This is a genomic window from Polynucleobacter sp. AP-Elch-400A-B2 (genome assembly GCF_018688355.1).
Lineage (GTDB): Bacteria > Pseudomonadota > Gammaproteobacteria > Burkholderiales > Burkholderiaceae > Polynucleobacter.
The window spans coordinates 1,856,508-1,913,697 of sequence record NZ_CP061317.1 but is presented as its reverse complement, the minus strand read 5'-3'; the positions used below and the strand labels follow the sequence as shown (position 1 = coordinate 1,913,697).

Annotated in this window: 54 protein-coding genes and 1 other RNA gene (2 of these 55 only partly in view); 29 read left to right on the top strand and 26 right to left on the bottom strand. The window is 46.3% G+C overall.

The window, feature by feature from the left end; genetic code table 11:
* Nucleotides 1–83, top strand: partial view of a single-stranded DNA-binding protein gene (gene ssb / locus FD977_RS09805; protein ID WP_046330869.1) — the end only. The gene continues 373 nt to the left of window position 1, outside the view; only the last 83 of its 456 coding nucleotides appear in the window; the start codon falls outside the window, past its left edge; its stop codon occupies nucleotides 81–83.
* 73 nt (nucleotides 84–156) lie between these two features.
* Here the strand turns inward: ssb and queF are convergent, their stop codons facing one another.
* Genes queF through ilvA form a run of 3 tightly spaced genes read right to left on the bottom strand, consistent with a single transcriptional unit; the run spans nucleotide 157 to nucleotide 3,426 of the window.
* Nucleotides 157–984: an NADPH-dependent 7-cyano-7-deazaguanine reductase QueF gene (gene queF / locus FD977_RS09800; protein ID WP_215305388.1), complete on the bottom strand. Its 828-nt coding sequence runs from the start codon at nucleotides 982–984 to the stop codon at nucleotides 157–159.
* Nucleotides 984–1,892: a 5'-nucleotidase gene (locus tag FD977_RS09795; protein WP_215305386.1), complete on the bottom strand. Its 909-nt coding sequence runs from the start codon at nucleotides 1,890–1,892 to the stop codon at nucleotides 984–986. Before FD977_RS09795 ends, queF begins: the two co-directional genes overlap by 1 nt.
* A 13-nt stretch (nucleotides 1,893–1,905) precedes the next feature.
* Nucleotides 1,906–3,426, bottom strand: coding sequence for a threonine ammonia-lyase, biosynthetic (gene ilvA, locus FD977_RS09790; protein WP_215305384.1), 1,521 nt, complete (start codon nucleotides 3,424–3,426; stop codon nucleotides 1,906–1,908).
* Between the two features lie 135 nt (nucleotides 3,427–3,561).
* Here ilvA and FD977_RS09785 point away from each other — a divergent pair, with 135 nt between their 5' ends.
* The 13 genes from FD977_RS09785 (at nucleotide 3,562) to rnpB (ending at nucleotide 19,407) form a co-directional block, all read left to right on the top strand.
* Nucleotides 3,562–7,401 (top strand): FAD/FMN-binding oxidoreductase, encoded by a 3,840-nt coding sequence (locus tag FD977_RS09785; RefSeq protein WP_215305383.1) that lies wholly within the window; start codon nucleotides 3,562–3,564, stop codon nucleotides 7,399–7,401.
* Nucleotides 7,401–7,790, top strand: coding sequence for a gamma-butyrobetaine hydroxylase-like domain-containing protein (locus tag FD977_RS09780; protein WP_215305381.1), 390 nt, complete (start codon nucleotides 7,401–7,403; stop codon nucleotides 7,788–7,790). Before FD977_RS09785 ends, FD977_RS09780 begins: the two co-directional genes overlap by 1 nt.
* Nucleotides 7,791–7,818: 28 nt before the next feature.
* The gene (gene ubiE / locus FD977_RS09775; RefSeq protein WP_215305380.1) at nucleotides 7,819–8,562 is read left to right on the top strand and encodes a bifunctional demethylmenaquinone methyltransferase/2-methoxy-6-polyprenyl-1,4-benzoquinol methylase UbiE; all 744 of its coding nucleotides are present in this window, start codon (nucleotides 7,819–7,821) and stop codon (nucleotides 8,560–8,562) included.
* 56 nt (nucleotides 8,563–8,618) lie between these two features.
* The gene (locus FD977_RS09770) at nucleotides 8,619–9,530 is read left to right on the top strand and encodes a Tim44 domain-containing protein (protein ID WP_215305378.1); all 912 of its coding nucleotides are present in this window, start codon (nucleotides 8,619–8,621) and stop codon (nucleotides 9,528–9,530) included.
* Nucleotides 9,531–9,582: 52 nt separating this feature from the next.
* A complete protein-coding gene (locus FD977_RS09765) occupies nucleotides 9,583–10,200 on the top strand; it encodes an SCP2 domain-containing protein (protein WP_215305377.1) in 618 nt (205 codons plus the stop codon).
* Between the two features lie 6 nt (nucleotides 10,201–10,206).
* Nucleotides 10,207–11,793, top strand: coding sequence for a ubiquinone biosynthesis regulatory protein kinase UbiB (gene ubiB / locus FD977_RS09760; protein ID WP_215305375.1), 1,587 nt, complete (start codon nucleotides 10,207–10,209; stop codon nucleotides 11,791–11,793).
* 64 nt (nucleotides 11,794–11,857) lie between these two features.
* Nucleotides 11,858–12,511: a DUF502 domain-containing protein gene (locus FD977_RS09755; RefSeq protein WP_215305373.1), complete on the top strand. Its 654-nt coding sequence runs from the start codon at nucleotides 11,858–11,860 to the stop codon at nucleotides 12,509–12,511.
* A gap of 16 nt (nucleotides 12,512–12,527) precedes the next feature.
* The gene (aspS, locus tag FD977_RS09750) at nucleotides 12,528–14,327 is read left to right on the top strand and encodes an aspartate--tRNA ligase (RefSeq protein WP_215305371.1); all 1,800 of its coding nucleotides are present in this window, start codon (nucleotides 12,528–12,530) and stop codon (nucleotides 14,325–14,327) included.
* Nucleotides 14,328–14,349: 22 nt separating this feature from the next.
* Nucleotides 14,350–14,808 (top strand): dihydroneopterin triphosphate diphosphatase, encoded by a 459-nt coding sequence (gene nudB / locus FD977_RS09745; protein ID WP_371743107.1) that lies wholly within the window; start codon nucleotides 14,350–14,352, stop codon nucleotides 14,806–14,808.
* Nucleotides 14,809–14,817: 9 nt separating this feature from the next.
* Nucleotides 14,818–16,641 carry an ABC transporter ATP-binding protein/permease gene (locus FD977_RS09740; RefSeq protein ID WP_215305369.1) on the top strand — a complete coding sequence of 608 codons (1,824 nt, stop codon included), beginning with the start codon at nucleotides 14,818–14,820 and terminating at the stop codon, nucleotides 16,639–16,641.
* A gap of 9 nt (nucleotides 16,642–16,650) precedes the next feature.
* On the top strand, nucleotides 16,651–17,973 hold the full coding sequence (locus FD977_RS09735) for a glycerate kinase (protein WP_215305368.1): 1,323 nt from the start codon (nucleotides 16,651–16,653) through the stop codon (nucleotides 17,971–17,973).
* Nucleotides 17,974–17,975: 2 nt separating this feature from the next.
* Nucleotides 17,976–19,034, top strand: coding sequence for a dihydroorotase (pyrC, locus tag FD977_RS09730; RefSeq protein ID WP_215305367.1), 1,059 nt, complete (start codon nucleotides 17,976–17,978; stop codon nucleotides 19,032–19,034).
* Nucleotides 19,035–19,100: 66 nt separating this feature from the next.
* Nucleotides 19,101–19,407, top strand: an RNA gene (gene rnpB, locus FD977_RS09725) — RNase P RNA component class A.
* A gap of 11 nt (nucleotides 19,408–19,418) precedes the next feature.
* Here the strand turns inward: rnpB and FD977_RS09720 are convergent.
* The gene (locus tag FD977_RS09720; RefSeq protein WP_215305365.1) at nucleotides 19,419–19,844 is read right to left on the bottom strand and encodes an OsmC family protein; all 426 of its coding nucleotides are present in this window, start codon (nucleotides 19,842–19,844) and stop codon (nucleotides 19,419–19,421) included.
* Between the two features lie 418 nt (nucleotides 19,845–20,262).
* Between FD977_RS09720 and rplM the strand changes: the two genes are divergently transcribed.
* The 4 genes from rplM to erpA all read left to right on the top strand — a co-directional run bounded on the left by rplM (nucleotide 20,263) and on the right by erpA (nucleotide 22,731).
* A complete protein-coding gene (gene rplM, locus FD977_RS09715; RefSeq protein WP_015422034.1) occupies nucleotides 20,263–20,691 on the top strand; it encodes a 50S ribosomal protein L13 in 429 nt (142 codons plus the stop codon).
* A 9-nt stretch (nucleotides 20,692–20,700) separates the two neighbouring features.
* Nucleotides 20,701–21,102 carry a 30S ribosomal protein S9 gene (rpsI, locus tag FD977_RS09710; protein WP_215305363.1) on the top strand — a complete coding sequence of 134 codons (402 nt, stop codon included), beginning with the start codon at nucleotides 20,701–20,703 and terminating at the stop codon, nucleotides 21,100–21,102.
* A 112-nt stretch (nucleotides 21,103–21,214) separates the two neighbouring features.
* Nucleotides 21,215–22,273, top strand: coding sequence for an N-acetyl-gamma-glutamyl-phosphate reductase (gene argC / locus FD977_RS09705; protein WP_215305361.1), 1,059 nt, complete (start codon nucleotides 21,215–21,217; stop codon nucleotides 22,271–22,273).
* A gap of 83 nt (nucleotides 22,274–22,356) precedes the next feature.
* Complete coding sequence (gene erpA, locus FD977_RS09700; RefSeq protein ID WP_215305360.1) at nucleotides 22,357–22,731, top strand: iron-sulfur cluster insertion protein ErpA; 375 nt, start codon at nucleotides 22,357–22,359, stop codon at nucleotides 22,729–22,731.
* Between the two features lie 16 nt (nucleotides 22,732–22,747).
* Here the strand turns inward: erpA and FD977_RS09695 are convergent, their stop codons facing one another.
* Nucleotides 22,748–23,878 carry an anhydro-N-acetylmuramic acid kinase gene (locus tag FD977_RS09695; protein WP_215305358.1) on the bottom strand — a complete coding sequence of 377 codons (1,131 nt, stop codon included), beginning with the start codon at nucleotides 23,876–23,878 and terminating at the stop codon, nucleotides 22,748–22,750.
* Between the two features lie 89 nt (nucleotides 23,879–23,967).
* Here FD977_RS09695 and tyrS point away from each other — a divergent pair, with 89 nt between their 5' ends.
* Together tyrS and FD977_RS09685 are read left to right on the top strand one after the other, a co-directional pair.
* Entirely contained in the window at nucleotides 23,968–25,203 is a 1,236-nt protein-coding gene (gene tyrS / locus FD977_RS09690) for a tyrosine--tRNA ligase (protein ID WP_215305356.1), read from the top strand.
* 65 nt (nucleotides 25,204–25,268) lie between these two features.
* Nucleotides 25,269–25,808, top strand: a complete 540-nt coding sequence (locus tag FD977_RS09685; RefSeq protein WP_215305354.1) for an HPP family protein — start codon at nucleotides 25,269–25,271, stop codon at nucleotides 25,806–25,808.
* Nucleotides 25,809–25,823: 15 nt separating this feature from the next.
* Here FD977_RS09685 and ruvB read toward each other — a convergent pair whose 3' ends face one another.
* From ruvB to FD977_RS09635, 10 genes are all read right to left on the bottom strand, one after another.
* Nucleotides 25,824–26,891 carry a Holliday junction branch migration DNA helicase RuvB gene (gene ruvB, locus FD977_RS09680; protein WP_215305352.1) on the bottom strand — a complete coding sequence of 356 codons (1,068 nt, stop codon included), beginning with the start codon at nucleotides 26,889–26,891 and terminating at the stop codon, nucleotides 25,824–25,826.
* Nucleotides 26,892–26,922: 31 nt separating this feature from the next.
* Complete coding sequence (ruvA, locus tag FD977_RS09675) at nucleotides 26,923–27,507, bottom strand: Holliday junction branch migration protein RuvA (RefSeq protein ID WP_215305351.1); 585 nt, start codon at nucleotides 27,505–27,507, stop codon at nucleotides 26,923–26,925.
* A gap of 26 nt (nucleotides 27,508–27,533) precedes the next feature.
* Nucleotides 27,534–28,055, bottom strand: a complete 522-nt coding sequence (gene ruvC, locus FD977_RS09670; protein ID WP_215305349.1) for a crossover junction endodeoxyribonuclease RuvC — start codon at nucleotides 28,053–28,055, stop codon at nucleotides 27,534–27,536.
* A 6-nt stretch (nucleotides 28,056–28,061) separates the two neighbouring features.
* Complete coding sequence (purH, locus tag FD977_RS09665; RefSeq protein WP_215305347.1) at nucleotides 28,062–29,642, bottom strand: bifunctional phosphoribosylaminoimidazolecarboxamide formyltransferase/IMP cyclohydrolase; 1,581 nt, start codon at nucleotides 29,640–29,642, stop codon at nucleotides 28,062–28,064.
* A 44-nt stretch (nucleotides 29,643–29,686) separates the two neighbouring features.
* Complete coding sequence (locus FD977_RS09660; protein ID WP_215305346.1) at nucleotides 29,687–29,926, bottom strand: helix-turn-helix domain-containing protein; 240 nt, start codon at nucleotides 29,924–29,926, stop codon at nucleotides 29,687–29,689.
* Nucleotides 29,927–29,951: 25 nt separating this feature from the next.
* A complete protein-coding gene (gene dusB, locus FD977_RS09655; RefSeq protein WP_215305345.1) occupies nucleotides 29,952–30,968 on the bottom strand; it encodes a tRNA dihydrouridine synthase DusB in 1,017 nt (338 codons plus the stop codon).
* Between the two features lie 151 nt (nucleotides 30,969–31,119).
* Entirely contained in the window at nucleotides 31,120–32,277 is a 1,158-nt protein-coding gene (locus FD977_RS09650) for an FAD-dependent monooxygenase (RefSeq protein WP_215305344.1), read from the bottom strand.
* 31 nt (nucleotides 32,278–32,308) lie between these two features.
* On the bottom strand, nucleotides 32,309–33,688 hold the full coding sequence (locus tag FD977_RS09645; RefSeq protein ID WP_215305343.1) for an aminopeptidase P N-terminal domain-containing protein: 1,380 nt from the start codon (nucleotides 33,686–33,688) through the stop codon (nucleotides 32,309–32,311).
* On the bottom strand, nucleotides 33,672–34,388 hold the full coding sequence (gene murU, locus FD977_RS09640; protein WP_215305342.1) for an N-acetylmuramate alpha-1-phosphate uridylyltransferase MurU: 717 nt from the start codon (nucleotides 34,386–34,388) through the stop codon (nucleotides 33,672–33,674). Before murU ends, FD977_RS09645 begins: the two co-directional genes overlap by 17 nt.
* A gap of 12 nt (nucleotides 34,389–34,400) precedes the next feature.
* Nucleotides 34,401–35,402 carry an aminoglycoside phosphotransferase family protein gene (locus FD977_RS09635; RefSeq protein ID WP_215305341.1) on the bottom strand — a complete coding sequence of 334 codons (1,002 nt, stop codon included), beginning with the start codon at nucleotides 35,400–35,402 and terminating at the stop codon, nucleotides 34,401–34,403.
* A 33-nt stretch (nucleotides 35,403–35,435) separates the two neighbouring features.
* Here FD977_RS09635 and FD977_RS09630 point away from each other — a divergent pair, with 33 nt between their 5' ends.
* From FD977_RS09630 to rsmA, 4 genes are read left to right on the top strand one after another with little or no spacing between them, the layout of a single operon-like run.
* The gene (locus FD977_RS09630; RefSeq protein ID WP_215305340.1) at nucleotides 35,436–37,970 is read left to right on the top strand and encodes an LPS-assembly protein LptD; all 2,535 of its coding nucleotides are present in this window, start codon (nucleotides 35,436–35,438) and stop codon (nucleotides 37,968–37,970) included.
* The gene (locus tag FD977_RS09625; protein WP_215305337.1) at nucleotides 37,967–39,415 is read left to right on the top strand and encodes a peptidylprolyl isomerase; all 1,449 of its coding nucleotides are present in this window, start codon (nucleotides 37,967–37,969) and stop codon (nucleotides 39,413–39,415) included. Before FD977_RS09630 ends, FD977_RS09625 begins: the two co-directional genes overlap by 4 nt.
* Complete coding sequence (gene pdxA, locus FD977_RS09620; RefSeq protein WP_215305335.1) at nucleotides 39,390–40,427, top strand: 4-hydroxythreonine-4-phosphate dehydrogenase PdxA; 1,038 nt, start codon at nucleotides 39,390–39,392, stop codon at nucleotides 40,425–40,427. The genes FD977_RS09625 and pdxA overlap by 26 nt, the downstream gene beginning before the upstream one ends.
* Nucleotides 40,427–41,203, top strand: coding sequence for a 16S rRNA (adenine(1518)-N(6)/adenine(1519)-N(6))-dimethyltransferase RsmA (rsmA, locus tag FD977_RS09615; protein WP_215307120.1), 777 nt, complete (start codon nucleotides 40,427–40,429; stop codon nucleotides 41,201–41,203). The genes pdxA and rsmA overlap by 1 nt, the downstream gene beginning before the upstream one ends.
* 10 nt (nucleotides 41,204–41,213) lie before the next feature.
* Here rsmA and FD977_RS09610 read toward each other — a convergent pair whose 3' ends face one another.
* The 9 genes from FD977_RS09610 to FD977_RS09570 are packed head-to-tail and all read right to left on the bottom strand — an operon-like array spanning nucleotide 41,214 to nucleotide 51,212.
* Complete coding sequence (locus FD977_RS09610; protein ID WP_215305333.1) at nucleotides 41,214–41,948, bottom strand: 1-acyl-sn-glycerol-3-phosphate acyltransferase; 735 nt, start codon at nucleotides 41,946–41,948, stop codon at nucleotides 41,214–41,216.
* Between the two features lie 7 nt (nucleotides 41,949–41,955).
* Entirely contained in the window at nucleotides 41,956–42,528 is a 573-nt protein-coding gene (gmhB, locus tag FD977_RS09605; protein ID WP_215305331.1) for a D-glycero-beta-D-manno-heptose 1,7-bisphosphate 7-phosphatase, read from the bottom strand.
* A complete protein-coding gene (gene glyS / locus FD977_RS09600; RefSeq protein WP_215305330.1) occupies nucleotides 42,525–44,663 on the bottom strand; it encodes a glycine--tRNA ligase subunit beta in 2,139 nt (712 codons plus the stop codon). The genes gmhB and glyS overlap by 4 nt, the downstream gene beginning before the upstream one ends.
* Nucleotides 44,664–44,679: 16 nt before the next feature.
* Complete coding sequence (glyQ, locus tag FD977_RS09595) at nucleotides 44,680–45,564, bottom strand: glycine--tRNA ligase subunit alpha (protein ID WP_015422011.1); 885 nt, start codon at nucleotides 45,562–45,564, stop codon at nucleotides 44,680–44,682.
* 60 nt (nucleotides 45,565–45,624) lie between these two features.
* Entirely contained in the window at nucleotides 45,625–47,151 is a 1,527-nt protein-coding gene (gene lnt, locus FD977_RS09590) for an apolipoprotein N-acyltransferase (RefSeq protein WP_251369479.1), read from the bottom strand.
* Between the two features lie 8 nt (nucleotides 47,152–47,159).
* Nucleotides 47,160–47,999, bottom strand: a complete 840-nt coding sequence (locus FD977_RS09585) for an HlyC/CorC family transporter (protein ID WP_215305329.1) — start codon at nucleotides 47,997–47,999, stop codon at nucleotides 47,160–47,162.
* Nucleotides 48,000–48,055: 56 nt separating this feature from the next.
* Nucleotides 48,056–48,532, bottom strand: a complete 477-nt coding sequence (gene ybeY, locus FD977_RS09580) for an rRNA maturation RNase YbeY (protein ID WP_215305328.1) — start codon at nucleotides 48,530–48,532, stop codon at nucleotides 48,056–48,058.
* A gap of 1 nt (nucleotide 48,533) precedes the next feature.
* On the bottom strand, nucleotides 48,534–49,892 hold the full coding sequence (gene miaB / locus FD977_RS09575) for a tRNA (N6-isopentenyl adenosine(37)-C2)-methylthiotransferase MiaB (protein ID WP_215305322.1): 1,359 nt from the start codon (nucleotides 49,890–49,892) through the stop codon (nucleotides 48,534–48,536).
* Between the two features lie 57 nt (nucleotides 49,893–49,949).
* A complete protein-coding gene (locus tag FD977_RS09570) occupies nucleotides 49,950–51,212 on the bottom strand; it encodes a putative Na+/H+ antiporter (RefSeq protein ID WP_215305320.1) in 1,263 nt (420 codons plus the stop codon).
* Between the two features lie 81 nt (nucleotides 51,213–51,293).
* Here FD977_RS09570 and FD977_RS09565 point away from each other — a divergent pair, with 81 nt between their 5' ends.
* Nucleotides 51,294–51,704 carry a rhodanese-like domain-containing protein gene (locus FD977_RS09565; protein ID WP_215305318.1) on the top strand — a complete coding sequence of 137 codons (411 nt, stop codon included), beginning with the start codon at nucleotides 51,294–51,296 and terminating at the stop codon, nucleotides 51,702–51,704.
* A 91-nt stretch (nucleotides 51,705–51,795) separates the two neighbouring features.
* Entirely contained in the window at nucleotides 51,796–53,697 is a 1,902-nt protein-coding gene (gene htpG, locus FD977_RS09560) for a molecular chaperone HtpG (protein ID WP_215305316.1), read from the top strand.
* A gap of 81 nt (nucleotides 53,698–53,778) precedes the next feature.
* On the opposite strand, the gene FD977_RS09555 is transcribed toward htpG, so the two are convergent.
* Nucleotides 53,779–54,066 carry a glycine zipper domain-containing protein gene (locus FD977_RS09555; RefSeq protein WP_215305315.1) on the bottom strand — a complete coding sequence of 96 codons (288 nt, stop codon included), beginning with the start codon at nucleotides 54,064–54,066 and terminating at the stop codon, nucleotides 53,779–53,781.
* Between the two features lie 55 nt (nucleotides 54,067–54,121).
* Nucleotides 54,122–54,484 (bottom strand): Rap1a/Tai family immunity protein, encoded by a 363-nt coding sequence (locus FD977_RS09550; protein ID WP_215305313.1) that lies wholly within the window; start codon nucleotides 54,482–54,484, stop codon nucleotides 54,122–54,124.
* 121 nt (nucleotides 54,485–54,605) lie between these two features.
* Between FD977_RS09550 and FD977_RS09545 the strand changes: the two genes are divergently transcribed.
* The 3 genes in view from FD977_RS09545 to FD977_RS09535 are tightly spaced (at most 35 nt apart) and all read left to right on the top strand, a layout consistent with a single transcriptional unit that may run on beyond the window.
* Complete coding sequence (locus FD977_RS09545) at nucleotides 54,606–55,823, top strand: ammonium transporter (protein WP_371743106.1); 1,218 nt, start codon at nucleotides 54,606–54,608, stop codon at nucleotides 55,821–55,823.
* 35 nt (nucleotides 55,824–55,858) lie between these two features.
* Nucleotides 55,859–56,383, top strand: a complete 525-nt coding sequence (locus FD977_RS09540) for a gamma carbonic anhydrase family protein (RefSeq protein ID WP_215305309.1) — start codon at nucleotides 55,859–55,861, stop codon at nucleotides 56,381–56,383.
* 20 nt (nucleotides 56,384–56,403) lie between these two features.
* A protein-coding gene (locus FD977_RS09535) for an AEC family transporter (RefSeq protein WP_215305307.1) crosses the window boundary here: on the top strand, nucleotides 56,404–57,190 show its 5' portion. Its footprint extends 143 nt past the window's final position; 787 of the gene's 930 nt are visible here — the first part of the coding sequence; its start codon is at nucleotides 56,404–56,406; its stop codon lies beyond the right edge, outside the window.

The following is a 57,190-nucleotide window of genomic DNA, read 5'->3' as shown; positions in this document are numbered from 1 at the left end:
GCTCAAAGCCGGTTGAGAACTCTGCACCAGCATCTTCTAATGCGGCATCCCTTGGCGCAATGGATGACGATATTCCGTTTTAAGGATTATTTTTATTCGTTTTGCCTAATACAAAGAGCCCTTAAAGAAGGGCTTTTTGTTTAATTACTAATCTGTTTACTGCCTCGCATGGCGAGTATTTTCTGGCCAAGGCGCATTGTGATCAGTGCGGAAGGGATTAATGTCTAACCCACCACGTCGGGTGTAGCGCGCGTAGACAGAGAGTTTTTCTGGTTTGCACTGGCGCTTGATATCGGTGAAGATGGTTTCAACACAATGCTCATGAAACTCACCCTTTTGCCTGAATCCAATCAGATAGCGTAGTAAACCTTCTTCCAAAATCGGGCGGCCCTGATAACGAATTTGCACGCTAGCCCAATCTGGTTGACCAGTCACTGGGCAATTGGATTTGAGTAAATGAGAAACTAAGCATTGCTCGATTGGTCCAAAAGATTCATTAGCTTCAAGTAAGGCGGGATCTGCAGGTAAGCTTGGATCGATCTCGATATCAAGGCGGTCCATCAGCACACCGCTCATCTCCTGCATACCTTTTTTGGCAATCGTTTCAGTTGGATTAATGCGGGTAGCAATCTTGCTGCCTGCTACAGCTGATAAATCAGTGATCAATTGTTCGCGCACTGCTGCTTCATCGTCAAAGCGGGCACTATTGAAACTATTAAGGTAGAGCTTGAATGATTTGGACTCAATCATGTTTGGCGAATCGGCTGGAACCTGAAATTCTGCTAAGGCAATCTGAGGTTTGCCTTTTTTATTCAGCCAGCTAAGCTCAAAAGCATTCCAAATATCGACCCCTACAAAAGGCAGAGCTTGATTTGCTTTGATATCGAGTTTGAGGCGATTCTCGGAGCGGGGAATGGGGAATAGCAAACTCGGATCATATTGATCGGGATATGGCGTTGCTTGACCAAGTGTAAGTATCGACATTAGTTTTTAGGCTTATTGGATACGCCGGATACCACGTGACCAGTCGGAGCTACTGAAGCAGCAGATTGGCAGTGACCCGTTTGGTCATCAAAGAAAAAGTCGGGCTCGAACTCGCGGAGGAATTCGCTTTTGGAAAGTCCACCAAGGAACATGGCTTCATCAACATCAACACCCCAGGCCATCAGCGTACGTATAGCGCGCTCATGTGCAGGTGCAGAGCGAGCGGTTACCAAGGCAGTGCGAATGCGCATCCCTTTCTCGCTAGTAGTACGTTGTAAACGATGGAGCGCTTCTAACAAAGGTTTGAATGGGCCAGGCGGCAGAGGGATCGCGGCTTTTTTACTTTCATGATCCACAAAGGCTACTAAGCCTTCACTTTGGAATACTTGCTCAGCTTCATCGGAAAAGAGAACGGCATCTCCGTCAAATGCAATGCGGATTTCATTGGGGTGAGACTCCGCAGTCTTACTGGATTCTGGATAGACGCGAGCTGCAGGAAAGCCTGCATCAATTGTGGCACGCACATCATCCTCATTTGCAGAGAGAAACAAATTGGCATGCAAAGAGCGCAGGTAGTGATAGGGTGGGCGCCCTCTGGTAAATACACCGCGTTCCAAATGAAGGCCATGGTGTTCAGCCGAACGAAACACACGTAAGCCGCTAACCGGGTCATTGCGAGAGAGAATTACCACTTCGACACGTTGCTCACCATCTTCATTGAAGGCTAACAACTTCTTTACCAATGGAAAAGCAACGCCTGTTTGAGCAGCTTTAGATAGGCGCTCTAATTGCAATTTCATATAGGCGCTGTCATCAGTGGATTCAAAAATACGATTCTCTTCCTCGAAATCAAATAGTGCGCGCGATGAAATCGCAACAACGAGTTTTCCGGTGAGTGTGAATGACATTAAGGATTAACTCTTATTTGAGAAATAGGCGATAAGCCGGATTATCTGTTTCATTCCAATGTGGATAGCCGAGTGACGCTAAGAAGTTTTGGAACTTCTTCTGTTCATTTTTAGGCACTTGTAAGCCAACGAGAATACGGCCATAGTCTGCACCATGATTACGATAATGAAACAGGCTGATATTCCAGTTCGGCGCCATGCTGGTGAGGAACTTCATCAGTGCGCCTGGGCGCTCCGGAAATTCAAAGCGATAAAGCAACTCATCTTGAGCGAGGGCTGAGCGGCCGCCCACCATATGGCGTAAGTGTGACTTCGCTAGCTCATCATGGGTTAGATCAATCGTTGCAAACTTGGCCTTACGGAAATGCTTTGCAATCGTGCTGCTATCACTCGCCTTTTGCGTTCCGATACCGACAAAAATATGGGCTTCACTTTGATCAGCAATGCGATAGTTAAATTCAGTGACATTGCGATTACCGAGTAATTCACAGAAGCGTCTGAAGGAGCCGCGCTCCTCTGGAATCGTCACGGCAAAAACAGCTTCGCGGAATTCGCCCACGTCAGCACGTTCTGCGACAAAGCGTAGGCGACTGAAATTCATATTGGCACCACAAGCAATCGCTACCAATGTTTTCTTTTTCAGGCGATGCTTATCTACATACTTTTTCATACCGGCAATAGCTAAAGCGCCAGCCGGCTCCAGAATGCTGCGGGTGTCTGTGAAAACATCATTGATTGCAGCACAGATTTCATCGGTATTCACGGTGATGATGTCATCAACTACACGTTTGCAAATGCGGAAAGTTTCTTTGCCAACCAACTTCACTGCTGTTCCGTCCGAGAAAAGACCTACATCTTTCATCTCGATGCGCTTGTTGGCTTCAAGTGATCTTCTCATCGCATCCGAGTCGACTGATTGAACGCCGATGACTTTAGTCTTGGGGCTGACCGCTTTGACATATTCCCCAATGCCAGCGATTAGACCGCCACCACCAATGGCCACAAAAATGGCATCAATCGGCTCTTGGTGCTGCTGAAAGATCTCCAAGGCAATCGTGCCTTGTCCTGCAATCACATCGGGGTCATCAAAAGGGTGAACGAAGGTAAGCCCCCGCTTTTTCTCTAAAAGCTCAGAGTATTTAAAGGCATCGCTATAGGATTCGCCATGTAAAATCACCTCTACCCAGGAGCCGCCGCGCGCCTTCACGGCATCGATTTTGAGACTAGGGGTGGTGAGGGGCATCACGATGACTGCTTTGCACTTCATTTTGGCTGCCGCTAAAGCGACGCCTTGGGCATGATTGCCTGCTGAAGCGGCAATTACCCCCCTTTTTAAAGCTTCTGGGGGCAAATGGGCCATTTTGTTATAGGCGCCACGTAATTTGAATGAGAAAACCGGCTGGTTATCCTCTCTTTTGAGCAGTACTTGATTGCCTAAGCGCTTAGTGAGTTCGGGGGCTACTTGGAGCTCTGTTTCCCTGGCTACATCGTAGACTCGGGCCGATAAAATTTTCTTTAAATAGTTCGTTGCCATGCGATGAGCGTACCATGAACGGGCTCTAAGCCCTTAAATTTGCAGGGGTTTATTACCCCAAGCCAACATCTTTATTAGTTTCCTGCCAATATCCACATCCCTCAATTAAAATGCATATTTACCAAATATGACGCTATGAACGCCCCATTAGCTTTGAATCAGTTGTTGGATGCCGAAGCGGGTTCACCCCGCCTCCGCGAAATCCCTTACAACTACACCTCCTTTTCCGATCGTGAAATCGTTATTCGCTTGCTGGGCGAGGAGTCATGGCGTGTTCTGAATGACTTGCGTGGGATTCGCCGCACTGGCCGCTCTGCTCGTATGTTGTTCGAGGTGTTGGGTGATATCTGGGTAGTTCAACGCAACCCCTTCCTGCAAGATGACTTATTAGATAGTGCCAGTCGCCGTCAGTTATTAATTGACGCTTTATGGCATCGCCTTGGTGAAGTAAAGAAAAGATCTAGCGGTGAATCAGTTGAGCAAGTTCAAGTTTTATTGAATGCTGCACATCGCGCCGTTGAGAATTTTGAGCAGGGCTTCAAAGAAGTAACTGAGATTCGTAAGCGTGCTCGCAAAGAACTTGGCCGCATTACAGCTGCAGATAATATTTGTTTTGATGGGGTCTCACGTGCAGCGCATGTGACCGACGCAACAGATTGGCGCGTTGAATTTCCGCTTGTAGTGCTTAAGCCTGACTACGAATCTGAAATCCCTGGCCTAGTGAAGGCTTGTATTGCTTTGGGTTTAACTATTATTCCGCGTGGAGGCGGCACTGGTTATACCGGTGGCGCTATTCCTCTCTACGCCATGTCGGCAGTGATCAATACTGAAAAGCTTGAGCAGATTGATAGCGTCAAGGCAAAGCGTTTGCCAGGCGTGGACCATGAAGTTTCAACTATCTTTACTGGTGCCGGTGTAGTGACACGCAGAGTGGCAGAAGCTGCAGAGCGAGCTGGACTCGTATTTGCAGTTGATCCTACTTCAGCGGATGCGAGTTGTATTGGTGGCAACATTGCCATGAATGCTGGCGGTAAAAAAGCCGTCCTGTGGGGCACTGCCTTGGATAACCTAGCCAGCTGGCGCATGGTGGATCCAGAAGGTAATTGGCTTGATGTTGAGCGCCTTGATCACAACTTAGGAAAAATTCACGTAGCAGAAAAAGTACGCTTTGCGCTGACTTGGTCTGATGGTAGGAGTGAGCCAGGCGAACACGTTCTCAAAACAGAAACCTTGGAAGTAGAAGGTAAGCGCTTTCGTAAAGAGGGCCTAGGCAAGGATGTGACTGATAAGTTTTTATCAGGTCTACCTGGCGTTCAAAAAGAAGGGTGCGACGGATTAATTACGAGCGCCACTTGGATTTTGCATCGCATGCCTAAATTCATGCGAACTGTTTGCTTAGAGTTTTTTGGTCAAGCGCAAGAAGCTATTCCAAGTATTGTAGAAATCAAAGCGTACCTCGATGGCTTGAGCAAGAATGGCGGACCAATCTTGGCTGGCTTGGAGCACTTGGATGACCGCTATTTAAAAGCAGTTGGTTATTCCACCAAATCCAAGCGCAATGCAATGCCGAAGATGGTATTGATTGGTGATATTGCTGGTGATGATGAAGAGGCAGTAGCGGCTGCGACTAGCGAAGTCGTACGCATGGCCAACAATCGTGTGGGTGAAGGTTTTGTGGCAGTTAGCGCCGAGTCGCGTAAAAAGTTTTGGTTAGACCGTGCCCGTACTGCAGCGATTGCTCGCCACACCAATGCCTTTAAGATTAATGAAGACGTGGTGATTCCATTGCCACGCATGGGTGAGTACACCAACGGTATCGAGCGTATCAACATTGAACTTTCACTCAAAAATAAGTTACAAGTTTTAGATGGCCTCAAAGCTTTCCTAAAAAAGAGTGCGCTACCACTTGGTAAGAATGATGAAGACTATGAAATCCCCAGTACTGAAATTTTGGGTGATCGCGTACAGCAAGCTCTTGAGCTGATTGATAAGGTACGGGCGCGTTGGTCAGATTGGCTGATGCAGATGGATACGTATTTTCCGGATCTGCAGAATTACAGTTTGCGCGCCTCGTGGAAGACAGAAGTGCGCGCTGAACTCAGAATCATTTTTGGTGGCCTAGCATTTGAGCCTATCCTGAATGAACTGGAAGCTATTCACAAAAATATTTTACGTAAGCGTGTCTTTATAGCGCTACATATGCATGCTGGTGATGGTAATGTGCACACCAACATACCGGTGAATTCAGATGACTACGAGATGCTGCAAGATGCTCATCGCGCTGTTGATCGGATTATGAAACTGGCTCGCTCATTAGATGGTGTGATATCTGGTGAGCACGGTATTGGTATTACCAAGCTGGAGTACCTGACCGAGGCTGAGCTGAAAGACTTCCGCGCCTACAAAAAGCGTGTTGATCCTGAGGGTCGCTTCAATAAGGGCAAGTTGATGCCGCATGCCGATCTCAGCATTGCTTACACCCCAAGCTTTGGTTTGATGGGGCATGAGTCCATCATCATGCAGCAAAGTGATATTGGTGCGATTGCTGATAGCGTGAAAGATTGTTTGCGTTGCGGAAAGTGCAAGCCAGTCTGCTCTACACATGTACCGCGTGCTAATTTACTGTATAGCCCACGTGACAAAATTTTGGCAACCTCCTCTTTAATCGAAGCCTTCCTGTATGAAGAGCAAACGCGTCGTGGCGTATCGATTCGTCATTGGGAGATGTTTGATGATGTTGCAGCACATTGCACTGTATGCCACAAGTGTTTAACACCTTGCCCTGTCAATATTGATTTTGGTGAGGTTTCGATGAACATGCGTAACTTGTTGCGCAAGATGGGGCAGCAACGCTTTAACCCTGGAACAGCGGCATCAATGATGTTCTTAAATGCTACTGATCCAGACACTATCAACTTGCTTCGTAAGACTATGATTGGTTGGGGTTATAAGCTCCAACGTTTGGGTAATGATGTATTTCGTAAGTTCGCGCGCAAACAAACTGCGCATCCACCCGCCACGGTAACCAAGCCCAATATTAAAGAGCAGGTCATTTTCTTTGTAAATAAGAAGATGCCTGGTAATTTACCGAAGAAAACTGCTCGTGCGCTCTTAGATATTGAGGATGCGAATTATGTGCCGATTATTCGAGATCCAAAAACAACATCTGCGGATACGGAAGCGGTATTTTATTTCCCGGGTTGTGGTTCTGAGCGCTTGTTCTCGCAGGTCGGTTTAGCTACGCAAGCGATGCTTTGGAATGTGGGCGTGCAAACGGTATTGCCTCCGGGCTACCTCTGCTGCGGCTATCCACAGCGTGGCAATGGCGACTTCGATAAAGCAGAAAAGATGATTACGGATAACCGTGTTCTCTTTCATCGCGTAGCCAATACTTTAAATTACTTGGATATCAAGACTGTTGTGGTTTCATGTGGCACTTGTTATGACCAGTTGGCAGGTTATCAGTTCGAACAGATCTTCCCTGGTTGCCGCATTATTGACATTCATGAGTATTTGCTGGAGAAGGGTGTCAAGCTTACGAATGTGACCGGTGTGAAGTATATGTATCACGATCCATGCCACTCACCAATGAAGTTGCAAGACCCCCTCAAGACGGTGAATGAGCTGATTCAGTCGGAGGATGGCAAAGCCATTCAGAAGAATGACCGCTGCTGTGGTGAGTCTGGAACTCTTGCGGTGACACGTCCCGATATTTCAACTCAAGTGCGTTTCCGTAAGCAGATTGAGATGGAAAAGGCTGCCGATGAATTACGCAAAGATGATTTCACTGGTGAGGTCAAAGTGCTCACTAGCTGCCCATCTTGTCTGCAAGGCCTGGCTCGCTTTGATGCGGATAGCGATACTACTGCCGATTACATTGTGGTTGAAATGGCGCAAAAATTATTAGGTCCTGATTGGATGCAAGATTACGTTGCTAAGGCAAATCAAGGTGGTATTGAGAGGGTATTGGTTTAATGATTCCAACTAATGTTGTAGTGCATCAGCAGTCAAAAGTGTTGGAGCTCTCTTATGAGAATGGCAATACCTTTCGCCTACCTTTTGAATTTTTAAGGGTGGTATCTCCTTCGGCTGAGGTCCAAGGTCACGGTCCTGGGCAGGAGACTTTGCAAACTGGTAAGCGTGAAGTGCTGATAGCAAATATCGAGCCAGTGGGCCACTACGCTCTTAAGCCTTCATTTTCCGATGGACATGATTCTGGTTTGTATTCTTGGGACTATCTGCAATTTTTATGCGAGAACCAAGAAGTATTATGGAAAGAGCACTTGGATAAACTAGCTGCTGCTGGTTTGGATCGAGATGCTCCGATGAGTGTTGCTGGTGGTAAATCTTGTGGCAGCCATTAACCGTCATATCAGTTAAGTAAAGAAGAATATGAGTAAGACCCATTTTGGATACCAAAGCGTCGATGAGGCTGAAAAAGCAGGTAAGGTCGCTGAGGTATTTCATTCTGTAGCGAGTAAATATGACGTCATGAATGACTTGATGTCATTTGGGCTACATCGCTTGTGGAAAAAAGTCACGATTGCTCGTGCTCAAGTACGCCCCGGTCAAAAAGTATTAGATATTGCTGGTGGCACGGGCGACCTAGCTGCTACCTTTGCACGTGCAGCAGGCTGGGGTCATAACCCTGAAGCTCAAGTATGGTTAAGTGACATCAATGCTTCTATGCTGGGGGTTGGCCGTGATCGCCTGCTTGATCAGGGAATGGCTTTACCCTGCGTGCAGTTCGATGCGGAGAAAATTCCTTTCCCCGCGAATCACTTTGATGTGGTGACAGTGGCGTTTGGCTTGCGAAACATGACTCATAAAGATGTTGCTTTGACTGAGATGCTCAGAGTAATTAAGCCCGGGGGTCGAGTGTTGGTGTTGGAGTTCTCGAAACCAGATGCCTTTTTAGGTCCGATTTACGACACCTACTCATTTAAGGTGTTGCCTTGGTTAGGCGAAAAGATTGCTCAAGATTCTGAGAGCTATCGCTACTTGGCGGAATCTATTCGGATGCACCCAGATGCTAAGGCCCTTAAAGACATCATGCTGGGAGTGGGTTTTGATGAGGTGGATACCCACAGAATGACTGGGGGTATCGTTGCGCTCCATATTGGTATTAAATACTAGTGTTTTCATAGCTTTTGTTGGTCAAGAAATAAAGTAGTTCTATAGGGGATCAAAATATGAGTAAGCATTTTTTCAAGGCAGTTATATTGAGTATTAGCTTAATATTTGCTACCGTTGGCCATGCCGATGCGGCTCGTTTGGGTGGTGGCAGAAGTATCGGCAAGGCACCAAGTGCGCCAATGCAAAAACAAGCTACTCCCGCACAAAAGCCAACTCAACAAGCTCAGCCAGCAGCACCAGCTGCAGCCCCTCAAGCACCAGCACCTAGTCGCTTCGGTGGCATGGGAGGCATCTTGGGTGGTTTAGCTGCAGGACTTGGTATTGGCTTCCTCTTATCCCATTTTGGTCTAGGTGAGGGTGCATCTTCATTGATCACTGGGTTACTTATTGCAGCCTTAGCCGGCTTTGCCATCATGTTCATCATGAGAAAAATGATGCCTGCTTTATCTGGCGTTAATAAAAGCCCTCAAATGACTTCGCAAGGTATGCAGCGTAGCAATCTAGATCAGGCGCCAAGACAAGAGCCTGCGTTTACACCGGCTGCTAGTGCATTAGGTGGTGTTGCCGCCGAGCCTGCACCATTTCAATCAACGCTGCCACCAGGATTTGATGAATACGCATTTTTGGATAACGCGAAACAGTTTTTTTCAGGCTTACAAAAGGCGTGGGATCAGGGCGATTTAGCTGCATTACGTGAGTACACCACCCCAGAGATGTTTGCTACGATTGAGCAAGACTTGGCCGGACGTGCTGACAGCGCTAATCAAACTGATGTAGTGACACTCAATGCGCAGTTGCTCGGAATTGAAACGGCTGACAATACTTACTACTGTAGCGTGCAGTTCACTGGCTTGATTCGTGAACAAGTAGGTGCACAGGCAAATAACTTCTCTGAAGTGTGGAATCTCAGTAAGCCGGTAAGCGGTCCTGGAGGCTGGGTACTAGCGGGCATCTCCCAGTTAGTTTAAGCTTGTAGTACTTTCCACTGAAAGCCCGCACTTGTGCGGGTTTTTTACACTGATGACCACCGTATCTCCCACCACTCACCACATTGCAGTATCTGCTGCTTGCCGAGGAATAAATCATGTCCTCAAGGCTGAGCCGTGGGCTATGGTGGAGTTGGCGCGCCATGCTGGCAAAGTCATTTTGCTCAATTTGCCGATTGGGCATCTCTTTTTTGAGATAGCGCCCGAGGGCTCCCTGCTTGCCTTGACCCATGCGGATACCCCGTCATTAGAGTTAGAGGTTTCCTCTGAAGCATTGAGTGCTTTAGCTGGTGGTCCTGGTAACTTACGGGAGCAAGCAATGAAGTCAGTGAAGATTACTGGTGATGCTGACTTGGCACAACTATTAGGCCGTTTAGCAGGTCAAATTCGGTGGGAGTATGAGGAAGATCTGGCACGCCTCATTGGCGATGCGCCTGCAAACTTCGCTGTAAGCCAAGGTAAGAAATTCATTTCTGCTGGGAAATCTGCGGCGACCGATTTGCTAGAAAATGTCATTGAGTATGTCAGTGAAGAAAGAAAAGTCCTTTTGAATAAACGAGATTTTTTAATTCGTAAGAATGAATTAAGTGTGTTGCGTGATGCGGTTGATCGTCTAGACAAGCGTATCCAACTTTTAGAGCGAAAAGGTTAATTGATTGTGCGTCGTTTAGCCCGCCTCTATTTCATTTTCTTTACCGCATGGCGTTATGGCTTATTGCCACTGCTACGCGATATTCTGAAGCCTGGGATTGCTCGTGGCTTCTTAACAATTCTTTGCTGGGTATCACCAGGGCAATCGCTACCTAGGGGTGAGCGCATCCGTCTGACCTTAGAAGCGCTCGGGCCGATCTTCGTAAAATTTGGACAAGTGCTTTCTACTCGACGTGATCTGCTGTCGGAAGATATTGCTAATGAATTGGCAAAGTTGCAGGATCAAGTGCCGCCCTTTTCTAATGCAGAATCACGACTCTTAATTGAGAAGGCACTCGGCTTACCGATTGAAGAAATCTTTATTAGTTTTGATGCAACACCGGTAGCTAGTGCTTCCGTTGCTCAAGTGCATTTTGGAATCCTACGTGCCACTGAGAGGCATCCAGAATGGGATAGGCGAGAAGTTGCCATCAAGGTCCTACGTCCAGGCATCCTCCCGGTGATTGAGAGCGATATTGCCTTAATGTATGACTTGGCAAAAATTATTGAAAAATTATCTTCTGATGGCCGTCGTTTAAAGCCAACTGAAAACGTTGCTGAGTTTGATAGGCACCTGCATGATGAGCTAGATCTCATGCGTGAGGCCGCCAATGCCAGTCAGTTAAGAAGATATTTTGTTGATTCAGACAAGCTCATGATTCCAGAAATGTATTGGGATCTATGTCACACCAATGTGATTGTCATGGAAAAAATGAACGGTATATCTATCGGTCGTTTTGATGAATTACGTGCCGCTGGAGTCGATTTCAAAAAATTAGCGGCAGAGGGTGTAGAGATATTTTTTACCCAAGTATTCGAACATGGTTTTTTCCATGCAGATATGCACCCCGGAAATATCATGATCAGCTTGGAGCCAGATAGTTTTGGGCGATTCATATCTCTGGATTTTGGGATTGTTGGTGCATTAAGTGAAACTGATAAAAACTACTTGGCACTCAACTTTTTAGCCTTCTTTAATCGAGACTACCGCCGTGTTGCAGAATTGCACGTGGAATCTGGTTGGGTGCCTCCAGATACCCGAGTAGAAGAATTAGAGGGTGCAGTGCGCTCCGTTTGTGAGCCTTATTTTGATCGACCTTTAAAAGATATTTCTTTGGGCATTGTTCTGGTGCGTTTGTTCCAAACATCCCGTCGCTTTAAAGTCGAAGTGCAGCCACAACTATCCCTACTATCAAAGACATTACTCAATGTAGAAGGTTTAGCACGTGAATTAGATCCCGATCTCGATCTTTGGCAGACTGCAAAGCCGATCCTGGAAAAATGGATCAGCAGGCAGTTGGGTTGGCGTGGATTGGTTGAGGGGCTTAAGAGTGAAGCGCCTTCCTGGGCAAAAATACTGCCAACCCTGCCCCGCCTGATTGCGGAGAGTTTGGCGCAAGGGCGCGTTCCGCAAAGAGAGCAAAATGCTGAATTAGAGGTCTTAAAGGGCCTTTTAATGCAGGAAAGACGAACTCACCGCCTTTTGGTGGGCACCTTACTGTTTGCAGGCGGCTTTTTGGCTGGGATTTTGATAATCGGCCTTGGTCTTCACTAGACTGTCGCCGATTGCCGCTTAAACCGCTAAAATGCCAGGTTAGGCAAAGCGTAAGCGTGGGCAAATGAAAAAATACTTTATCGCAGGCATTCTGGTGTGGGCACCGATGTCAATCACTATTTGGGTGATTGCGGGTGGTTTGGGTGTGCTCGACGGTGTTTTTGGTTCTGTAATGCATGCCATTATTGCTGTATTCCCCAATCAGTTTTCCGGTGATTTGCAACATTTCCGTGAATTACCGGGCGTGGGAATTCTGATTGTTGTTTCAGTCATCATGATTACGGGTTTGCTTGCAATCAGTTTTGCGGGTCAGTGGTGGATGAAGGTGTGGAACCGCTTGATGAATCGCATTCCGATTGTGCGATCGATTTATTCTAGTGTTCAACAAGTATCTTCTACTTTATTTTCTGGCAGTGGCCAAGCGTTTAGTAAGGCATTATTAATTCGCTATCCCCACGCAGATTCTTGGGCGATTGCATTTCAGACTGGTATGCCAGCAAAAGAAGTTGCGGCTAAGTTGGGCGAGGACTACGTTAATGTTTTCCTGCCAACTACTCCAAACCCAACATCTGGATTTTTTATGATCGTTCCACGTGCACACACCATTGAATTAGAGATGAGTGTTGAAGAGGCGCTCAAACATATTGTTTCAATGGGATCCGTTCCTCCCACCAGTCCAACTGGTTTGACAGCTACTCAGTCAAACCATCATCTTTGATTTATAGGAAATTGTTATGTCGATGCGAAGCCATACCTGCGGTCAGGTAACTGAATCACTCATTGGTAAAGAGATTACCCTCTCTGGTTGGGTTAATCGTCGTCGTGACCACGGTGGTGTGATCTTTATTGATCTACGTGATCATCAAGGTTTTGTGCAAGTTGTTTGCGATCCAGATCGCCCTGAGATGTTTGTATTAGCCGAGCAGGTTCGCAATGAATTTTGTATTCAGATTAAAGGTTTAGTTCGTGCGCGTCCCGCTGGTACTGAGAATAGTGATTTAGCCAGCGGCAAGATTGAAGTGCTTTGTCATAGCCTAGTCATCTTGAATGCGTCTATTACCCCACCATTCCAATTGGAAGATGAGAATTTATCTGAGACTACACGCTTAACTCATCGTGTCTTAGATTTGCGTCGTCCGCAAATGCAAAAGAATTTACGTTTACGTTATAACGTGGCTATGGAATGCCGTCGTTATCTCGATGCTGCAGGTTTTATCGATATCGAAACACCGATGTTAACGAAGAGCACCCCTGAAGGTGCGCGCGACTACCTGGTGCCTTCACGTGTGCATGATGGTCAGTTTTTTGCCTTGCCACAGTCTCCTCAGCTATTTAAGCAGTTGTTGATGGTGGCTGGTTTTGATCGTTACTACCAAATTACTAAGTGCTTCCGTGACGAAGATTTGCGTGCTGATCGTCAGCCTGAATTTACTCAGATCGATTGTGAAACCGCCTTCTTGGATGAACTAGAAATCCGTGAGCTATTTGAAAACATGATTCGTCATATTTTCAAAGTCACTATGAACGTGGAGTTGCCCAATCCATTTCCAACCATGCCTTACTCAGAGGGTATGGCGCGCTTTGGTTCAGACAAGCCAGATCTGCGTGTGAATTTTGAATTTACTGAATTGACTGATTTAATGAAAGATGTCGATTTCAAAGTATTTTCTGGTGCAGCAAACCAAGAGGGTGGACGCGTAGTCGGTTTGTGCGTTCCTGGCGGTGCTGAGATTAGCCGTAGTGAAATTGATGATTACACTCAATTTGTAGCGATCTATGGTGCCAAAGGTTTGGCATGGATTAAGGTGAACTCGGTTGCTGAGGGCCGCAACGGTCTGCAATCACCAATTGTTAAGAACTTGCATGATGCTGCAATCGAAGGCATCTTGAAGCGCACTGGTGCTAAAGATGGCGATATTATTTTCTTCGGTGCTGATAAAGAAAAAGTGGTGAATGATGCTATTGGCGGTTTGCGTCTGAAGATTGGTCACTCTGCTTGGGGTAAAGAGCATGGTCTATCTACTGAGGGTTGGAAGCCATTGTGGGTAGTTGATTTCCCCATGTTTGAATATGATGAAGATAATGCCCGTTGGGTTGCATGTCACCATCCATTCACTAGCCCTAAAGACGAGCATATGCAGTATCTTGAATCGAGTCCCGGAAAATGTTTAGCCAAAGCTTATGACATGGTGCTAAACGGCAGTGAAATTGGTGGTGGATCAGTTCGCATCCATCAAGAAACAGTGCAAAGCCAGGTATTCCGCGCCCTGAAGATTGATGCCGAAGAGGCTCAAGCTAAGTTTGGATTCTTATTGGATGCCTTGCAGTACGGCGCGCCTCCACACGGTGGTATTGCATTTGGTTTGGATCGTATTGTCACGATGATGACCGGTGCTGAATCTATCCGTGATGTCATCGCCTTCCCGAAAACACAGCGTGCACAGTGCTTGCTTACTCAGGCTCCTAGTCCGGTAGATGAGCGTCAATTGAAAGAGCTTCACATCCGCTTGCGTCAAGCTGCCCCTGCTGCTTAATTAAGGCAGTATTTAGATCATCTTGAAAATCCCCATTTCGGTTTTAGTTGTTATTTATAAATTGAATGGGGAGGTCTTGCTAATCGAGCGAGCCGATAAAGCCAATTTTTGGCAGTCCGTTACGGGTAGCATTGATTTTCTCGATGAGGATCTTAGTGCCGCTGCCGCTCGTGAAGTCCTTGAAGAGACCGGAATTGATGTCCAATCTCTTCCAGCAGGCTCTTTACGGGATCTACAACATCGGATTGAGTATGAGATTTATCCGCAATGGCGTCACCGCTATGCCCTTGGGGTGACCAGAAATACCGAGCATTGGTTCTCATTGCTGGTTCCCAATAAGATCTCAGTCAGATTGGCGCCAAGGGAGCACGTGGCTTATCAGTGGCTGCCTTTTACGGAGGCTGCAAAAAAATGCTTCTCTCCCAGTAATGGTGAGGCAATTCTCAAGTTGTTTTCTGCGCATCAAAGCGTAACTGACTAAGATAGTGTGATGAGACATTCATCAGGGCATCATCATTCAGTAGCAGAATCAAAGCCATCACAGGGTAGCGACTGGAAGGTTATTCGTGACTTACTTCCCTATCTGCTGGAATACAAGTTTAGGGTTGCGATTGCTCTGACATGCTTAGTCGCTGCTAAGGTGACTAATCTTGGTATTCCGATTTTAATGAAGGAATTGATTGATGAGCTCAATATCAAAGCAGGCTCTCCTCAAGCTTTATTAGTTGTACCGGCCGGATTGATCTTGGCCTACGGCCTCTTGAGGGTGTCTGCTTCTTTATTTACCGAGCTGCGCGAATCCCTTTTTGCACGCGTTACCCAAAATGCCGTTCGTAAGGTAGCACTACAAGTTTTTGAGCATCTGCACTCTCTAGCGCTGAGCTTTCATTTGGCACGTCAGACCGGTGGGGTTAGTCGAGATATTGAGCGTGGTACACGTGGTATTCAGTCACTGATCTCTTATTCGCTTTACAGCATCCTGCCAACCCTGATTGAGTTTTGTTTGGTGCTTGGTTACTTGGCTTACGCATACGATATGTGGTTTGCCATTATTACCTTGATTGCATTGGTGCTCTATATTGCCTTTACGGTTGTGGTGACAGAATGGCGCACCCACTTCCGCCGCACCATGAATGACATGGATTCCAAGGCGAATCAGAAGGCAATTGATTCCTTATTGAATTTTGAGACAGTCAAGTACTTCGGTAATGAAGCCTTTGAGGCCAGCCGTTACGATCAAAATCTCATGCGCTATCAAGCAGCCGCAGTGAAATCACAAAAATCTTTAGCCGTACTCAATCTTGGACAGCAAGCAATAATTGCTGTTGGACTGGTCATGATTCTGTGGCGTGCTACTTTGGGTGTGATTGATGGATCTATGACCCTAGGTGACTTGGTTTTGGTTAATACCTTAATGATTCAGTTGTATATCCCGCTAAATTTCCTGGGCGTGATCTATCGTGAGATTAAGCAGGCGCTGACTGATATGGATCGTATGTTTTCACTTCTGAATACGGAGAAAGAGATTGCGGATGTGCCCAATGCCCAGTCTTTGCGTATCAGCAATCAAAGCCGTGGCCCAGACGTTCGTTTTGAGAATGTCTCATTTCATTACGATGCTAAACGTGAAATTCTGAAGGATGTTAGCTTTAGCATTCCTGCGGGAACGATTACTGCAGTGGTTGGGCAGAGTGGTGCCGGCAAGAGCACCTTAGCCCGCTTACTGTTTCGTTTTTATGATGTTCAGTCTGGCAAGATCCTGATTGATGATCAAAATATTATGGATGTCACTCAATTAAGTTTACGTAAGGCTATTGGTATTGTTCCTCAAGACACTGTCTTGTTTAATGACACCATTGGCTACAACATTGCTTATGGCAATCCTAATGCTTCGATTGAAGAAGTTCATGAGGCTGCTAGGGCGGCGCAGATTGATCGTTTCATCAAGCATCTTCCAGATGGCTACGACACCCAAGTAGGCGAGCGTGGCCTGAAATTATCTGGTGGTGAGAAGCAGCGTGTTGCGATTGCAAGGACTCTACTCAAAAAGCCAGCAATGTTAATTTTTGATGAAGCAACATCGGCGCTGGACTCTAAAACAGAACGGGCTTTTCAGGAAGAGTTGCTTGGCTTGGCTAAAAATCGTACGACCTTGATTATTGCCCATAGGCTGTCCACCATTATTCATGCGGATCAAATTTTGGTCATGGAGTATGGCCAGATAGTGGAGCGTGGAACGCATGCAGAGCTATTGGCTGCTAGTGGCCGATATGCTGAAATGTGGCAAATGCAAGAGCGCATCGTTCTTGATTAGAATATCTCTATGAGCCAGCAAGAAACTATTCTCAAAAATGCCTTTGCCGCGGCTTTAGCGGTGGCTGACCCAATTAAAATTGTTCCTGAATACCTCGGCAAGATCTTTCCTAAAGGCTTTGAGCCTAAAGAAAGATGTTTAGTGGTCGGCGCTGGTAAAGCCAGTGCATCAATGGCAACGGCCCTAGAGTCGCATGCTCAGAGTCATTGGCCTAATGCAAAGATTGAGGGGGTGGTATTGACCCGCTATGGTCACAACTCTCCTACTGGTCATATCCAAATTATCGAAGCGGGTCATCCTGTTCCTGATCAAGCCGGCATGGACGGTGCTAAAGAAATCTACCGCTTAGTTGGTGAATTACAAACTGGCGATATTCTGATTGCGTTGATCTCTGGCGGCGGTTCAAGTTTGCTCACTTTGCCTCAAGCTGGCATCAGTATCGAAGATATGCGCAAGACTACCGAGGCACTCTTACGCTCAGGTGCGCCAATTGAGGAGATGAATGTCGTTCGCAAACATTTGTCAGCGATTCAGGGTGGTAATTTGGCAAGGCTGGCTATTACACGTGGCGCTCGAGTTGAAGCATTATTGATTTCCGATGTGACTGGAGATTCTCCTGCAGATATTGCCAGTGGCCCTTGCGCGCCAGATTATTCGACCTACCAGGATGCTTTGGATATTTTGGCTAAATATCACTTAAGTTCTAACTCTATTCCAGAGTCTGTTTTATCTCATTTGCAGCGTGGTGTTGCTGGTGAAGTTCCAGAGACTCTAAAAGAAGCAGACCTACAAAATACAGCGGTCAGTAATCATGTGATTGCTACGGCCTATAAGAGTCTTGAGGCTGCGGCAGACTACGTCCGCACACAGGGTTACGAGCCCGTTATTTTGGGTGACACCATTACCGGGGAAGCTCAAGAGGTAGGTATAGAGCAAGCTGCCTTAGCCCGCCAGCATTTATCGACTAAGACTAATGAACCAATCGCCCTCATCTCGGGTGGCGAGTGCACGGTAACTATTCCTAATGGAATTAAAGGCCGTGGTGGTCGCTGCAGTGAGTATCTACTCTCATTCTTTGCAGCATCAACTGATCTTCCCCATGTTTCCGCATTGGCGGCAGATACTGATGGTATCGATGGTAGTGAAAAGAATGCTGGTGCGTGGTTTACTCCTGGGATCCGCCAGGCTGCCGATAAGCAAGGTCTAATCCCTGCGCAGTACTTAGCGCAGCATAATTGCTATGGTTTTTTTTCGCAATTAGATGCTTTAGTAGAAACTGGCCCTACACTGACAAATGTGAACGACTTCCGCATCATCTTGCTTGATAAATAATTATGTCCAATAGTCCAATACAAATTCAACTGATTCAGCCGGATGACTGGCATTTGCATATTCGTGATGGTGAAGTGATGCGAGATGTATTGGCCGATACTGCGCGCCAATTTGCGCGTGCCATCATCATGCCAAATTTGAAGCCGCCAGTGACTACGGTTGATTTGGCAAATGCGTATCGCGGTCGGATTGAGGCGAATCTTCAATCTTTGGGTGTCACTGGCTTTACACCATTAATGACCTTATATCTCACAGATAACACTGCTGCGGATGCAGTGCTCAAGGCAAAGAATGCTTGCATTGTTGGATTTAAGCTTTACCCTGCAGGAGCGACAACCAACAGTAATGCGGGTGTGAGTGATATCAAGCGTTGTTATGCTGCACTTGAAGCAATGCAGGCTGTCGGTATGCCCTTGTTAGTGCATGGTGAAGTGACTAGTGCTCACATTGATATCTTTGATCGTGAGGCGGTGTTTATTGATCAAGTGCTCGAACCTTTACGTAAAGATTTTCCTGAGCTGAAGATTGTGTTTGAGCACATTACTACTAAGCAAGCTGCGCACTATGTACGTGATGCGCATACTGCTGGAAAAAACAATATAGCCGCTACGATTACTCCGCAACATTTATTAATGAATCGCAATGCGATTTTTTCTGGTGGTATTCGTCCACATAACTACTGCTTGCCAGTACTCAAGCGTGAAGAACATCGCGTTGCCCTATTAGAGGCCGCAACGAGTGGCAGCCCCAGATTTTTCTTGGGTACAGATAGTGCACCCCATGCCAAGGGTGCCAAAGAAGCTGCTTGTGGTTGTGCTGGATGTTACAGCGCATTCAATGCGCTTGGTTTGTATGCTGAAGCATTTGAGAGTGTTGCTAAGTTGGATAAGTTTGAAGGCTTCGCTAGTTTCTTTGGCCCAGATTTTTATCTATTGCCACGCAATACCAAAAAAGTAACTTTGGTAAAGCAGGCGCAAAGCATTCCTGCAGAGCTTCCTTTGGGTGATGAAACGATTGTGCCGCTGCGTGCAGGTGAGACGATTGCTTGGACCTTGGCTTAAGTTGCCACACAATCCCCTAATTCATTTTTAGACTAAATTTCTGCGACTGCGTTAGACTGCAGGCGCAGAGTCAATTGGGCAATCGCCGCCTCTTTATTGAGGGGGAGGAAAGTCCGGACTCCATAGGGAATGGTGATGGCTAACGGCCATCCACGGTGACGTGAGGAATAGGGCCACAGAGACGAGCGTATTTAGTTACGGTGAAACGCGGTAACCTCCACCTGGAGCAATCCCAAGTAAGCAGGCGATGAGGCGTCCCGCTGAGTCTGCGGGTAGGGAGCTTGAGCCGTCAGGTAACTGCCGGCCTAGAGGAATGATTGCCCCTAGATGCAAATCTAGGCGACAGAATCCGGCTTATCGATTGACTCTGCACTTTCTCAATACTTATTCGTCATTCAGGACGTCGATGGAATAAGTAATTTCTGCCGTTTTGGCGAGCATGGTTGTCGCGGAGCAATACTTTTCGTGGGACAACTTCACTGCACGCTCAACCTTGGATAAATCGAGGTTTTTGCCTTTGACCGTGAAATGCAGGTTAATTTTGGTAAATACTTTGGGCTCAGTCTCTGCCCGCTCGGCTTTTAGCTGGACATCGCAGGCGCTAACCTCTTGGCGAGCTTTTTGTAGGATTGCCACCACATCAAAGGCAGAGCAGCCTCCAGTCCCCGCCAAAATTAGCTCCATAGGTCTTGGGGCGCTATTTTTGCCTCCAGCCTCAGGCGGTCCGTCCATAGTGACTTGGTGGCCACTGCCTGTTTTTGCCGAAAACGCCATGCCGCTATTACCCAACCAACTTACTTGACATTCCATGTTAGTGACCCCTAATTTAATAAATTAATCAATATTATCAATAGTTTAACAATAATAAGGGGGCTTAGCTGCTCAGCAATTTTTACTTAAAAGCATCAGAAAATTGATTTTGGTCAATATTCTTGCGTTGCACCATATTTCTCGATACAATAACCATATTGGTAGTCAGTCTTATATAAGAGATTGATTTACCGCCCAGTGTCTCCTCCACTTAGACATAGGTGGATTCCAACCCAGGACTAGTTCCTGGGTTTTTTTTGGGTTACAATTCAAGGCTTTACTGAATTACCGAACCAGTCAGCGGTAATTGTTTTACCAAGTGAATTACAGAATCTGCGAGCTTGCAAACATAAGCAGGGCCAAGGTGGACGTGGTTTAGTTGGAGTAACTTTTTTTGACTATAACAATTTGAGAAATCATGAAAACTTTTTCTGCAAAATCCCATGAGGTGGTGCATGAATGGTTCGTGATTGACGCTACGGACAAAGTCCTCGGTCGTGTCGCCAGTGAAGTGGCACTCCGTCTACGCGGCAAGCACAAGCCTGAATACACCCCACACGTTGATACCGGCGACTTCATTGTTGTCATCAATTCTTCTAAGCTACGTGTTACAGGCACAAAAGGCTTGAATAAAATTTATTACCGTCACAGTGGATACCCAGGTGGTATTAGCTCGACTAACTTCGACAAGATGCAAGACCGTTTCCCAGGTCGCGCTTTGGAGAAGGCTGTGAAGGGTATGTTGCCAAAAGGCCCACTAGGTTATGCCATGATTAAGAAATTAAAAGTCTATGGCGACGCCAGTCATCCGCATGCGGCTCAACAGCCAAAAGCGTTAGAGATTTAAGGAAACCAAATGGCTATTAATTACGGAAATTGGAATTACGGTACAGGTCGTCGCAAGAGCTCTGTAGCACGTGTATTCATTAAATCTGGCAAAGGTGAGATTACTGTTAACGGTAAACCTATCGATGCTTACTTTGCTCGCGAAACATCACGCATGATTGCTCGTCAGCCTTTGGCTCTCACAGCTCATCTAACAACCTTTGATATCAAAGTAAACGTTAGCGGTGGCGGTGAAACTGGCCAAGCTGGTGCAGTTCGTCACGGTGTTACTCGTGCATTGATGGATTACGACATCACTTTGAAGCCAGCCCTGTCTAAGGCAGGTTTGGTCACTCGCGATGCTCGTGAAGTTGAGCGTAAAAAAGTTGGTCTGCATGGCGCGCGTCGTCGTAAGCAGTTCAGCAAGCGCTAATTCTTTCAGTCGCTATAGTTTTATCGAAAGGGTCGCGCAAGCGGCCCTTTTTGTTTCTACAATCAGGGTATTAGAGAGATAAAATGCATCTGTCGGTATTTTGGAGAATGGCATGATTAAAGTTGGCATCGTAGGTGGCACGGGATATACCGGAGTGGAGCTACTGCGCTTATTGGCGCAGCACCCCGAAGTCAAGATCCAGGCAATTACTTCTCGCACAGAAGCTGGTATGCCAGTGGCTGAGATGTTTCCTTCTTTACGTGGTCGCATTGATCTTAAGTTCACGACACCAGATGAAGCTAAATTAAATGAATGCGATGTCGTGTTCTTTGCAACGCCTCACGGTGTAGCAATGGCGCAAGCAAAAGAATTGCTTGCTAACAATGTCAAGATTTTGGATCTGGCTGCCGACTTCCGTTTAAAAGATGTCAAAGAATTTGCTAAGTGGTACGGCATGGAACATGGTTGCCCAGAAATTTTGGCTGAAGCAGTTTATGGCTTGGCAGAAATCAATCGTGAAGAAATTAAAAAAGCCCGCGTCGTGGGTTTAGCTGGTTGCTACCCCACATCCGTTCAGCTTGGACTTGCTCCATTGCTCTCACCAAAGTCTACTGGTGGCAAACAGCTGATTGATGGCACGCATATTATTTCTGACTCTAAGTCAGGTACTTCAGGTGCTGGACGTAAGGCAGAAATTGGGACTTTATTGTCAGAATCAGCGGATAACTTTAAAGCTTACGCTGTAAAGGGTCATCGTCATCTTCCTGAAATTGTCCAAGGACTGAAGGCCATCGCCGGTCACGATCAGATTGGTCTGACATTTGTGCCGCATTTGACGCCAATGATTCGGGGTATTCATTCAACCTTGTATGTGCGCTTGACTGAGGCTGGAATGAAGGTGGATTTCCAAAAGCTCTATGAGGATTTCTATCAAGGCGAGCCTTTTGTAGACGTGATGCCAGCGGGCAGCCATCCAGAAACACGCTCTGTGCGGGGTAGTAATGGCCTCCGGATCGCCATTCATCGTCCCGGCGACGGAGATACTTTAGTTATTTTGGTGGTTGAGGACAACCTGGTGAAGGGTGCTTCAGGCCAAGGGGTTCAGTGTATGAACCTGATGTTTGGCTTGCCTGAGACCACTGGATTGACTCAGATTGCTGTTTCACCATAATGGGGCTAGCTGGAAAGACCTTTCAGCAAGCTTGGAATTAAAAGCCTAAAATGAATTATCGCATTTTGAAATAGGAGTAAATCATGACCCAATTAGCTACGCAACCAGTACAAGACTTAGCCGAGCCACCAACTCCCTTGGTGTTTACGGATAGCGCCGCTGCAAAAGTGGCTGACTTGATTGCTGAAGAAGGTAATCCAGAATTGAAGCTACGCGTATTCGTTCAAGGTGGTGGTTGCTCAGGATTTCAATATGGCTTCACATTTGACGATGCTGTGAATGAAGATGACACTCTATTTGAAAAGAATGGCGTGACTTTGTTGGTGGATTCAATGAGCTTCCAATATTTAGTTGGCGCTGAGATTGATTACAAAGAAGATATCAACGGTTCACAGTTCGTAATCAAAAATCCAAATGCCCAAACTACTTGTGGTTGCGGCTCTTCTTTCTCCGCATAAGAGTAAGTTAAATAACCTAAGCTGGATAGCAAGCGCCTAGAATCCTAGGACCTTTCGCTCCTGTAACGGCTGGCAGATTTGCTGGCCGTTTTTCTTTATGAGCCCACGCCAACCATGCGAATGCAAGACCTTCTACTAGTTGTGGATCAATCCCAAGTGCATCGCTGGTCACAATCTCAAGTGGGCTTTTAAATACCTCTTTAGTTTTGACTTTGAACAAATCTAGTAATGCAGTATTGCGGGTGCCGCCACCACAGACAATCAGAATCTGGGTTTGCGGTGCATAACGTAGCACCGCTTGGAGTGACGAGTCCACAGTCAGCTGCAACAGCGTAGCTTGCACATCTTCTGAGTTGATATTTTCTGAGCCAATATGCTTTTGTAGCCACTCCAAATGAAAGTCGTCACGGCCTGTACTTTTTGGCGGTGCTTTTGCAAAAAATGCATCAGTCATCATGCTTGAAAGTAGTGCTGGATTGACTTTGCCTTGAGATGCCCAGGTACCATTTTCATCAAAGGTGTGCCCTTGTTGATCCGCAATCCAGGCATCCATCAACATGTTGCCAGGACCACAATCAAATCCTTTTACTTCACCCTTGCTTGGCAGGAGAGTGAGATTGGCAATGCCACCGAGATTAAGGACGGCAATATTTTTATCCGTAGCAAACTGTTGTGCATGAAAGGCTGGCACTAAGGGGGCGCCATGACCGCCCGCAGCGAGGTCGCGACTTCTAAAGTCTGCGATGACATCAATCCCGGTCAGCTCTGCAAGCAGCGCGGGGTTGAGGGTTTGGTGTGTATAAGCCAGATGATGGGCAAGATCGGCTTGATGGCGAATGGTCTGACCATGGGCGCCAATTGCACTGATATCTTCAGGGGAAAGATTATTCTGGGCGAGCAAATGCTTGACTACATCTGCATAGGCTATCGCGAGGGCATTGGCAGCCTGATTTTCCCGATGAATCTCGTTTGGCCCCGGACTCTGTAAGTCCAGAAGAGCTTTACGCAACTCAGGGGTAAAGGTAGTGCTCATGGACCCCAAAAGGCTGGTATCACCAGCTACCCCAATCCTTGCCAGCACAGCATCTATCCCATCTAGGCTGGTGCCAGACATCAGGCCAATATAGAGTGGGTGGGGCTTATTCATGCGGTATCAGGGCTTTGTTCTCAGGAGTGCGACAATTATGCTTTAGCAATCTAAATACTAATTTAACCGAATCAGTTCACTAATACAGCATGACGGCTAAACCAGAACAAAAATACCCACTGACCCCCGAAGTTTTTGCAGCCCTTGAAGTGACTAAAAGGGGGTGTGATGAGTTATTGGTTGAGGCCGATTGGATTCAGAAGCTGGCTAAGAGCCAGGCAACAGCCACGCCTTTGCGTATTAAGTTGGGCTTGGATCCTACTGCCCCTGATATTCATTTGGGTCATACAGTTGTTTTGAACAAATTACGTCAGCTCCAAGATTTAGGTCATACCGTGATTTTCTTGATTGGTGATTTCACGAGCATGATTGGCGATCCTTCTGGACGCAATGCAACACGCCCACCACTGACTGCAGAAGAAATTGCCGTCAATGCGCAGACTTACTACCGTCAAGCGAGCATGGTGCTAGATCCCGCTAAAACGGAAGTCCGCTATAACAGCGAGTGGTGTGATCCATTAGGTGCACGCGGCATGATTCAGTTAGCGGCGCGATATACCGTTGCGCAAATGTTGGAGCGCGATGACTTTACCAAGCGCTACCGCAGTGGTGTACCCATTTCTGTACATGAGTTCTTATATCCATTGATGCAGGGCTACGACTCTGTTGCTTTGAAGAGTGACTTAGAGCTTGGCGGTACTGATCAGAAATTTAATCTCTTAGTTGGTCGCGAACTCCAACGTGAGTATGGCCAAGAGCCACAATGTATCTTGACAATGCCACTCCTCGTTGGTTTGGATGGCGTGGATAAGATGAGTAAGTCCAAAGGTAATTACATTGGCATTAGCGAGCCTGCTGGTGAGATGTTTGGCAAGCTCTTAAGCATCTCCGATGAATTGATGTGGGATTACTTCACATTATTGTCATTCCGCCCTATGGCTGAAATTGATTTAATGAAGCAAGAAGTTGCTGCCGGTAGAAATCCTAAAGATTGCAAAGTGCTACTCGCACAAGAAATCGTTGCTCGTTTCCATTCGCAAGCTGCTGCAGAAAAAGCACTTGAAGACTTCAATCACCGCGCTAAAGGTGGTATACCTGACGAGATTCCAGAAGTTAGTCTGACTGGTGCTCCTATGGGCATCGCCAGCCTTCTCAAGGCTGCAGGCCTTGCCCCATCAACATCAGAGGCGATACGCAACATCGAGCAAAACGGTGTGAAGATTGATGGCGCAACAGTGGCTGACAAACAATTAAAAATCGAGGCCGGTATCTTTGTTGTGCAAGTAGGTAAACGTAAATTTGCCAAGGTGACACTGGTTAAATAGCAGTCAAGAAATTGACTGTACCGCTCAATACATCACATTGCTATTTGAGAGAAAAAAGAACCACGATGAGACATTCGCTTAGATATCTTTTAAAGAAATATACTTTTTATTTTGGCGGAGATCAGCCACATATTTCTTGGTTAGAGCGCTTTCGATCAGGGTTCGGTATATTTGTAGGCCTTTTACTTGTACTCACTATCTCAAAGTATCTTGGAGATCTCAGTGGTGTCAATGAGTGGCTTATGGCTTCCCTCGGTGCTAGTGCTTTACTAGTTTTTGTACTTCCACAGAGCCCTATGGCCCAACCTTGGGCGGTCATTACCGGCAATACCTTATCTGCTTTAGTCGGTATTTCAGTAATTCATTTTGTAGACGATCCGCTGATGGCAATGTCATTTGCAGCTAGCTTATCCATTTTTGGAATGTTTATTTTGCGCTGCTTGCATCCCCCAGCCGCTGCAATTGCTTTAATTGTGGTGCTTGGTAATGTCATGCATTATCGGTATGCATTTTTTCCAATAATGATAGATTCTGTAGTGCTAGTTTTGGTTGGAGCGGCCTACAGTAACTTAACAGGTAAAAGTTACCCCAATAGACCAAACTAGGATTGGTAACTTTCCTTAGCTTATCTGACCATTATCACTAGGTGGTGTTAAGCCAAAATGCTCATAGGCTTGACGGGTTGCCACTCTCCCACGAGAGGTTCTTTGTAGGTAGCCTTGTTGAATCAGGTAAGGCTCTAATACATCCTCAATAGTGTCACGCTCTTCACTAATCGCTGCTGCTAAGTTATCAATCCCAACGGGGCCACCATCAAACTTATGCAAGATGGCTTCCAATAATTTTCTATCCATCACATCAAAACCACTGGGGTCGACATCGAGCATCTTCAAGGCTGCGTCAGCCATCGCTTTAGTGATGGTGCCAGTACCCTTGACTTCAGCATAGTCACGCACTCGACGTAATAATCGATTGGCAATACGTGGAGTACCTCTAGCGCGCTTCGCAATCTCCATTGATCCCTCGGGGTCAATATCGGCTTTAAGCAAGCTAGCGGAACGCGTAATAATTTTGGTGAGCTCTTCGGTCGTGTAGAACTCGAGTCTTGCCACAATGCCAAAGCGATCACGTAGGGGATTGGTGAGCATGCCGGCACGAGTAGTGGCACCAATCAAAGTAAATGGCTTGAGATCAATCTTGACGCTACGCGCTGCAGGACCCTCACCAATCATGATGTCTAAGCTATAGTCCTCAAGAGCGGGATATAGGATCTCTTCAACTACCGGAGAGAGGCGATGAATCTCATCAATAAAGAGCACATCATTTGCTTCTAAATTGGTCAACAATGCTGCAAGGTCACCAGGTCTATCCAAAACCGGGCCACTGGTTTGGCGTAAGTTCACACCAAGCTCTCTGGCGATAATGTGGGCTAGAGTGGTTTTACCAAGCCCGGGAGGGCCAAACAAGAGAACGTGATCCAGAGCTTCTTGTCTTGCTCTAGTCGCTGTAATGAAAATCTCTAATTGGGCACGAGCCTTAGTTTGGCCAACATATTCATCAAGTTGTTTTGGGCGCAGGGCCCTTTCAAAAACTGCCTCAGAATTGCCTACCGCGCCACTAACAATGCGGTCATTGCCTTCCGGTAAATCTTCGGGGATTGAGCTGAGGTCTTCTGTGTGGATTGCCATACTTCAAGTGTAGTGGTGTTTGGGTAACTGCTTATGAAGTCTTCGAGAGGTATTTCAGACCCATGCGGATGCCATCTGATACGGTGCTATCCGGCGGGATTTGTTTGAGGGCGAGATGAGCCTCTTTTTCTGAATAACCCAGCGCCAAGAGGGCCTGCAATACCTCGCTGCTTACTTCAACTGCCTGGGGCTTACCGCCAACGATTCCTAAATCTGGAGCTAGCTTACCTTTGAGTTCGAGGCAAAGACGTTCAGCAGTCTTTTTACCAATGCCGGGGACTTGAGTCAGGCGTCCTGCTTCTTGCATGGCAATTGCTTGGGCCAATTCATTGACACTCATGCCAGAAAGTACGGCAAGTGCCGTGCGTGAACCAACGCCACTAATCTTAATCAGTTGTCTAAATGCTTCACGCTCAGTTTCAGTGGCAAAGCCAAAGAGTTGCTGCGCATCTTCTCGGACTTGAAAATGTGTGAGAAGTATGATTTTTTGATTAGTCTCTGGTAATTGATACAGGGTGCTCATGGGCACATCGATCTCATAGCCAACACCTTGGCAATCAACCAAGAGGCGGGGCGGATGAACTGAAACGAGGATTCCTTGAATGCGACCAATCATGTGAGGATCTTAACCTGTTTGTATTGTTATTTCTTGCTATTCTTTTTGGGTGCAAGAGCTGTAGTAATTGCTTTCGGAATCTGGGCATGATGTGCAGCGCAAATAGCTACCCCTAAAGCATCTGCCGCATCTGTTCCGGGTGCGCGGCTCAGGCGCAGTAAGCGCTTCACCATTTCTTGAACTTGTGGCTTAGTAGCTCTACCGGTTCCCACAATCGATTGCTTCACTCTCAGTGCGCTGTACTCGGCAACAGGGAGCTTGTCAGATACTAAGGCTGCAATTACCGCACCTCGCGCTTGACCCAGCATGAGCGTGGAGCGAGGATTGACGTTCAGAAACACTTCTTCGATAGCTGCTTGCTCTGGGCGGTAGGTCTCTAAAACCTCTTTGATCCCCGAATACAGGATCCCCAATCTAATAGGCAGGCCTTGGTCTGGATCACCACTTTCAATTGTCCCAGAGGCTACGTAGGTCAGTTTTTGGCCATCAACATCAATGACGCCAAAACCGGTTGTTCGTAGACCGGGGTCGATTCCTATCCAGCGCATAAGTGCTTAGTGGCGGAAGTGGCGTGTGCCAGTAAAGATCATGGCAATGCCGTGCTCATCAGCTGCTGCAATGATTTCATCATCACGCATACTGCCACCCGGTTGGATAGCGCAGCTTGCTCCGCCGTTCACAACGACATCTAAGCCATCGCGAAATGGGAAGAAGGCATCACTCGCTACTGCTGAGCCTTTGAGGCTGAGGCCAGCATTTTCAGCCTTAATGCTTGCCATGCGAGCAGAGTCTACGCGGCTCATTTGTCCAGCACCAATACCGAGAGTCATGCCATTAGCACAATACACAATCGCATTAGACTTCACAAACTTCGCAACGCGCCAAGCAAACATCATGTCGTGCATTTCGCTTGGAGTTGGGAGGCGCTTACTCACAACGCACATTTCGTTCTCAAGCACGTTCTTTGCATCAGGAGACTGAACTAGTAAGCCACCACCAACACGCTTAAAGTCAAAAGCATTAAATGCAGTGCCCAGTGGAATCTCTAAGAGTCGCACATTTTGTTTGGCGGCAAATATTGCTTTAGCTTCAGCGCTAAAGCTAGGTGCAATCAGCACCTCTACAAACTGTTTAGAAATCGCTTCAGCTGCGGCGCCATCACAGGACACATTAAAAGCAATAATTCCACCAAAGGCTGAACTTGGATCTGTTTTGAAAGCTTTTTGATAGGACTCAAGGGCGTTGGCAGCAACCGCTACACCGCAAGGGTTAGCGTGCTTGATGATGACGCAGGCTGCAGCCCCACCAGCGTTGCCAGTAAAACTCTTAACGCATTCCCAGGCAGAGTCAGCATCAGCGATATTGTTATAAGAAAGTTCCTTGCCTTGCAATTGCTTGTAATTAGCAAGCGCGCCATCGACTGGATAGATATCTTTATAGAAAGCTGCTGATTGGTGTGGGTTCTCACCATAACGCATCTCTTGCACTTTTTCAAAGGCAAGGTGCAGTGTTTCTGGATAGGCGGAACGTTTCTTGTGATCGAGGTCATCACCTAGTGCAGATAAATAATTAGCAATCGCGCCGTCATATTGGGCGGTATGGGCAAATACTTTTTTAGCTAAACCCAAATTGGTCTTATAAGAAACTACGTTCTGATTGGCTTTCATCTCTTCGAGAACAGGCGCGTAATCATCTGGGGAAATCAATACAGTCACATCTTGGTGATTCTTAGCGGCAGCGCGCAACATCGCTGGACCACCAATATCAATGTTTTCAACTGCATCTTCAAATGAACAATCTGCTTTAGCAACTGTTTCATTAAACGGATAAAGATTAATCACGAGCATATCGATCGTATCGATACCATGTTCTTTCAAGGCAGCCATATGCTCTGGGAAGTCTCGGCGGGCCAATAAGCCGCCATGCACCATTGGATGCAAGGTCTTTACGCGACCATCGAGCATCTCTGGAAACTTGGTAAGAGAAGATACTTCCACTACGGGTAGATTATTTTCGGCTAGGAGTTTTGCAGTGCCACCAGTAGAGATCAGCTTGATGCCTTGCTCATGAAGTACTTTAGCAAAGGGCACAATGCCATTTTTATCGGAAACAGAGAGTAAGGCTGTGCGGATCATATTTTTCAGAAGGTTTAATTAAGAATTTGCAAATGGGGTCTGACTTATTTCAGGAGCTGATGCTCAACTAACTTTTTGTGAAGCGTATTGCGGTTAATACCCAGGTATTGCGCCGCCAAAGATTGATTCTGCTTTGCGTGTTGCATTACTAATTCCAGCATGGGCTTTTCAACTACTGCGAGAACCATTTGGTATATGTCGGATGGAGGTGTTCCTTTGAGATCATTCAAATAAGCTTGGAGTTGGGTCTCAATGCATTCGGTAATGGGGTGCTTATTAGTCATGGATAAATTAAATAAAAAACTAAATTTAGGCTGCTTCTAAAAATAACAAACTATCTGAATGGGATTTCATTTCATTGAAAAAATCATTCACCATTTGTAATTGGGTTTTGCAATCGTCGGCAGTGTTCATTTTTTGGCGGAAGGCATGGGAGTCACGCAAGCCCTTGCAGTACCAGCCGATATGCTTACGCGCTGTGCGTAAGCCAACGTATTCACCATAAAACTCATAGTGATCTATCAGATGGACATTCATGATCTCTTGAATCTCATTAATCTGCGGTGTCGGTAACTTACCGCCTGTTTCCAGAAAGTGATTAATCTCACGAAAAATCCAAGGGCGTCCCTGAGCAGCGCGGCCAATCATGATGGCATCAGCACCAGTTTCTTTTAAAACGAATTCTGCTTTTTCTGGAGTAGTGATGTCGCCATTGGCAACCACAGGAATGGCAACGCTATTCTTCACTGCGGTAATGGTTTCATACTCAGCTTCGCCGTGATACAGATCAGCTCGCGTGCGGCCGTGAACTGTCAGCATGGAGATGCCTGATTGCTCAGCCAGGCGCGCAATATGAATCGCATTTTTATGTTCACGATCCCAGCCTGTGCGAATCTTCAGTGTCACAGGTACCGCATCGGGGCCTACTCCAACAGCCTGAACTACAGCCTCTAAAATTTGCTGCACCAAAGGCTCATCTCTTAGTAGCGCCGAACCAGCCGCAACATTGCATACCTTTTTTGCTGGGCAACCCATATTGATATCAATAATTTGGGCGCCATGATCAACGTTAAGCTTCGCTGCAGCAGCCATCATCTGCGGATCAGCCCCAGCAATTTGGACTGCGATAGGCTTAAATTCACCTTGGTGGTTAGCGCGACGTTGGGTTTTTTCGCTCTTCCATAGCAAAGCGTTGGAGGCGATCATTTCAGATACGGCATAACCAGCACCGAGCTTTTTGCAAAGCTGACGAAATGGACGATCTGTTACCCCAGCCATCGGGGCAACAAACAATTTATTTGCGAGAAGGTGTCGGCCAATCTTCATGTGTTTCGGGCTAGGTTCCGGATGGCTTTTAGGGCTGGAGGAAAGGGTGTCACTTTAGCACAAATCAGCCTGCATTTGCCTAAAAAATAGGCACACTCCATGACTTAGGTCAAACAGGGAATGCTGGTATTTTGGAGGGCATTTCAGCCTCTTAGCGCCTACCAAACATCATCTGCCGGGCTAAGGCTGTTTTGATGGGAGGGAGCCACTGGAGGGCCGATAAAGCCAATCCACGGCCAATCACAACAGGAAATAGATTGGAGGTAAAGATTCTGGCCATAAAGTCAGTTAGGCCTATGGTGGCAGACCGATCGAGTTTGCGGCTTTGGGCATATTCCTGCAGGGTAGTTTCAATGGCCAGAGGTGTTTTTTGATCCTCAGACTTAGAGAAGAGGATGCTGAGTTTTTCCGCCAAGAGATAAGCATCCCGTAATCCAAGATTGAGACCCTGTCCCGCAACGGGATGTAAGGTCTGGGCGGCATTACCAATCCAAACTTCATTAGCTTGAGTAATTTCTTTGCGGTAATTGAGTCCTAGTTCGTAAAGTCGGCGATCTTGGATTTTAAGAAATTGTCCAATGCGTGAGCCAAACTCAGCTTGCAAGCTTTTTAGAAAATCAGCATCACTTAAAGCTAGGCGTGCCTGTGATGAACTTGGAGTTCCACACCAAATCAGATTCAGAATATTGGGACCGTAGTGGCTCGGTAAAACTGCCAGAGGTCCTTCAGAGGTGAAGCGCTCCCACGCTTGGAAGGGTGATCCATTTTCAACCTCGACTAATCCGACTAAGGCAGATTGCTCGTAGTCTCTGCCAGATTCCACCCAGTCTTGGGTTTTAAATAAACCACCTTCAGCATGCACTACACATTTGGCTTGAATATTTTCAACATCGGCGCTGGCATCGATGTGCTTCCAAATAAAATGCGGGCTATTTTTTTGGATATCTCTTAAAGCTTTGCGCAGCGTGAGGTGAATATCGCGATAGCGAATAATGTGGCCTAAAGCCTCTTGACCAAGCTCTTCGCGGGTCATCAGAGCACGACCAAAGCGACCTGATTGCGAGACATGTACCCGATGAATATCAGCGCATTCAGTAGGCCACGCATTGATGGTGTCTAACAATAGCTTGCTACCGTGAGATAGGGCGACTCCCCGGCTATCGGCATTAACTAAATCAGCGTCATCTGCAGGATTGCGATCCAGTAGCGCGATATTGGCTTCAGGAAATTTTTGCAAGCACCATGCTGTACAGGCTAAGCCTACTGGCCCACCGCCTTGAATCACAATATCGAAGTTCTCTGCTGACATGCTTGATAATCTATTTTGTATTGGTAAGGCTTTAATGATTTTTCATGAGCGCTTCGATTTCATCGGCTTTCACTGGCACGCCACGAGAAATCAATTCACATCCAGAGTCGTTTACTACAGCATCATCCTCAATACGGATGCCGATATTCCAAAAGCGTTCATCTACATCATCAGCAGGACGAATATATAAACCTGGCTCGATAGTGAGTGCCATGCCTGGCTTAAGAACGCGCCATGGCTTTTCTGAAGAACTTGGTGCTGCATCAAGTGGTTCGCGATAGGAGCCAACGTCATGCACATCCATGCCCAACCAATGTGAGGTACGGTGCATATAAAAGCGACGATAGGCTCCGGTCTCTAGTGCATTGTCTAAAGAGCCAAATTCCGCCAGCTTGAGCAACTTCTCATCAAGCAGGCCTTGAGTGAGCACTTTAAGCGCTGCCTCATGGGGTTGCATAAATGTATTACCAGGCTTAGTCATTGCGATAGCAGTTTCCTGCGATGCAAGTGTAATGTCATATAGAGCGCGTTGTGGACCCGAGAATTTTCCGTTCACCGGGAAGGTGCGAGTGATGTCTGAAGCATAGCTATCAAGCTCACAACCAGCATCAATGAGACACAGATCTCCGCTACGTAGCTCAGTATCACCAGCTCGGTAATGCAGGATGCAAGAGTTGGCACCGCCCGCAACAATACTGTTGTACGCAACGCTTTGTGCGCCGCTGTGGCGGAACTCATGAAGTAGTTCTGCTTCAAGATGATATTCACGCACACCAGGTTTGCAGGCTTGCATGGCACGAATGTGAGCGCGCACAGAAATCGCGGCCGCACGACGCATGATGTCAATCTCATGGACATCTTTAAAAAGACGCATCTCATGAATCAAACTCTCTACATCATGAAATTCAGAGGGAGGGTTCACGCCAGCACGCGCCTGGGCTCGTACTTGTTTCATCCAATGACGTAAGCGACGATCTATTTCGGCGCTTTCTGAAAGACGTATATAGACAGCATCTTGATCTGCTAATAACTCACCCAGTTTTTGATCTAAGTCATGATTGCTATGGGCATATTCCACACCTAAAACTGCAGGAGCTGCATCTGGCCCCAAGCGAATGCCATCCCAAATTTCACGCTCTGCATCCTTAGGCCTGCAGAAAAGATGTGACTCCAATTGGGGTTGCGAGCTTGATCCAGTAATTTTGAGTACGAGGCTTGCAGCTGGCTCTTCAAAGCCAGTGAGGTAGAAAAAATCACTGTCATGACGATAGGGAAACTCACTATCTCGATTACGTGCTGTCTCAGGCGCTGTAGTAATGATGGCAATGCCACCACCAGTTTTGGCGCAGATCAGTTTTGCGAGCTCAACTCGACGTTGTTGGTAAATGCCGGAATTATTCATTTGCTGCATTGAGCTCTTGTAATCGTTGGGGTGTCCCTACATCGTGCCACGGTCCGGTATATTTTTCACCGGATACCTTATTTTTAGCCATGGCCTCCCTCAAAATTGGAGCTAGCTTAGTAGGTACATCTAATTCTAAGTCTTTAAAAAGGTCCTGGTGGTAGAGCCCAATACCGGAAAAGGTGAGTTTTTCAGCGCCATCCGAGGTTTCATTGGCTACCTGAGAGCCCTTGATATAAAAGTCACCCTCAGGATGCTGAGTTGGGTTGGGCACCATCAAAAGATGTGCCAAAGGTCTGCTTGGCATGCTTCGTAAGTCAGAAGCTCGTTTTAAGAGCTGTTGAATTGGCAGATTTGGGCTAAAAACATCCCCGTTGATGACTAGGAAATAATCGCTTGGGTTTAGTAAAGGCAAGGCTCTGCGAATACCGCCCGCCGTTTCTAGGGCGCTAGTTTCTGGGGAGTAGCTAATGTTGAGCCCAAATTGACTGCCATTTCCCAAGGCTTCTTCAATCTGCTTACCAAGCCAAGCGTGATTAATCACTACATCTTGGACGCCTGCATCACTGAGCGCCTCCAAATGCCAGGCCAGTAAGGATTTATTTTTAATGGTGAGGAGTGGTTTGGGTAGTTTATCTGTCAAGGGACGCATGCGCTCACCTCGACCTGCTGCCAGTAAAAAACATGGAATGGGATTAGGTTTATTCATGATGAATGATTTTTAATCTTGAGCAGGGCGCGTCGATTCTAGGATGCGTGCCAGGGGCTTTAATTCAATGTAACGATTGGCAGTCGCAATCGCATACTCAAGCACCAATGGAATATCTTTGAGATAACCATCTTTGCCATCACGATGAAACAGTCTTGCAAAAATACCCAGGACCTTCAAATGCCGTTGTAAGCCCATCCACTCAAAGTCACGATAGAACTGACCAAAATCGTTTGGCATGGGCAAGCCTGCTTGACGACCTTCTTCCCAAAATTTAATAACCCAATCAATCACGCGTTCTTCAGGCCATGCAATATAAGCATCGCGCCAGAGTGAAGATGCGTCGTAAGTGATGGGACCATAGACTGCATCTTGAAAATCAATTACGCCAGGATTATTTTTTTCAGTCACCATCAGATTACGTGAATGGTAGTCACGATGAACATAGACTTGTGCCTGCGCAAGATTGTTTTGAATAATCAGTTCAAATGCTTGCTTAATCTGTAAATTCTGAAGTTTGCTTAATTCGATATGCAGATGTTTCCCTATATACCACTCAGGAAATAAATCTAGTTCACGTTTTAGCAATGCTTCATCATAGTTTGGTAACACATCTGGCTTGCTGGCTAACTGCATTTGCACTAAGGCATGTGTTGCATCTTTATAGAGGGCGTCAGCACTCTCCGAATTGAGTTCTGCAAGGTAAGTTTTAGTGCCCAGATCGTTGAGTAAAAGAAAGCCCTCAGCGACATTTTTTTCTAAGATTTTCGGAACATTTAAACCGGCATTTTCGAGTAATAAATCGACCTCAATAAAAGCGTCCAAGGGTTCGTGCTGGGGTGGGGCATCCATCACGATCAAAGTTGGAAAATCTGGGTTTTTGGACGCAATCCGGAAATACCGCCTAAAGCTGGCATCTGCCGAAGCAGGGGCCAAAGTGGGGAGATCTAATTGCCAGCTAGGTTCAAGGCCTTTTAGCCAGTTGCGTAGGGTGTCTAAGCGAGAGTCGGTCATGGTCGATTCGTATAATAAGGCGGGTCTGGATCTATGAGTCATTATCGCCGTCGCGCCGGCCTTTGCGCCCCTCTTTTTGTAGCCGTTACCCTGCGCTTAGTGATGGGGGTTGTATTGTCGCAATTTGCGCTCGTAAGTCAGGCTCAGGCACCTGCACCTTTACCCCCTTCTGCACAGTCTTTAGGTAGCTCCGCTAACTCCGTTTTAATCCCCGATCGTGGCGATGTCACTGTCTTGAAGTTGGATGATCAATTGCGAGTTGGTAAACCGATTAATGATGGTCAGGCTTTAACCTTTACCTCTAGTGATTCGATTGACGGAATCGTTGATCGCGAAATGCGTTTAAAAGGGCGTGCACAAATTCGCCGTAATGGCGTAGTCATTAAAGCAGACGAAATTAAATACGATCCTGATTCCGATATAGCTAATTTGTCTGGCAATACGGAGTTTTCAAAAGGCAACGCATCTTTCAAGGGACCTAAAGCACGTTTTAGGGTAGATGCTCGTGAAGGGGAAATGGAGACTCCTAATTATGAATTGCGAGATAACCGTGCGAGCGGTAATGCAAGAAAACTGACGATCGAAACTGCTGATGTATTTGTGTTTGATAGGGCCACCTACACAACTTGTACTCCAGAAAATTTAGATTGGTATTTCACAGCCAGTACGCTTGAAATTGATAACGAGCAAAAAGAAATGGTTGGTACGCACGGGGTCATGCGATTCTTTGATGTGCCCATTGCTTACACGCCTTACTTCACTGCACCAACCTCCAATCAGCGTCGTTCCGGAATTTTGGCACCAGTAGCTGGATATAACTCCAATAATGGTATTGATGTAACGCAGCCTTACTACGTCAATATTGCACCTAATCGTGACTTACTTTTACTGCCTCGCGTGATGGGTCAACGTGGAGTGCAGTTGGGGACTAAGTACCAATTTATTGATAAGCAATATGCAGGTAGTTTGGGAGGGGACTATCTCCCTTATGACCGTAAGACCGGTACTGATCGCTGGCGTTATGACTGGCAGCAGAGGCAAAACTTTAGTGGCGACTTGTTAGGTATGGGTGGGATCCCCATTGCTGGTGCTTGGAGTGGCTATGCCAATGTGGCGCGGGTTTCAGATAACCTATACCCAACCGATTTTTCACAAAGTATCGCAGGTGCAGTGACTAGCCAGTTTCGACAAGAGGTTGGCACTACTAAGAACTTGACTGGTAGCTTAAGTAATTGGACTGTGGGGGCTAGGGCAATGACTTTCCAGACTTTGCAGCCTGACCCTACCGTGACTGTGCAGTCTCCATACAATATTTTGCCGAATGTCACCGCTGCCTATAACAATCGTTTAACGCCGGCAGTTGCTGATACCAGTGGAAAGTACATCACTCTACCTACGGGTCCCGCAACAACTTTTTCTACAGATTTCACTCGCTTTGCCTACAACATTGGCGGTAACTTGGCGGCAACCGCTCCAGGTGCTTATAGCCAAGCCGATCGAACGGTAATTAAGGGTGCCGTGGCGCTTCCCCAGATTACGCCTGGGTACTACATCACTCCAAAAGTGAGTTTTCAGTCAAATACCTATAACGTAACACCATACAACCCTGTGGGTGCGCCAGCTGCTCAAGGCTTCACCATTCCCACATTGAGTTTGGATTCAGGCTTGGCATTTGAAAGAGATGCGGCTGAATTAAAAGGCTTCTTTGGGCGCGATATGTTGCTCACAATGGAGCCAAGAGCTTTTTATGTTTACACCCCGTTTCAAAGTCAGGCTCAAACTCCTTTATTTGATACGGCAGATGCTGGTTTTGGCGTAACCCAAATTTTTAGTGAAAATACGTTTATTGGTAATGACCGTATTGCAGATAACAATAAGTTAACGGGCGGCATTACCAGTCGTATGATTGAGGCCAATACAGGCGCAGAACGAGCCAACGTCACCCTTGCACAACGTCAAGCCTTTACGGGGCAGAAAGTAGGTCTCAATGGCACTATTACAAACCCTACAACCTATTCGGATACATTGGGCTCCGCTTCAGTTCGTCTGCTGGGCAACTTCAGCACAGATGTATTTGGGCAGTACAACTCGCAACTGAATCGCTTAGTTCAAACAACAGTGGGTGGTAGTTGGCGGCCTACGCCTGGAAGAAGCTTAAATTTTGGCTATCGAAATGTTTGGGCTCCACCAACACAAGCATCCGTTCAGAATAATCAGCTGTTTGTCCCCTCAGCAACCACGACTGATCAATACAATGTTTCAGGTCAATGGCCCATTACGCGGGAAGTATCTGTCTTGGGTCGCTGGGGTTACGACGCTTTAACGACCAAAACGCTCAATACGCTGGTGGCTTTAGAGTGGACGCGTGACTGCTGGACTTTACGCGGCGCTTACTCGCAGATGGTTAATACATCACAAATCACAACCACACAGGTTTTATTCCAAATAGAATTTAGGGGCTTTGGCAGCGCTGGAAGTAATCCAGTTGATATCATGAAGCTTAATGTTCCTGGATATATGCCTACTTCCAAGCCTATACCACCTTCAATATATGAGAACTATCAATGATGCGTAGGAATCGATTTAATCAAGCACTTGCAGCCATGATTTTGGCTGGCGCTGCTTTTCTGTCTCAGCTCGCGTTTGCACAAGATAGCTCAAAGACTTTGGCTGATAGCAAAATTCGGAACATTGATGGTGTTGCGGCAGTGGTGAATACAGGCTATGTGACACGTAAAGAAATTGATGATCGGATCGTTGCCTTACAAAAGCAGGGAGGCAAGCTCCCTGATGCTGCCAGCTTGCGCAAGACCGTGCTGGAGCGCCTCATCCTTGAAAAAATTCAATTACAAAATGCTGAGCAAGAAGGTATTGCAGTGAGTAATAAAGAGTTGGATAAGATTATTGGCGATATTGCTGCCAAGAATAAGTTAACACTGGCTGAGTTAAAAGTAAAAATTGCTGCTACTGGCAGTACTTATGAGCGCTATAGTCAAATGCTGCGCGATGATGTGATTATTAGTCGTTACCGGGAGCGTGAGGTCGAGGGCAAGGTTAAGATTTCTGATGCAGAGGTAGATAACTTTATCTCTGATCGCAATCGTGAGGTAGCTGGTGGAGGAAAGCCGGTACGCTCAACTCCTACCGTAAAAGGTGAACCAGAAGAGATCGACCTTGCGCAGATTTTTATTCCTGCAGATGCCAATGCTGGGGCTGGTGCTCAGGCTGAGGCAAAGAAGAAGGCAGAGCTTCTTTTACGTGAAGCGCGTGGTGATGTAGATTTCTTGCAGTTAGGTGCAATGGCTGCAAAAGACAATCCAAAAATTAAGTTCCAAGATTTGGGTTACCGAACCCCAGATCGCCTGCCGCAATTGTTTTATGAGGCCGTCAGAAATACGGGTAGTGGACAAGTTGCTAATGCCGTAGTGAAGAGCCCGGCTGGCTATCATGTTTTAAAAGTTTTAGATCGTCGCGCGCTAGTTGCTGGCGCTCCTGAACCGCAGCAAGCTGCCCCCCAAGAAAGTGCTACCACCCCACAAAATATTATGGTGACGCAGACTTTGTCTCGCCATATTTTGTTGCGCAGTCGTGCGGGCTTGACAGACCAGGATGCGGAAAGACGCCTCGCGGGTTACCGCGATCAGGTTCGTGCAAAAACTGCTGATTTTGGTGACTTAGCGAAAAAGTATTCTGAAGATGGATCTGCCGCCAATGGAGGCAATCTAGGCTGGATGGGTCCTGGTGATTTAGTTCCAGAATTTGATCAAGCAATGAATCGCTTGCAAATAGATGAAGTTAGCAATCCAGTGAAGACGGAATTTGGCTGGCACTTAATTCAGGTGCTCGAGCGTCGTGATGCGCAGTTAACTTTAGAGAAGCAGCGTCAATTTGCACGTGCAGCCATTCGTGAACGTAAGTTTGATCAGGCTTATCAAGATTGGCTACGTGAATTACGCGACACCGCTACGGTGAAGATCATTAACGCAGATGATCCAGCAGCCAGCCCCCGTTAATCTCGTTATCAGCTCTGGGGAGCCTGCAGGGATTGGTCCAGAGGTCTCTATTGCAGCTGCATTAGCCTTCTTGCTAGAGCAGCCTGCAAGCACGATTACTTTGCTTGGTGATGCCAGCCTATTTTCAGTTAACAATATCCCTAAAGAACTTTCTAATCGTTTGAAGCTTGAATCTATTGCGCTAGCTTCTCCAGTAACTGCGGGTCAATTAAATCCTTCCAATGCACAATATGTTCTGAGTATTCTGGATGCCGCAGTTAAGGGTTGTGTTAAGGGTCGTTTTGATGCCATGGTGACTGCGCCAATACAAAAGAGCGTGATCAACCAGGGCAATACTTCAAATGAGGATTTATTTACCGGACATACGGAATACCTAGCAAAGCTTTGCCATCAAGATCATGTTGTCATGATGTTGTGTGCGACATTACCGGCTAGCTTCTTAGGTTTGCAGAAAAGCCGTGACCTTCGGGCGGCTCTAGTCACAACCCATGTGCCCTTGAGAGAAGTTTCTGGCGCGCTCAATCAACAGCATATTCTGGAAACCATTCAGATAGTCGATCAGGATCTGCGGGAAAAATTTGGCATTGCTAAACCTGTTATTCGGATAGCGGGACTTAATCCGCATGCGGGTGAATCAGGCTATCTTGGGCGCGAAGAAATTGATGTGATCATTCCTGCGATTGAGGCTGCTAAAGATTTGGGCATTCAAGTAAGCGGCCCTTATCCAGGAGATACGATGTTTGATGCTAAGGCTTTGGATAGTGTGGATGCGTTTATTGCGATGTATCACGATCAAGGTCTGGCGCCATTTAAGTTTGTTAGTTTTGGTGGTGGCGTAAATGTCACCCTAGGTCTACCGATTATTCGAACTTCGGTAGATCATGGTACGGCGCTAGATATTGCGGGCACAGGCCTTGCAGACCCTAGCAGTATGTTGGAGGCTTTGCGACTTGCCTATCAATTAGCGGTCAATGTAAAAAACGCAAAGAACGCAAAGAATCCATCAATATGATGCATCAAGCCCGTAAACGATTTGGTCAGAACTTTTTACAGGACTCCGGAGTCATTTATTCCATAGTGGCAGCAATCAATCCCAGTGAGAATATGCACTTGATTGAGATTGGACCTGGCCTTGGCGCATTAACAAGACCCTTATTAAGTAATCTAGAACACCTAGACCTTTTAGAGATTGACCGAGATTTGGTGGCTTACTGGAATCAAGAGAATCTTAAGGGCCTGAATGTAATTGAGGGGGATGCCCTCAAGTTTGATTTCCTGGGATGGGCAAATGCACGTCCAGCCAATACTGGTATGTGTAAGGTGGTTGGTAACTTGCCTTACAACATCTCCTCTCCATTGCTCTTTCATCTTGTTTCTGCTGCTCATGCGATTGATGAGCAGGTATTTATGCTGCAAGCTGAAGTAGTGGAGCGTATGGTTTCTAAGGCTGGCGGATCCGAATTCAGTCGGCTATCTGTGATGCTGCAAGCGCGCTACGATATGGAGCAAGTTTTAGAGGTTCCTCCTGAAGCATTTGATCCTCAGCCTAAGGTCAATTCTGCAGTAGTGCGCATGATTCCGCGCAAAGATTTCAACTTGAGTGATGCGCAGTGGCATGCTTTGGAAAAAGTAGTAGCGGCAGCATTCTCTCAAAGAAGAAAAATGCTGCGTACGAACTTATCCGCCTTTGCTGATCGACTGTCTCTATCTGAATCTGAATTAAAAGCGCGTGCTCAGGATATTCCGGTGGAGCGCTACATTGAGTGGGCTAAAGCTTTAGCCCATTAAGCTTCTGGTTTTACTGGTAAGCAGCAGGATCAATCACCCGCATTTCAGCTTCAATCCACTTCTCTACTTCTTGATGAAGTTGGCCACCTGTTTTTCCAGCAGAGGTAATGGCGGGGCCGATTGAGAAAATTACTGTTCCAGGCTGTTTTAGAAAGCTATTCTTAGGCCAACAACGTCCGGCATTGTGGGCAATTGGAATAACTAAAGCTTCAGTAGCACTCGCCAGCCTTGCGCCCCCTTTGCTGTAGGGCTTGTGAGATCCGGTTGGCGTTCTAGTCCCCTCTGGAAATAACAAAATCCACTTACCTTCACTTAAACGTTTTTTCCCTTGACCAACGACGGAGATGGCGGCAGTTTCTTTGCTGTTGCGGTTGATATGAATCATCTTGAGTAAAGCCAAAGCCCAGCCAAAGAAGGGAATCCAGAGCAATTCTCTTTTGAAAACAAAACACACCTGCTTAGGTAGTAAGGCAATGTAAAAAATGGTTTCGTATGCAGATTGATGCTTACTTAGTACGACAACAGGTTTATCCAAAACTGCTGTCATATTTTCCATCCCACGAATTTCGTAACGAATTCCACAAAGAGGCTGCAAAATCCAGATGACGACCTTATTCCAAAGACCAATAAAGCGATAGCGATTCTCAGGATTGAGGAATGGAAAAACAAGGATGCAAAGTACCGACCAGATCGGAGTGAATATCAGCAAAAAAAGAGTGAACAGAGTTGAGCGAATAAAAGTCATGTTGGCATTAAACCTGATCTTGTAAGAGTGCATTAGCAAATGCCATCAAATCTGCATGAATCTGCGTTCCCTCCGGGAGGCCGCCTTTATCTAGGGTTTTACTGCCCTTGCCAGTTAATACTAAATGTGGACTGGCACCCAAAGCAACTCCCGCCTGCAGGTCGCGCAAGGAGTCGCCCACAATCGGCACGCCTAATAAAGGTGTAGAGCTTTGATTTTTCTTGTAGCGCAGGGCAATTTCTTTCATCATCCCTGGCAGAGGCTTGCGGCAATCGCAGGCATTGGCATCAGTATGGGGGCAAAAGAAAATACTATCGATATGACCACCCAAGGGTTTAAGCAGTTTATCCATCTTGCTATGCATCGCATGCAGATCATTGATATTGAAATAGCCTCGTGCTAAACCCGATTGATTGGTTGCTACAGCGATTTGATAGCCAGCCTGATTTAGTAGTGCAATAGCCTCAAGACTACCTGGCAAGGGAACCCACTCATCACTCGACTTCACATAATCATCCCGATCTTCATTAATCACGCCATCGCGATCAAGAATGATGAGCTTAGAGGAGCTATTGCTCATGCTAATTTGCCGAGGTCGGCAATCAGATTCATTTTCTGGTGAAGTTGTTGCAGGAGAGCTAGGCGGTTATCGCGCAGCTCTGGATTGGGATCCATCACCATGACATCAGCAAAGAATTGATCGATTGGGGTACTTAAAGCTACCAATGCCTTTAATAGATCTACAAACCGACGTTGCTCATAAGCAGCAGTTAGAGTTGGAGTGAGTTTCTCAAGCGCTTCGGATAGAGCGATTTCGGCAGGAACTTGTAAGAGCTTACTTGAGCAAGATCCTGGAATAGTGGTGGCATTCTTTTTCAGAATATTGCTGATACGCTTGTTGGCAGCAGCTAATTGAGCAGCTTCTGCCAAGACGTTAAATTCACGCAATGCGGTCAAGCGATCTATTAAGTCATTCAGTTGTGCAGGCGATTGACTTAATACTGCATCAATCTCTTCGGTAGTGAATGGCTTGCCAGCAACAGCCTGATCGCGCAAGTAAGCACGTAGACGATCAATAATGAAGGCGTAAATATCTTCAGTTTTCGCTTTTTCTTGAACGTCTTTTTGCGGAAATTGTTTGCGTGCTAGCTCAATTAAGTCCGGTAGGCTCAGGCTAAGATTCTTTTCAAGTAAGAGCCGGCAGATTCCGAGAGCATGACGACGGAGGGCGAAGGGATCTTTATCACCAGTTGGAGCAAGGCCAACACCCCAAATACCAACTAGAGTTTCTAGCTTGTCGGCAATCGCTAAGATAGTGCCGGTTTGAGTTTGGGGTAATGCATCACCAGCAAAGCGGGGCATGTAATGCTCGCTACAAGCAGAGGCTACTTCCGAATTTTCACCATCATGCGTAGCGTAGTAACGGCCCATGATGCCTTGGAGCTCCGGAAACTCACCAACCATATCGGTTAATAAATCCGTTTTAGCAATCTCTGCAGCACGGCTAGCAAGCGTCTCATCAGCCGATAAAGTTTTTGCAATGCCAACAGCAATACCTTGAACACGCTTGGTGCGATCCAATTGATTGCCGAGTTGATTGTGATAAACCACTTTTCCTAGATCGGCCACGCGGGATGCCAGTGGGCGCTTTTGATCTTGTTGGAAGAAAAAGCGTGCATCCGAAAGTCGTGGACGCACTACGCGCTCATTACCGGAAATAATCGCTTCTGGTTTATCAGTCTCGATGTTGGAGACAATTAAGAAGCGATTGCGTAACTTGCCTTGCTGATCAGTCAAAGCAAAGTATTTTTGATTGGTCTGCATTGTCAGAATCAAGCATTCCTGCGGAACCTCTAAGAACTCTTGATCAAAGTGGCACTCATAGATTGCAGGCCACTCTACTAAAGCAGTCACTTCGTCTAACAGGCTATCTGGCATCAACACTAAATCAGCACCAGCAGCTTTTAATAATGCAGATTTGATAAATTCACGGCGCTTATTAAAGCTTGGTAACACTTTTGCTTTAGTAGTGAGATCGGACTCATACTGATCGGCAGAGGCAATCGTAATGACGCCTGGAGCTAAAAAGCGGTGACCTTCTGTTTGGTTTGCTGCATCAATGCCTAATGCGCTGATATGTAATTTTTTTTTGCCGTAGAGAGCGATGATACGGTGCGCAGGGCGTGCAAACTCAACGTCTGCTAGTTCACCATTTTTCTGTAGCACTTGGTAGTGCATCATTTTGGCGATAGGTAATTTGCTCAGTGTTTGCTCGAGTGCTTGTTGAGCGGTTTGCTCTAATGCCGCACCTTTGGCGATGACATTGAGATACAAAGCTTCATTCTTACCTTCGCCCGCTTTTTCTAAAGTGGATAGATCGATATCTGCATAACCCAAAGAGGCCAATTTCTTTTGCAGTGGTGCAGTCGACTTTCCAGCAGCATCAAAAGCAATGCTAGTTGGGAGTAATTTTTCACGTACTGGATAGTCTGGAGCTTGACTCAAGACATTCGTAATTTGAACAGCCAGGCGACGTGGTGTTGCATAGCCAGTCGCAAGAGAGTTTTCACTTAAGAGGCCTGCAGCCTTTAGAGTTGAATAAATACCTTCACTAAAATCATCGCCTAAGCGGCGTAATGATTTTGGTGGAAGCTCTTCAGTAAACAACTCAATCAGAAGGTTATCTGCTTGAGAGAGGGAATTTGGTGTACTCATAATTAGATCGAGCTACTTAGGCTTTGGATTGACGTTGGCACATCGGGAATCCCAACTTCTCACGAGACTCAAAGTAAGCCTGTGCTACTGCTCGAGATAGATTACGGATGCGTCCGATATAGGCTGCACGCTCAGTAACTGAAATAGCGCCACGGGCATCTAGTAAGTTAAAGGTATGTCCAGCCTTAAGTACCATTTCATAAGCGGGTAAGGCTAACGGCACTTCCATCAAACGCTTGGCTTCACTTTCGTAGTTGGTGAAGTTTGCAAACAATAGATCGGTATTGGAGTGTTCAAAGTTGTAGCAAGACTGTTCTACTTCATTCTGGTGATACACATCACCGTAAGAGATGCCGTCGGCCCAAACTAGATCGTATACGTTTGAGCAATTCTGGATGTACATTGCCAAGCGCTCAATACCGTAAGTGATTTCGCCCAAAACAGGTTTGCAGTCAATGCCGCCCACTTGCTGGAAATAGGTGAACTGCGTCACTTCCATACCGTTGAGCCAAACTTCCCAGCCTAAGCCCCAAGCACCTAAAGTTGGATTTTCCCAATCATCCTCAACAAAACGCACATCGTTCTTTTGAAGGTCAAGACCCAAGGCGGCCAGCGAACCTAAGTAGAGCTCAAGAATATTTTCTGGTGCAGGCTTTAGTACTACTTGGTACTGGTAGTAGTGTTGCAGGCGATTCGGATTTTCTCCGTAGCGACCGTCTTTTGGTCTACGTGAAGGTTGGACGTAAGCAGCTTTCCATGGCTCGGGACCAATAGCCCTCAAGAAGGTAGCTGTATGAGATGTACCGGCCCCGACCTCAAGGTCGATAGGTTGCAATAGGGCGCAACCTTGTTGGTCCCAGTAATCTTGGAGTTTGAGAATGATTTGCTGAAAAGTAAGCATGATGTACCTGGCTAAGCCTTTGATTTTACATGGCTAAGCTGGTGAACTAGGAAATTACTATTAGATGCGTTTTTGGCGAATCAGACCCAGGATGAGCAAGAGACAAGAAAGGCTCAAAATGGGCGCGTTTCCCCAAAGTACATAAGGAGTGGTGCCTGAGTAGGCCTGAATACTGGTCTTTAAGATGCTCTGGGTGAATTTGGGGAGTTCTGCCAAAATTTTGCCATCTGGTCCCAGTACTGCCGTGATTCCAGTGTTGGTTGCTCGTAATGCAGGAAGGCCTGTTTCTAGAGAGCGTAATTGTGAAAGTCGTAATTGTTGTGTTGGTGCTTGAGAGTCCCCGAACCAGGCGAGGTTTGTCATATTGATAAAGAGGTTAGCCGATTCTTTGCTGTTACGTAAACGTGTAGCTAGCTCATCACCAAAAACATCCTCATAGCAAATAGTGATGGCTGCATAGAGTGGCAACTGCCCCTCTCTGTTAATCAAGAAGAAGGGTTGATTTTGAGAGCCTCGAGAAAAGTCACTCAGTGGCACGCTAAATGCATTTACAAACCAACGAAATCCTGGGGGAATAAATTCTCCGAAAGGAACCAGATGTGACTTGTCGTAACGATAAGGCGGATTACTTGGACTAAAGCCGATTGCTCGATTGGAGAATTCTCTTCCATCTGCGGGATTAAAGTGCCGCCCCAAGATACCAAATAAAAGGAAGCGCTTATTGTTGATTGCAAAGTCCTGTAGATCTTCTAGGGTACCTGTGGGTAAATTGGTCTCAGGCCATGGCATGGCTGTTTCTGGAGATACTACTAAGTCTGCTTGCGAATCCAGCATTGCAGATTTATAAAATGTAATTTGTTGCAGCATACCCTCTGGTTTAAAGACTAAGCTTTGAGCAATGTTTCCCTGAATGAGTTCTAAAGTGAGAGGCTCGCCGGTAGGCTTCGTAAAAGACCAAAAGCTTAATAGTTGACTCAGTACGATGAGAGATAGTACAGAAATTGAGCTGGCTTTGAAGTGTGATCTCAAGAAGAGTAATTGCCTAGACGCCAACACTGCAAAAAACGTGCATCCCAGTCCACCTAAATATGGGGCAACTGGTGCAAAAGGACCATAGACTTGAGTCTCCCCTAGACCCATCCAAGGAAAGCCCGTAAAGAGTATGCCGCGCAAATATTCTGTTGCTACCCAGCTTGACGCTAAAAGGAGGCCTGGAAAAAATAGCCCTTTTGAAAAATGTAATGTCAGTGAAGCACAAGCGAAGAAGATAGATAGTAAGCCAGCCAAAAGGAAGACTGCAGTGCAGGAGAGTATGACATTCATCCCACCAATATCATGCAGGCTAATGAAGATCCACCAAAGCCCTAGTACGAAGTAGCCAAGGCCAAATGACAACCCCAGGAAAAATGTACTCTTAAAAGAAGTGGATTGATATTTTGTAATTTGCCACCAAATTACACTGAGGATCGGAATCTGAATCCATCCACCTAAAGGCAGCTCTGCAACACTCGCCAATATTGCGCCAAGAGCAAACAACATCAGATAGCCGATGTTACCGCTAAGCCTTGGCAGTAGGCGATCAATCAAGGCAATCCTTAGTCAGGCTTTTTGGGGAGTTGTCGCGCAAGCAGAATATGAATTTGTCTTGGATCAGCACGCTGAACCTCAAATTCAACTCCGTCGATTTTGATCAGTTCACCCATCTTCGGTACTCGACCAAGATGTTGAATGACTAAACCGGCAACCGTTTCAATACCGTCAACTTCAAATTGCGTACCCAGGGTCTCATTAAATTGCTCGAGCTCGGTAATGCCTTTTACACGGATATCGCCATTGTCTAAAGAGATCAGATTATCTGCCTCTTCATCAATATCGTGCTCATCTTCAATGTCACCAACAATTTGCTCAAGTACGTCTTCAATCGTAATGACACCTGCAACACTACTGTATTCATCTACGACAATAGCTAAGTGATTGCGGTTATCTTTGAAGTCACGTAGTAAGACGCTTAAGCGCTTAGATTCAGGAATAAATACAGCAGGACGGAGCCAATCACGTACCTGAAAATCTTTTTCACTGGAGTGACGTAATAAATCTTTTGCTAGCAAGGTACCGATGACATTATCGCGGCTACCTTCGAATACGGGGAAGCGTGAGTGGGCTGCAGTAATCACACTTTTGATAATTTCTGACAAGGGCTGACTAATGTCAATCCAGTCAATCTGCGCTCTGGGAATCAAAATATCGCGAGCACATAATTGACCCACCTGGAATACGCCCTCAATCATAGAGAGGGCATCTGCATCAATCAAGCCTTCTGTCTGGGCTTCTCTGAGGGTATCGATCAGTTCTTGGCGACGTTCGGCTGGGCTGGTTGGCTGTGGCGTTAAAAATTCAGCCAAGCGCTCTAAAAGGGATTTATTGGGGTCAGGCATATTGCAAGAATATCGCAGAAATAAGTAAATTCAATGAAGGAGGTCTTAAAGCTGCTTTAAATGGGTGCGTAGGGATTTGCAAAGCCTAAGGACTTTAGAAGGGCAATTTCTTTAGCTTCCATTTTTTTCGCTTCTTTATTGCCCTCATGGTCAAGGCCTCGGGCATGTAAGCAGCCATGAATAATCAGATGGGCTAAGTGGGCTTTAATAGCCTTACTTTGTTCTGAGGCCTCTTTTTGAATCACGGGGAGGCAAAAAATAATGTCTGCAGTCAAAGTCTGGTTGCTGAGCTCATATGGAAAAGTGAGAACATTGGTCGCATAGTCTTTACTACGAAAGGCAAAATTGAGCTTTTTCCCTTCAGCTGTATTAACAAAGCGTAAGGTGATTAGGCCATTCAATCCAACCGCTGCCTTCACCCATTTTTTGATTGCTACTTGAGAGGCAATCGCCAAAACTTTTTCTTCAATTGCAGTACTGGCAAACTGAATATTAATCTCTAATTTAGAGGGGGATGGTTGCTTGGTAGTCATCTTAATAGGTTTGCGTAGAAGTGAGCTCACTGATGAGATCGCCTCGAAGCGTGTAATTGAGTACTTCAGTGATGCGGATGTCTACGATTTGACCAATGAGCGATTCAATATCTGCATCTGGTGCGGTAAAGTGAATGACCCGATTATTGGTGGCGCGACCTTGTAGGTTTACACCATCTTTTGCTAGACCTTCAACTAAAACTCGCTCGGTATTACCCAGCATATTTTTACTAATCTGATTTGCTTGAGACTCAACTAGCGCAAGTAGGGTTTGAAGTCGCTTGAGCTTGACTTCATAGGAAGTGTCATCGCTCAAATTGGCGGCGGGTGTACCAGGGCGCGCGCTGAAGATAAAGCAAAAACTATTATCAAAATTGAGTTCTTCAACCATCTTCAGAAGTTTTGCAAAATCCTCATCAGTCTCACCTGGAAAGCCGACTATGAAGTCGCTTGAGAGGGTCAGGTCGGGCCTCACAGCGCGCATCTTGCGAATAATGCTTTTATATTCAAGGGCGGTATAGCCACGTTTCATCGCAGATAAAATGGAGTCGGATGCGTGCTGAACTGGTAGATGCAAGTGGCTCATCAGCTTAGGAACTTTTGCATAGACATCAATCAAGCGCTGGGTAAATTCTTTTGGGTGGCTGGTAGTAAAACGAATTCTTTCAACTCCCGGTATTTCTGCGATGTATTCAATCAGTAGTGCAAAGTCTGCAATCTCTTCCGTGCCACCCATCTTGCCAAGATAAGCATTCACATTTTGACCGAGCAAGACAATTTCTTTGACACCTTGAGATGCAAGGCCAGCCACTTCAGTCAATACATCATCAAAGGGACGCGATACTTCTTCACCGCGAGTGTAGGGAACTACGCAGTAGCTGCAATACTTTGAGCAACCTTCCATGATGGAAACATAAGCAGAGCCACGAGTTTGACGAGAGGCGGGTAGATGATCAAACTTTTCTATTTCTGGAAAAGAGATATCCACTTGAGGCCTGCCAGTTTCGCGACGTTGTGTAATGAGATCAGACAAGCGATGCAGTGTTTGTGGGCCGAAGACCACATCCACATAGGGAGCTCTGCTAATAATTTGTTGACCTTCTTGACTGGCAACGCAACCGCCAACACCAATCAATAAATCGGGTTTGGTTTTCTTGAGTTCACGCAGACGACCTAAATCTGAAAATACTTTGTCTTCGGCTTTTTCACGAATCGAGCAAGTGTTCAATAGAACCACATCTGCATCTTCGGGAGTATCAGTCATGACCATGCCTTCATTGGCATGTAGGAGGTCGGCCATCTTGCCCGAGTCGTACTCGTTCATTTGACAGCCAAAGGTTTTGATATAGAGCTTTTTCATATGCCGTTCTCAGGTTTATAGCTGGGGGCGAAGCTCAGATTTTACGGGATAAGTGGTTTAGAGCAGACGTAGGGTCAGAATCGCGACTATGGTTGGTGGAATAGCGGCTACCAATAGCAAGCCTGCGGAAACGGCTGCATTGGGGAAGTAACTGCGCAAAATAGCTAGTCCAGCAGGGTTGGGGGCATTGGCGATGACGGTTAGACCGCCGCCTCCTACTGCACCGCCAACTAAAGCAAGCTTGAATTCTGGGGAAGTGCCCTCTACTAAAGAGCCTAAGTAGGTGAGCGCTGCATTATCAGTAATAGCCGTTATTGCCAGACTTCCATAAAACACTGCGGTAGGACTCATCGTTTCCAGAATAGGTTGTAACCACCAACCTTGCAGTCCGCCAAGCACTACTAGTCCGGCCAAGAAGAATCCCACCAACAAAGCTTCACGCAAGATGAGTGGGCTTTGATGTTTTGGATAGGCGGTGGTGAAACCAATGAAAAAGAGCAGTAGCCACATGAAGATCACTGGGTCATGTGCAAAAGCTACGATGCCTAGTAAAAAGAGTAGATGAATGGCTGTAATGGTGAGTGGAATACGAACGTGATCAGCTTTGCTCGTAGGCTCAACTAATTGCTTATGAAAGAGTAGCGTTACGATTGTTGCATTAATAAAAATGGCGACCATTGCTTCAAGGCCAAAATTGGCGAACATGAAAGCGCTGCTCCAACCCCAAGTGGATGCCACCATCAGCACTGGCGGTGCTGCAAAATTAGTCAGCGTGCCGCCGATCGAAATATTGACAAACAGCACACCCAGGGTACCGAACAGCAGTGGAGTCGAACATTTATGGCGATAGACTAGGTCGCGTAATAAGAATGCTGCTAGGGTCATTGCTGCAGGCTCAGTAATCAACGAGCCCAACAAAGGTGTGATGCTCAGAGTCAAGAAATAGAGCGTGGGAGCTTGCTTGGTGCGTAAGACGAGTTGAATTACCTTACCGAGTTTGTAAAGCAACTGGGTCGAAAAATGCAAAATCGGTTTGCTACCGGCGACCACCATAATGGCAAAAACAAATAGTGGCTCAGTAAAGTTACGTTTGTTGGCGTACTCTTTCGCTGTAGCTAGATCATTGGCAAGCCACATGAAAATAATGAGGATAGCCGCCCAAAATCCAAAAACGATTTCTACTTCACCCAGGAGATGCCATAAGCCAGCGTGTTTTGGAGATTTTTTAGCGAAAGCCTCAAAATACGAAGTACAAAACGTATGTAGCACTGCGATGGCAAAAATAATGCTGGCACCAAGCTCGGTAGGGGTAAAGTTCATAGCTACATATTATCAGGGCGGAATCGATATAACGCTCTTAAGAATGATCGAATAAAAGTATTAGCAATTTAGGAGATTTGGATGAAATTAAAATTAGGTTATCAAGAATTAATTACCAATGCGATGGCACAAATTGAGACTGTGCCCTTAGAGCAAGCGCAACAATTTCTAGATGATCAAAACACAGTATTTGTAGATATTCGGGATGTGAGGGAGTTGGAACGTGATGGCATGATTCCAGGTGCAATTCATGCGCCTCGTGGCATGCTGGAATTTTGGGTTGATCCAGATAGTCCTTATTACAAGCCTATTTTTGGTGAAGGTAAGCGTTTAGTGCTTTATTGCGCATCTGCATGGCGCTCTGCTTTAGCAACTGAAACCCTTCAAAAAATGGGGGTGCCAAGTATTTGTCATCTAGAAGGCGGTTTTAGTGCTTGGAAGAAGGCTGAATTACCTGTGGCGGAGAAACATTCAAAGCCACATCAGGGTTAAATTTCTCATGGTGTAGATCTTGAAATGTATGAAATAAGCCCCATTTACTGGAGGTGATATTTATTGATTAATGAGGGAAGAGGAAATACGCATGACTGTAGCTAGTAAAGAAACTTTAGGCTTTCAGGCCGAGGTAAAGCAACTTTTACAACTGATGATCCATTCCTTGTACTCCAATAAGGAAATTTTTCTACGTGAGTTGATCTCGAATGCATCCGATGCTTCAGATAAGCTGCGCTTTGAGGGGATCGAACACCCTGAGTGGTATGGCGATGATCCTGATCTGAAGATCAAAGTCAGTTTTGATCAGGCTGCCAGAACCGTGACTATTTCTGATAATGGCATCGGCATGAGCCGCGATGAAGCCATTGCTAACTTGGGCACCATTGCTCGCTCGGGTACAAAAGAATTTTTCTCTAAGTTATCTGGTGATCAACAAAAAGATGCCGCTTTAATTGGTCAGTTTGGGGTAGGTTTTTATTCGGCATTTATTGTGGCCGACCGTATTACTGTAGAGACGCGTCGTGCTGGTCTGCCAGCGACAGATGGAGTTCGTTGGGAGTCCGATGGTTCGGGCGAATTTACCGTAGAAAGTATTGATCGTCCGCAACGTGGAACATCGATCACGATGCATTTACGTGAAGGTGAGGACGATTTCCTATCCACGCATAAGCTCAAGTCGATTATTCGTAAATACTCTGATCACATCTCTTTGCCGATTCAGATGAATAAAGAAGAGTGGGACGCGGATAAAAAAGAACAAGTAATCAAGGATGAGCTTGAGAGCATCAACCAGTCGAGCGCTCTATGGGCGCGCTCTAAATCGGAGATCACGCAAGAGCAATATGACGAGTTTTATAAGCACTTGTCTCACGACTACGAAAACCCTTTGTGCCATTCCCTAAATAGGGTTGAAGGCCGTAGTGAATTTACGCAACTACTGTATGTACCCGCACGTGCACCATTTGATTTATGGGATCGTAATAAGCGTGGCGGTATTAAGTTGTATGTGAAGCGGGTATTCATCATGGATGATGCTGAGCAATTAATGCCCATGTATTTACGCTTTGTCACTGGTGTTGTTGATTCAACAGATTTGCCTTTAAACGTTTCCCGTGAAATTCTGCAGGAATCACGTGACGTCAAAATCATTCGCGAAAGCTCTACCAAGCGTGTACTAAGTATGTTGGAGGATCTGGCCAATAGCGATGACGATTCTAAAAAAGAAAAGTACCGCACCTTCTGGACTCAGTTTGGACAAGTGCTTAAAGAAGGCATTGGTGAAGATCAGCCAAATCAAGAGCGCATCCTCAAGCTCTTGCGTTTTGCAAGTACACACATCGATTCTGCGGATCAAACTGTTTCCTTAGTTGAATACATTTCACGCATGAAGGAAGGTCAGGGCAAGATTTATTACGTGACTGGCGATACTTTTAATGCTGCTAAAAATAGCCCACATTTAGAGATCTTCCGCAAGAAGGGTGTCGAAGTATTGCTACTCACCGATCGGGTAGATGAATGGATGCTTTCTTTCTTTACTGAGTTTGATGGTAAGCAGATGACTTCGGTAGCAAAGGGTGGACTTGATCTCGGTAGCCTCAGTGATGAGAAAGAAAAAAAAGAGCATGAAGAAACTGAGAAGAATTTCAAGGACTTGCTCGATCGCATGAAAGCGGCTCTAGAAGACAAGGTGAAGGATGTGCGTGTGACTTTCCGCTTGACAGATTCTCCAGCCTGTTTAGTTTCTGATGAGAACGAGCTCTCCGGAAACTTATTGCGCATGCTTAAAGCTGCAGGTCAGCAGGCGCCAGATACTAAGCCTATTCTGGAAATCAACCCAGAGCATCCTTTGCTACTGAAGCTGAAATCCGATGACCAGCACTTTGATGAATGGACTCAGGTCTTATTTGATCAGGCGCTCTTGGCTGAGGGTGGTCAATTGAATGATCCAGCTGCTTATGTTAAGCGTATCAATCAGCTCTTACTGGCTTAATTCACTGAAGCTCTTAAGAAAAAACCGACTTGAATTACGCAGGTCGGTTTTTTCTTTTCCTGCTACTAGAAAAGTGAAGTATTACTGCGGAGCTTTAGCAGGTTGATTATTTTTTCCGGCGCTGTACCCAGAGTTGTACTCGGAAGCCTGCTCTTTTTTATAGGCATCGTATACGTAACCAGAAGCTGCACCCACTGCTGCACCGCCGACTGCTCCCCAGATTGGGTTGCCGTGGAAAATAGCGGTGCCAACTGCACCGGCAGCTGCGCCAATGCTAGCGCCAGATAAAGTGCGTTGTTCTGTATTGCTCATGTTGGAGCAGCCTGCGATTGCTAAAGTTGCAGCAGTAATAACAATAATTTTTTTCATATCAACTATTCCTTAGTCTATAGATTGAATTGGCTAGATAACTTAGTGGCTTAGATTATTTTTTGGCACAAGGGAAGCGTGACGCCAAGAAGCCCAAGAAAACACCTGCCGCAGGTTTATCAGCAGTCTGTTGATTGGATTGTCCAAACTTTACAAATTCACCAATGACTTCGTCACGTGATGGTGCAGGTTGCTTTACGCAGATATACGGCTTTGCGCGCTGTGGGTGGCGTGTAGCCAAATAAGTGTCGTAAATAGCGGTTGTATAGCCTATACAGAAGCTACGTGACTCCGGACTAGAGGGGAACTTGCAAACGTTCACAAGTTCTTGGGTGCTCAGTACTTGAACTTTTTCTTGGGCATGGGTAAAGCCAGAAAATGTGCCTAAGGCGGCTAGTAGAGCTAATATTTTTTTCATGGGTTCTCCCTTGGGTGTATGTAAATTTCATAATAAACCTATTCCAGGTATTAAATTGCACTAGATTAGTGCATTAAAGCCCGAATTCGGTCTTAATATTCCCCATAATGATGCAAAAAACATGGGGGGTATTTCGGTGGAAACTTTGAAATCAGGCAGTGATGTCTTATTTATTTTGCTCGGCGCTATCATGGTCTTGGCTATGCATGCAGGATTTGCATTTCTTGAGCTCGGCACTGTACGCAAAAAGAACCAAGTCAATGCTTTGGTCAAAATCTTGGTGGACTTTGCAGTGTCAACCATCGCCTATTTCTTTATTGGATACAGCATTGCTTACGGCGTTGACTTTTTCTCTGGCGCCGAAATCTTGGCCGAGAAAAATGGCTATGAACTAGTTAAATTCTTTTTCTTGTTGACCTTTGCTGCTGCCATTCCAGCAATTATCTCTGGCGGTATTGCAGAGCGTGCGAAGTTCAATCCCCAGCTGATTGCTACTTTTATTCTGGTGGGCTTCATTTATCCCTTCTTCGAAGGTATTGCCTGGAACCAGCATTATGGTATTCAAGCTTGGATCAAGGCACTGACTGGCGAAGAGTTTCATGACTTTGCGGGATCGGTTGTGGTGCACGCGGTAGGTGGTTGGATCGCATTGCCAGCCGTCATTCTCTTGGGTGCTCGTCGCGGTCGCTACACCAAGGATGGCAACGTTGCTGCGCATCCACCATCTAGTATTCCATTCTTGGCATTGGGCGCTTGGATTTTGGCGGTAGGTTGGTTTGGATTTAACGTAATGAGTGCACAGACGATAGATAAAGTCAGTGGTTTGGTGGCCATGAATTCCCTCATGGCGATGGTTGGTGGCACTTTGGCTGCATGGATGATTGGTCGCAATGATCCAGGCTTTACTTACAACGGGCCTTTAGCTGGTTTGGTAGCAGTTTGTGCTGGCTCAGATCTCATGCACCCGATGGGCGCTTTGGTAGTTGGCTTAATTGCTGGCGCTCTCTTTGTCTATATGTTTACCTTAGTGCAAAACCGTTGGAAGATTGATGACGTTTTGGGCGTCTGGCCACTGCATGGTTTATGCGGTTTATGGGGTGGCTTGGCTGCAGGTATTTTTGGCCTAAAAGCACTAGGCGGTCTTGGCGGGGTGACTTTTTTAGGACAGTTGATCGGCAGTGGCTTAGGAGTTGCTATTGCACTCGTAAGTGGTTTTGTGGTCTATGGATTGCTAAAAGCTGTTTTAGGTCTCCGGATGTCACAAGAAGAAGAGTACGAAGGTGCTGACTTAAGTATTCACCGTATTTCTGCAAGTCCGGATCGTGAGTCTAACTGGTAGGCTGTCTTAAATATAGCCATTACCTATAATGGGTCATGGCTATATTTGAACTAGATGGAAATGCTCCTCGCTTAGACGAGGGAGCTTGGGTTGCCGAGAGCGCAGAAGTGATTGGCAGGGTCGAGCTTCACAAAAATGCGAGTGTGTGGCCCAAGGTCGTGATCCGTGGCGATAATGATCTGATACAAATTGGCGAGGGCAGTAATGTGCAAGATGCATCTGTCTTGCATACTGACCCTGGCTATCCCCTCACCCTTGGTAAGCACGTTACCGTTGGACATCAAGTGATGCTCCACGGTTGCCAAATTGGTGACGGTAGTTTGATTGGGATTGGTGCCGTAATTTTGAATGGCGCCAAAATTGGTAAGAACTGTTTAGTAGGTGCCGGAGCATTAGTCACAGAAGGTAAAGAATTTCCGGATGGTTCGATGATTTTGGGCTCACCCGCTAAAGCAGTGAAGACGCTGACCCCAGAGCAAATTACTGGCATCGAAGATATTGCTGATCGTTATGTCAAAAATGCGCAGCGATATCAGCAGACTCTGAAAAAAATTTCCTGATCTAAAAAAGTCCACCTAAATTGTTCTACGTTTTTAATGTTGTCTTTCCGATATTTGCTCTCATTCTGATTGGCTATGTTTGTGGACGTACAGGCAAATTAGGTGAGAGTGCATCCGTTGAGTTAAATCGCTTTGTCGTTTGGCTTGCGCTACCTGCGCAGTTATTTAGTTTTGCCTCCAGCAGTAGTTGGCAAACACTGTGGCAACCAGGATTCATTACTGCTTTTTTTCTGAGTTGCTTACTAGTATTTATTTTGGTGTTGATAGTCAGCTGGGTTCGTAAGCATGATTTAGCAGCCGCCAGTTTTTCAGGTTTGAGTGCCTCTTACTCCAATACGGGATACATGGGCATTCCGCTCTGTGTTTTGGCGCTTGGTCAAGATGGTTTAGCGCCAGCAATCATTGCGACCTTTATTGTCTTTGTGATGTTTGCCATCGCAACCGTCCTGATTGAAGTTGGCATACAGTCTCACAAAAAATCCCATGAGATTGTTTGGAGTGTGCTGAAGTCGCTCTGTACCAATCCACTATTGATTGCTCCAGTGGCAGGTTTGCTATGGTCGTCTACAGGTTTGCTTTTATATGAGCCATTAGCGCAAGTCATTACTTTCTTAGCTGCGGCTGCAACACCTTGCGCACTAGTTTCTATTGGTCTTTTTTTGATGCAAAAAGAAGCGACAGCGCCGCAGCAGGCATGGGGCATTGGCTTTGCAAAACTCATTATTCAGCCGCTAATCGCTTGGTTGATTGCCGGACCAATCTTGGATTTGCCAAACTTGTGGGTGAGTGCTGTTGTGATACTGGCTG

Excerpts from the sequence above, each read along its gene's own strand:
- argC (WP_215305361.1), top strand. The coding sequence starts at position 21,215 with ATGATTAAAGTTGGCATCGTAGGTGGCACGGGATATACCGGAGTGGAG.
- miaB (WP_215305322.1), bottom strand. The coding sequence starts at position 49,892 with ATGAAAAAGCTCTATATCAAAACCTTTGGCTGTCAAATGAACGAGTAC.
- tyrS (WP_215305356.1), top strand. The coding sequence starts at position 23,968 with ATGACGGCTAAACCAGAACAAAAATACCCACTGACCCCCGAAGTTTTT.
- pyrC (WP_215305367.1), top strand. The coding sequence starts at position 17,976 with ATGTCCAATAGTCCAATACAAATTCAACTGATTCAGCCGGATGACTGG.
- glyQ (WP_015422011.1), bottom strand. The coding sequence starts at position 45,564 with ATGCTTACTTTTCAGCAAATCATTCTCAAACTCCAAGATTACTGGGAC.
- FD977_RS09630 (WP_215305340.1), top strand. The coding sequence starts at position 35,436 with ATGAGTCATTATCGCCGTCGCGCCGGCCTTTGCGCCCCTCTTTTTGTA.
- pdxA (WP_215305335.1), top strand. The coding sequence starts at position 39,390 with ATGATCCAGCAGCCAGCCCCCGTTAATCTCGTTATCAGCTCTGGGGAG.
- FD977_RS09650 (WP_215305344.1), bottom strand. The coding sequence starts at position 32,277 with ATGTCAGCAGAGAACTTCGATATTGTGATTCAAGGCGGTGGGCCAGTA.
- FD977_RS09660 (WP_215305346.1), bottom strand. The coding sequence starts at position 29,926 with ATGACTAATAAGCACCCCATTACCGAATGCATTGAGACCCAACTCCAA.
- FD977_RS09540 (WP_215305309.1), top strand. The coding sequence starts at position 55,859 with ATGGCTATATTTGAACTAGATGGAAATGCTCCTCGCTTAGACGAGGGA.
- rpsI (WP_215305363.1), top strand. The coding sequence starts at position 20,701 with ATGGCTATTAATTACGGAAATTGGAATTACGGTACAGGTCGTCGCAAG.
- FD977_RS09645 (WP_215305343.1), bottom strand. The coding sequence starts at position 33,688 with ATGCAGCAAATGAATAATTCCGGCATTTACCAACAACGTCGAGTTGAG.
- FD977_RS09565 (WP_215305318.1), top strand. The coding sequence starts at position 51,294 with ATGAAATTAAAATTAGGTTATCAAGAATTAATTACCAATGCGATGGCA.
- queF (WP_215305388.1), bottom strand. The coding sequence starts at position 984 with ATGTCGATACTTACACTTGGTCAAGCAACGCCATATCCCGATCAATAT.
- ruvA (WP_215305351.1), bottom strand. The coding sequence starts at position 27,507 with ATGATTGGTCGCATTCAAGGAATCCTCGTTTCAGTTCATCCGCCCCGC.
- FD977_RS09735 (WP_215305368.1), top strand. The coding sequence starts at position 16,651 with ATGAGCCAGCAAGAAACTATTCTCAAAAATGCCTTTGCCGCGGCTTTA.
- ubiE (WP_215305380.1), top strand. The coding sequence starts at position 7,819 with ATGAGTAAGACCCATTTTGGATACCAAAGCGTCGATGAGGCTGAAAAA.
- ruvC (WP_215305349.1), bottom strand. The coding sequence starts at position 28,055 with ATGCGCTGGATAGGAATCGACCCCGGTCTACGAACAACCGGTTTTGGC.
- FD977_RS09545 (WP_371743106.1), top strand. The coding sequence starts at position 54,606 with ATGGGGGGTATTTCGGTGGAAACTTTGAAATCAGGCAGTGATGTCTTA.
- purH (WP_215305347.1), bottom strand. The coding sequence starts at position 29,642 with ATGATCCGCACAGCCTTACTCTCTGTTTCCGATAAAAATGGCATTGTG.
- FD977_RS09755 (WP_215305373.1), top strand. The coding sequence starts at position 11,858 with ATGAAAAAATACTTTATCGCAGGCATTCTGGTGTGGGCACCGATGTCA.
- FD977_RS09785 (WP_215305383.1), top strand. The coding sequence starts at position 3,562 with ATGAACGCCCCATTAGCTTTGAATCAGTTGTTGGATGCCGAAGCGGGT.
- FD977_RS09765 (WP_215305377.1), top strand. The coding sequence starts at position 9,583 with ATGACCACCGTATCTCCCACCACTCACCACATTGCAGTATCTGCTGCT.
- FD977_RS09550 (WP_215305313.1), bottom strand. The coding sequence starts at position 54,484 with ATGAAAAAAATATTAGCTCTACTAGCCGCCTTAGGCACATTTTCTGGC.
- FD977_RS09695 (WP_215305358.1), bottom strand. The coding sequence starts at position 23,878 with ATGAATAAGCCCCACCCACTCTATATTGGCCTGATGTCTGGCACCAGC.
- rsmA (WP_215307120.1), top strand. The coding sequence starts at position 40,427 with ATGCATCAAGCCCGTAAACGATTTGGTCAGAACTTTTTACAGGACTCC.
- ybeY (WP_215305328.1), bottom strand. The coding sequence starts at position 48,532 with ATGACTACCAAGCAACCATCCCCCTCTAAATTAGAGATTAATATTCAG.
- FD977_RS09570 (WP_215305320.1), bottom strand. The coding sequence starts at position 51,212 with ATGAACTTTACCCCTACCGAGCTTGGTGCCAGCATTATTTTTGCCATC.
- gmhB (WP_215305331.1), bottom strand. The coding sequence starts at position 42,528 with ATGAGCAATAGCTCCTCTAAGCTCATCATTCTTGATCGCGATGGCGTG.
- ilvA (WP_215305384.1), bottom strand. The coding sequence starts at position 3,426 with ATGGCAACGAACTATTTAAAGAAAATTTTATCGGCCCGAGTCTACGAT.
- dusB (WP_215305345.1), bottom strand. The coding sequence starts at position 30,968 with ATGAAGATTGGCCGACACCTTCTCGCAAATAAATTGTTTGTTGCCCCG.
- htpG (WP_215305316.1), top strand. The coding sequence starts at position 51,796 with ATGACTGTAGCTAGTAAAGAAACTTTAGGCTTTCAGGCCGAGGTAAAG.
- ruvB (WP_215305352.1), bottom strand. The coding sequence starts at position 26,891 with ATGGCAATCCACACAGAAGACCTCAGCTCAATCCCCGAAGATTTACCG.
- FD977_RS09740 (WP_215305369.1), top strand. The coding sequence starts at position 14,818 with ATGAGACATTCATCAGGGCATCATCATTCAGTAGCAGAATCAAAGCCA.
- FD977_RS09720 (WP_215305365.1), bottom strand. The coding sequence starts at position 19,844 with ATGGAATGTCAAGTAAGTTGGTTGGGTAATAGCGGCATGGCGTTTTCG.
- FD977_RS09555 (WP_215305315.1), bottom strand. The coding sequence starts at position 54,066 with ATGAAAAAAATTATTGTTATTACTGCTGCAACTTTAGCAATCGCAGGC.
- FD977_RS09610 (WP_215305333.1), bottom strand. The coding sequence starts at position 41,948 with ATGACTTTTATTCGCTCAACTCTGTTCACTCTTTTTTTGCTGATATTC.
- FD977_RS09770 (WP_215305378.1), top strand. The coding sequence starts at position 8,619 with ATGAGTAAGCATTTTTTCAAGGCAGTTATATTGAGTATTAGCTTAATA.
- FD977_RS09780 (WP_215305381.1), top strand. The coding sequence starts at position 7,401 with ATGATTCCAACTAATGTTGTAGTGCATCAGCAGTCAAAAGTGTTGGAG.
- FD977_RS09625 (WP_215305337.1), top strand. The coding sequence starts at position 37,967 with ATGATGCGTAGGAATCGATTTAATCAAGCACTTGCAGCCATGATTTTG.
- erpA (WP_215305360.1), top strand. The coding sequence starts at position 22,357 with ATGACCCAATTAGCTACGCAACCAGTACAAGACTTAGCCGAGCCACCA.
- FD977_RS09635 (WP_215305341.1), bottom strand. The coding sequence starts at position 35,402 with ATGACCGACTCTCGCTTAGACACCCTACGCAACTGGCTAAAAGGCCTT.
- aspS (WP_215305371.1), top strand. The coding sequence starts at position 12,528 with ATGTCGATGCGAAGCCATACCTGCGGTCAGGTAACTGAATCACTCATT.
- murU (WP_215305342.1), bottom strand. The coding sequence starts at position 34,388 with ATGAATAAACCTAATCCCATTCCATGTTTTTTACTGGCAGCAGGTCGA.
- FD977_RS09685 (WP_215305354.1), top strand. The coding sequence starts at position 25,269 with ATGAGACATTCGCTTAGATATCTTTTAAAGAAATATACTTTTTATTTT.
- FD977_RS09585 (WP_215305329.1), bottom strand. The coding sequence starts at position 47,999 with ATGCCTGACCCCAATAAATCCCTTTTAGAGCGCTTGGCTGAATTTTTA.
- rplM (WP_015422034.1), top strand. The coding sequence starts at position 20,263 with ATGAAAACTTTTTCTGCAAAATCCCATGAGGTGGTGCATGAATGGTTC.
- glyS (WP_215305330.1), bottom strand. The coding sequence starts at position 44,663 with ATGAGTACACCAAATTCCCTCTCTCAAGCAGATAACCTTCTGATTGAG.
- FD977_RS09795 (WP_215305386.1), bottom strand. The coding sequence starts at position 1,892 with ATGTCATTCACACTCACCGGAAAACTCGTTGTTGCGATTTCATCGCGC.